Source organism: Kitasatospora sp. NPDC127035 (genome assembly GCF_042726075.1).
Classification (GTDB): domain Bacteria; phylum Actinomycetota; class Actinomycetes; order Streptomycetales; family Streptomycetaceae; genus Kitasatospora.
The window spans coordinates 1-57,671 of sequence record NZ_JBHXDN010000050.1 but is presented as its reverse complement, the minus strand read 5'-3'; the positions used below and the strand labels follow the sequence as shown (position 1 = coordinate 57,671).

The following is a 57,671-nucleotide window of genomic DNA, read 5'->3' as shown; positions in this document are numbered from 1 at the left end:
CCGTGCCGCGGCTGGGCCTCGGCCCCGACTCCTTCGTGGTCGAGGTCGCGAGCAACGACGGGTACCTGCTCCGCCACGTGGTGGACCGGGGCATCCGCTGCCTCGGCGTCGAGCCGTCGGTGAACGTCGGTGCCGCGGCGCGGGACGCGGGCGTGCCCACGCTCACGGAGTTCCTGGACCCGGCCACCGGTGCGGCCGTCCGTGCCGAGCACGGCCCGGCGGACCTGGTCGTCGCCAACAACGTGTACGCGCACATCCCCGACGTGGTCGGGTTCACCCGGGGCCTGCGCGCCCTGGTCGCCGACGACGGCTGGGTCTCCGTCGAGGTGCAGCACCTGCTGACCCTGATCGAGGAGAACCAGTACGACACGATCTACCACGAGCACTTCCAGTACTACACGGTCGCGTCCGCGGCCCGGGCGCTGGAGAGCGGCGGACTCACGCTCGTGGACGTCGAGTTGCTGCCCACGCACGGCGGCTCCATCCGGCTGTGGGCCCGGCCGGCCGAGGTGGCCGGCGAGCCGAGCCGGCGGGTGGCCGACGTGCTGAACCGGGAGAAGGCCGCGGGGCTGCGGGAGCTGTCCGGGTACACCGAGTTCTCCGCCCGGGTGGCGAAGGTGCGCAGGGACCTCCTGCGCTTCCTCGTCGAGGCGGCCGAGCGTGGCGAGACGGTCGTCGGCTACGGCGCCCCGGGCAAGGGCAACACCCTGCTGAACCACTGCGGTGTCCGGCCCGACCTGCTCCCGTACACGGTCGACCGGAACCCCTACAAGCACGGCAGGTTCACCCCGGGCACCCGCATCCCGATCCTGCCGCCCGAGCAGATCGCCACCGACCGGCCGGACTACGTCCTCGTCCTCCCGTGGAACCTGCGGGACGAGCTGGTCGAGCAGTTGTCCTTCGTGCACGCCTGGGGCGGCCGGCTGGTCTTCCCCATCCCGGAACTCAGCATTGTCGAGGTCAAGCCGTGAAGGTCGTCCTGTTCTGCGGCGGTTACGGGCTGCGCATGCGCAGCGGAGCCTCCGACGACGTGCCCAAGCCGATGGCGATGGTCGGCCCGCGGCCGCTCATCTGGCACGTGATGCGCTACTACGCGTACTTCGGGCACACCGAGTTCATCCTGTGCCTCGGGTACGGGGCCCACCACATCAAGGACTTCTTCCTCAACTACGAGGAGACGACGTCCAACGACTTCGTGCTGCGGGGCGGGCAGACCGAGCTGCTGTCCACCGACATCGCCTCCTGGACGATCACGTTCGCCCAGACGGGCATCGAGTCGCCGATCGGCGAGCGGTTGCGCCGGGTGCGGCACCACCTGGACGGCGACGAGATGTTCCTCGCCAACTACGCCGACGTGCTCACCGACGCCCCGCTGCCGGAGATGATCGACTCGTTCTCCCGGCGTGACGCCGGTGCGTCGATGATGGTGGTGCCGCCGCAATCCTCGTTCCACTGCGTGGAGCTGGGCGAGGGCGGCCTGGTGGGGGGCATCACCGCGGTGAGCGAACTGCCGCTGTGGGAGAACGGTGGCTACTTCGTGCTCCGTCAGGAGGTCTTCGACCACATCCCGGAGAACGGGGACCTGGTCGCCGACGGCTGCACCCAACTGGCCAAGCGCGGACGGCTGGTGGCCCACCAGCACCGCGGCTTCTGGAAGCCGACCGACACGGTGAAGGAGCGGGCCGCGCTGGACCTCGCCTACTCCCGGGGCGACCGCCCGTGGGCCGTGTGGGAGCGGGACGCCGCGGGGGCGGGCGGCGGCGGGACCACCGGCGCGGCGAGGACCGCGTGATCCGGCTCGGGTCCGGGCGCCCGGACCGGGTCGTCGCGGTGGGGGCGCACTGCGACGACATCGCCATCGGCGCCGGCGGCACGCTGCTGACGGTGTGCCGCGCGCGGCCGGGCCTGCGGGTCGACGCGCTGGTGCTCTCCGGCGGTGGCGGCGAGCGGGAGCAGGAGGAACGGGACGCGCTCGCCGCCTTCTGCCCGGACGCCGACCTGCGCCTGACCGTGCTCAAGCTCCCGGACGGCCGGCTGCCCGCGCACTGGGACGAGGCCAAGGCCGCGGTCGAGGAGCTGCGCGGGCGGAGCGAGCCGGACCTGGTCCTCGCACCGCGCACCGAGGACGCGCACCAGGACCACCGCGGCCTGGCGCGGCTGGTGACCACCGCGTTCCGCGACCACCTCGTGCTCGGCTACGAGATCGTCAAGTGGGACGCCGACCTCGGCCGTCCCACGGCCTACCAGCCGCTCTCCCCGGAGGTCGCCGAGGAGAAGGTGCGGCTGTTGCAGGAGCACTACCCGTCGCAACGGCACCGGCCCTGGTACGACCGGGAGGCCTTCCTCGGGCTGGCGCGGATCCGCGGCATCGAATGCCACGAGCGCTACGCCGAGGCGTTCGCCGTCACCAAGCTCACTCTCAATCTGGGGGGATGAACCATGCGCGTACTGCTGACCGGACACCAGGGCTACCTGGGCACCGTGATGGCCCCGGTCCTCGCGGCCGCCGGGCACGACGTCGTCGGGCTGGACGCGGGCCTGTTCGCGGACTCGGTCCTCGGCCCGACGCCCGCCGACCCGCCGGGTCACCGGGTGGACCTGCGTGACGTCACGGCCGACCACGTGGCCGGGGTGGATGCCGTGATCCACCTGGCCGCGCTGTCCAACGACCCGCTGGGCTCGCTGGCGCCGGACCTCACCTACGACATCAACCACCACGCCTCCGTGCGGCTGGCCCGGCTGGCCCGCGACGCCGGGGTGCGGCGCTTCCTGTACGCGTCGACCTGCTCGGTCTACGGTGCCGCCGGCGGCGACGACCTGGTCACCGAGGACGCCCCGCTGCGCCCGGTGACCCCGTACGCGGAGTCCAAGGTGCGGGTGGAGGACGACCTGCACGCGCTGGCCGACGACGACTTCAGCCCGGTGTACCTGCGCAACGCCACCGCCTTCGGCTACTCGCCCCGGCTGCGCGCCGACATCGTGCTGAACAACCTGGTGGGCCACGCGCTCCTGTCCGGCGAGGTGCTGGTGCTCTCCGACGGCACGCCCTGGCGCCCGCTGGTGCACGCCGCCGACATCGCGCGGGCCTTCGCGGCCTCGCTGGTGGCGCCGCGGGAGGCGGTGCACGACCGGGCGTTCAACATCGGCAGCGAGACCAACAACGTCACCGTCGCCGAGATCGCCGAACAGGTCGCCGAGGCGGTGTCCGGCGCGAAGGTGGTGATCACCGGGGAGAACGGTGCCGACCCGCGGTCCTACCGGGTGGACTTCTCCCGGTTCCGCGCCGCGCTGCCCGGCTTCGACTGCGAGTGGACGGTGAAGCGGGGGGCGCTCGAACTCGCCGACGCCTACCAGAAGTTCGGTCTGACCCGGGACGACTTCGAGCGACGCTTCACCCGGCTGGCCGTGCTGCGCGCGGCAGCCGACGCCGGCACCGTCGACGACACCCTGCGGTGGCGCCGGTGACCACGGCGGGCGACCGGATGCACGCGCTGGTGGAGCGGCTGTACCCGATCTGCCGGAGCATCACCGGCGACGGCGTGCGCGCCACCCTGGACATCGTCGGCGAGTACCTCCCGCTGCAGGTGCACGAGGTGCCGACCGGGACACGGGTGCTCGACTGGACGGTGCCGCAGGAGTGGAACATCCGGGACGCGTACATCGCCGACGCCACCGGCCGCCGGGTCGTCGACTTCGCCGCGTCCAACCTGCACGTGCTCGGCTACAGCGTCCCGGTGGCGGCGACCGTGCCACTGGCCGAGCTGCGCGAACACCTGCACACGCTGCCCGACCACCCGACCTGGGTGCCGTACCGCACCAGCTACTACACGCCGCAATGGGGGTTCTGCCTGGCCCAGGAGACCTTGGACGCGATGCCGGACGGCGAGTACGAGGTGCGCATCGACTCCACGCTCGCGGACGGCCACCTCACCTACGCCGAGCACGTCGTCCCCGGGCAGGTCACCGACGAGGTGATCGTCTCCTGCCACGTCTGCCACCCGTCGCTGGCGAACGACAACATGGCCGGCGTCGCGGTGGCGATCTTCCTGGCCCGGGAGCTGGCGGAGCGGACGCCGTACTACACCTACCGGTTCATCTTCGCGCCCGGCACCATCGGGGCGATCACCTGGCTGGCCCGCAACGCGGAGCGGGTGGAACGCGTCAAGCACGGGCTGGTGCTGGCCTGCGCCGGCGACCGGGGCAAGCTGACGTACAAGCAGAGCCGGCGCGGCGACGCGGAGATCGACCGGGTCCTGCGGCACGTCCTGAACGCGACCGAACGACCGCACCAGGTCAACGGGTTCACGCCGTACGGCTACGACGAGCGGCAGTACTGCTCGCCCGGGTTCGACCTCGGCGTGGGCTCGCTCAGCCGGACCCCGTACGCCGGGTACCCCGAGTACCACACCTCGGCGGACAACCCGGGCTTCGTCTCCCCGGAGGCGCTGGCGGACACCCTCGCGGTCTGCCGCGAGGCGTTCTCCGTCCTCGACCGCAACCGGCGGTACCTCAACCTCAGCCCGTACGGCGAACCGCACCTGGGCCGGCGCGGGTTGTACGACTCGCTCGGCGGCCGCAGCGACGCCAAGCAGGCCCAGCTGGCCATGCTCTGGGTGCTCAGCCTCTCCGACGGCGAGCAGAGTCTGCTGGACGTCGCCGAGCGGTCCGGGCTGCCGTTCGACACCGTCGCCGCCGCGGCCGACGCCCTGCACGGCGCCGGGCTGATCAAGGCATGACGCCGATGACCGCCGAGGGGACGGAGACGACGGCGCCGCCGGGCCCGCCGGGGCGGGCCGCCGGCCGGGGCATCGCCGGCCGGCTGTCCTGGGGGCTGGCCGACCAGGCGGTCTCCAGCATGACCAACTTCGCGGTGGGCGCCTTCGTGGCCCGCTCGCTGGGGGTGACGGCGTTCGGCGTGTTCAGCCTCGCATGGCTGACCTACGGCCTGGTGCTCAACGTCGCCCGCGGGCTGGCCACGGACCCGCTCGTGGTGCGGTTCAGCGGCGTGCCGGAGGCGGTCTGGCGTGCGGCGGCGGCCCGGTCGTCGGGGACGGCGCTCGTCATCGGCTCCTCCCTCGGCGCCGTCTGCCTGCTCACCGGGCTCGGCCTCGGCGGTCGGATCGGGCCCGCGTTCGTCTGCCTCGGCGCCGCCCTGCCGGCGCTGCTGCTCCAGGACTCCCGGCGGTTCGCGTTCTTCGCCGCCGGCGCGGGGCGGAAGGCGTTCACCAACGACCTGGTGCAGGCCGTCGCGCTCGTCCCGGCCATGGTCGTGGCGGCGCGCGTGAACACCGTGGCCGCCTTCCTGCTGGCCTGGGGCGCCGCCGCCGCGGTGGCCGCCGGGTACGGCTTCCTCCAGTCCGGCATCCGGCCCCGGGTGACCGCGGCCCGCGGGTGGCTCCGCGAGCAACGGGACCTCGGTACCCGGTACCTGGCCGAGAACGTCAGCCTCAGCGCCGCCGGCCAGCTCCGGGCGTACGGGCTGGGCGCGATCGTCGGGGTCGGTGCGGTGGGGACGGTCCGGGGCGCCGAGCTCCTGCTCGGCCCCTTCCTCGCCCTGCTGATGGGGCTGTCCCTGGTCACCGTGGCGGAGGCGGCCCGGGTACTGCGGCAGGCACCGCACCGGCTCGGCGGGTTCTGCCTCCGGCTGGGCGGCGGCCAGGCCGTCGCGGCGCTGCTGTGGGGCGCCGCCCTGCTGCTGATGCCCGACCGGATCGGCGAGCTCGTCCTCGGCGACGTCTGGCACGCGTCCTCCGAGCTCATCGTGCCGGCCACCCTCGGCGTCGCCGGCGCCGGCCTCGGCAGCGGCGCGGCGGCCGGGCTGCGCGCGCTCGCCGCGGCCCGGCGCAGCCTGCGCTGCCAGCTGTTCGCCTCCGCCTGCTACCTCGGCGGCGGGCTCGGCGGAGCCGCCCTGGCCGGCACCGCCGGCTCCGCCTGGGGCGTCGCCACCGCGACGGCCTGCGGCTCGGCCGTGTGGTGGTGGCAGCTGAGGGCCGCCCTGCACGAGCACCACCGAGCCCCCTCCCCCGAAGTAGAGGACGACACCCCCGAAGTGAGGACTCCATGACCGCCGTACCCCGATTGAGTATCGGGCTGCCCGTCTACAACGGTGAGGAGTACCTCGCCGAGTCCCTCGACGCCCTGCTCGGCCAGACCTACGAGGACTTCGAGCTGATCATCTCCGACAACGCCTCGACCGACGCGACGCAGGACATCTGCCGCCGCTACGCCGCGCGGGACTCCCGCATCCGCTACCTCCGGCTGCCCCGGAACATCGGCGCCTCGCCGAACCACAACCACGTGTTCGCCGAGTGCCGCGGCGAGCTGTTCAAGTGGGCCTCGCACGACGACCTGTACGCCCGGGACCTGCTGCTGCGCTGCGTGGAGGCGCTGGACGAGCGGCCGGACGTGATCCTCGCGCACGCCGACCAGGCGGTCATCGACGGCGACGGCCGGGTGAAGGTCCCCTACGAGTACGGGCTCGCCACCGCCTCGCCGCACGCGCCGGAGCGCTTCCGCAGCATGCTGTTCGAACCCGGCGGCGACGACTTCTACGGCGTGATCCGGGCCGACGTCCTGCGCCGGGTCAAGCCGCTCGACAGCTACCACCACGCGGACCGCACGTTCGTCGCCGAGATCGGCCTGCGCGGGCGCTTCCACCAGGTGCCGGAGCTGCTGTACTTCCGCCGCGACCACCCCACCCGCGCCGAGCGGGCGAACCCCTCCAAGCGCTCCCGGTGCGTCAACCTGGACCCGCGCCGGGCCGGACCGCTGCACCCGACGCCCCGGCTGCTCGCCGAGTACGTCTGGGGCTTCGTCGCGACGATCCGGCGGGTGCCGCTCTCCCCGGCCGACCGGCGCGCGTGCTACGGCCACCTCGCCGCCTGGGCGACCAGCCGGGCCCGGCCGGGCGCCGGCGAGCGGGTCGAGGACCGCACCCCGGTCGACCCGGACCGGCTCGCCGTCTCCGTGGACGCCGTCGTCGCCGGCCGCGAGGGGCGGCGGCCATGACGTCCGCGGCCGAAGGCCCGGTGCGGGTCGGGGTGTTCGGGCTGCTCGGCTCCGGCAACCTCGGCAACGACGGGTCGCTGGAGGCCGTGCTCGGGTACCTGCGCGCCGCGCACCCGGACGCGGTCGTGGACGCGCTGTGCGGCGGGCCCGAGGCCGTGACGGCCCGGTTCGGGATCCCCGCGACCCGGCTGCACTGGAACCGCGGCGAGTACCGGACCGCGTCGCGGGCGGGCTCGATCGCGGCGAAGGGCGCGGGCAAACTCGTCGACGCCGTCCGCACCGCCGCCTGGGTGCGCCGGCACGACGTGGTGATCGTGCCGGGCATGGGCGTCCTGGAGGCCACCCTTCCGCTGCGGCCGTGGGGCTTCCCGTACGCGCTGTTCCTGCTCTGCGCGAGCGGCCGGCTGCTGCGCACCCGGGTCGCGCTGGTCAGCGTCGGCGCGGCCGAGATCCGCAGCCGGCCGACCCGGGCCCTGGTGCGCTGGTCGGCGCGGCTGGCCGCGTACCGGTCGTACCGGGACGCCCCGTCGCGCGACGCGATGCGGGCGATGGGCGTGGACACCGGCCGGGACGAGGTCTACCCGGACCTCGCCTTCTCCCTGCCGGCGCCGTCGTCGGCCGCGCCCGACGACGGCGCACCGGGCCCGGTCTGCGTCGGCGTCATGGCCTTCCACGGCGGGAACGACGACCGCGCCCGGGCGGAGGAGATCCACCGGCGCTACCTCGACGGGACGACCCGCTTCGTCCGCGCGCTGGTCGAGGACGGCAGACGGGTCCGGCTGCTCATGGGCGACGACGTCGACAGGCCGGTGGTCGCCGCGATCCTCGACGCGGTGAACTCGCCGCTGCTCACCGCCGCCTCGCCGGCCTCACTGGCCGACCTGATGAGGGAGACGGCCGCCGCCGACACCGTGGTGGCGACCAGGTACCACAACCTGATCTGCGCGCTGAAGGCCGGCACGCCGACGCTCGCCCTGAGCTACGCGGCGAAGAGCGAGGCGCTGATGGCCCGGATGGGGCTCGACGAGTACTGCCACCCGGCCCGCGAGGTCGACGCCGACCGGCTGATCGAGCAGTTCCGGGCGCTGGAGAAGCAGTCGCCGGAGCTGCGGCGGACCCTCGCCGAGCGGAACCTGACCGCCCGCCGGGAGCTGGAACAGCAGTTCAGCGCCCTGACGGCGGCCCTCTTCCCGGCGGCCGGCCACGCCCGCTCCCGTTCCGACGCCCCTGACCCGTACCACGCCGAGAACCACGCCCACGACCAGAACCGTACCCACGCACACGACCACACCCACGACCACGCACCACGGGAGGCCCCATGAAGGCGACCGAAGTCCCGGCGATCGCCGGCGCGTACCTTTTCGAACCGACGCCGTACGCCGACGAACGCGGCTTCTTCTGCCGGACGTTCGACGCCGAGGTGGTCCGCTCGGTCGGCCTCGACCCGGCCGCCTTCGTCCAGCACAGCGTGTCCCGCTCGGTCCGCGGCGTGCTGCGCGGCCTGCACCTGCGCTCCGGCGCCGGTGAGGCCAAGCTGGTGCGCTGCTCCTACGGGAAGGTCTTCGACGTCGTCGTGGACCTGCGCCCGGATTCGCCGACCTACCGCAACCAGGCCTTCTTCGAGCTGAGCGGCGAGACGCAGGTGAGCGTGTACATCCCGGCGGGGTGCGCCCACGGGTTCCAGGCCCTGACCGACACCGCCGACGTCTCGTACCGGATCGACCGCCCGCACGATCCGGCCGAGGACGTGACGATCGCCTTCGACGACGTGGAACTCGCCGTCCCCTGGCCGCTGCCCGCCGTGTCGGTGTCCGAGCGGGACCGGAAGGCGCCGAGCCTCGCCGAGGTCCTGCGGCACGAGGGGCGGTCGGCGTGAGCACCGAGCAGAGCCAGGACGCCCGGGGTGCGCGGGGCTCCTCGGGCCCGCAGGACGCCGACGGGTTCAGCCTGCCGCGGTCGCGGACGGCGAACGAGAGGCTGCACGCCGTGGTCCCCGGGGGCGCGCACACCTACGCCAAGGGCGACGACCAGTACCCCGAGAACCTGGCCCCGGTCATCAGCCACGGCCGCGGTGCCCACGTGTGGGACGTCGACGGCAACCGCTACGTCGAGTACGGCTCCGGCCTGCGGTCGGTCAGCCTCGGCCACGCCCACCCGCGCGTGCTGGAGGCGGTGCGGCGGGAACTCGACCGCGGCAGCAACTTCGTCCGGCCGTCCGTCCTGGAGGTCGAGGCCGCGGAGCACTTCCTGGCCACGGTGCCGACCGCCGAGATGGTGAAGTTCGCGAAGAACGGCTCCGACGCCACCACCGCCGCCGTGCGACTCGCCCGCGCCGTCACCGGGCGCCCGCGGGTGGCCCTCTGCGGCGACCATCCGTTCTTCTCCGTCGACGACTGGTTCATCGGCACCACACCGATGTCCGCCGGTGTCCCGGCCGCGACCACCGAGCTCACCGTGGCGTTCCCCTACGGGGACCTGGCCGCCACGGAGGAACTGCTCACCCGGTACCCGAACGAGATCGCCTGTCTGATCCTCGAACCCGCCGGCCACACCGAACCGCCGCCCGGGTACCTCGCCGGCCTGCGCGAGCTGGCCGACCGGCACGGCTGCGTCCTGGTCTTCGACGAGATGATCACCGGCTTCCGCTGGTCCGAGGCGGGCGCCCAGGGCCTGTACGGCGTCGTCCCCGACCTCTCCACGTTCGGCAAGGCCCTGGGCAACGGGTTCGCCGTCTCCGCCCTGGCCGGGCGCCGCGACCTGATGGAGCGGGGCGGGCTGCGTCACTCCGGCGACCGGGTGTTCCTCCTGTCCACCACGCACGGCGCGGAAACGCACGCGCTGGCCGCCGCGATGGCCGTGCAGACCACCTACGTCGAGGAGGGCATCACCGCTCGGCTGCACGCGCTCGGCGAGCGGTTGGCCGCCGGTGTCCGCGAGGCCGCCGCGGGTGCGGGCGTCGGCGACCACCTCGTCCTCCGGGGCCGGGCCAGCAACCTGGTCTTCGCCACCCTCGACGAGGACCGGCAGCCGTCGCAGCAGTACCGCACCCTGTTCCTGAGCCGGCTCCTCGCGGGCGGGGTGCTGGCACCGTCGTTCGTGGTGAGCAGCGCGCTCGACGACGCCGACATCGACCGCACCGTCGACGTGGTGGCGGGGGCCTGTGCCGTGTACCGGAAGGCGCTGGACGCCGGCGACCCCGCCCCCTGGTTCGCCGGGCGGCCGGTGAAGCCCGTCTTCCGGCGCCTGGCGTGACGGGGCGTCACGTCTCGGGCAGCGACGTGACGTGGCGTCGGTTGCGCTTCCGCCGGGCGACCTCGGCCACCCGGTCGACCGCCCACGCGGTCGCCGGTACCACCGCCAGCGCGGTGCACCAGCCGCCGAGGGCGTCGGTCGGGTAGTGCGCGCCCAGCGCGACCTGTGCCCAGCCCATGGCGGCGCCGGCGACCAGCGCCGCGGCGAGCACGAGCAGGGTGCCGGCCGTGGGTCGCGAGCATCGCCACCACGAGGGCGAGCGCGGTGGCGAAGGCGGTGTGGCCGCTCGGGTAGGACAGGTACCCGCCGTGGATGGTGCGTCCCACCAGGTGCTTGAGCAGCGTCGTCGCGCCCACGGAGATGCCGACGCCGACGACGAGGAACACCGCCGCGCGAGGTCGACAAAGCAGCAGGCAGCCCGTCACGAGTGCCGCGACCAGTGTCGCGGCGCCCACCGGCTCCCCCAGGGAGTCCGTCGCCAGTGCTACGTACCGCCACGGCGGCCCCGCGCCGTCCACCGCCGTCAGGATCCACGCGTCCGCCCTGCCGGGCCCGCCCGCGTCGCCGTACCGGATCCCGAGCAGGACGACCACCAGCGCGGCGAGGGCCGCGATCGACCCGAGCCCCACGCGCAGCGCCGGGGGCAGCACCACGGGCGCCGGCCGGCCGGTCACCCCCACCGCGTCCGATCGGCCTGCGGCCTCAACGGCGGGACGTCGCCTCCGCACCTCTTCAGGCATGGGCCGAGTATGTCAGCGGCTCACCGGCGCCGGCAGCCGTTCACGAAGACCGGCCCCGCCCGGACCGGGTCGCCGGACCGTGCCGGACGTCGGCGCGTGGCGCCGGGCGTCGTGGAGGACGGCCGGCGTGGAGGACGGCCGGCGGGAGCCGCCCTGTCACCCGGCCCGGAAGGGCGCCGGCCGCGACCGTCAGTAGCCGCTGCCGCGCTTGACCTGGGCCCGCTCGACCTCGGTGGTCGCCCCCTTGCGGTCCAGGGTGGCACACGCATCGGCGATGTCCTGGGTCAGGCGGTCGATCTGACCGCGACTCAGGGTCTCCTTGACCAGGGCCCGCAGGATCTTCACCCGCTCCGCGTTGGGCGGGAGCGTGTACGCCGGCACCATCCAGCCGCGCTCGGCCGAGAGCTGCCAGGCGATGTCGGACTCGTCGTAGGAGTGCTCGCCGGCGAGGCGGAAGGCGACCAGCGGCAGCTGTTCGAGACCGCTGCCGATCACCTCGAACCGGCCGCTGTCCCGCAGGTTGTCCGCCAACGCGCGGGCGTTCGTCTGCATCGTCTCCATGACGTAGGTGTAGCCCTGACGGCCCAGCCGCACGAAGTTGTAGTACTGCGCGAGCACCATCGACGCGCCGGTCGAGAAGTTCAGCGTGAACGTCGCGTCGGTCTTGCCCAGGTAGTTCTCGTAGAACACGAGGTCCTCGGCCAGGTCCGACTCCTCGCGGAAGACCAGCCAGCCGATGCCGGGGTAGACCAGGCCGTACTTGTGTCCCGAGACGTTGATCGACCGGACCTGTTCGAGCCGGAAGTCCCACTTCGAGTCCGGGTAGAGGAAGGGCCACACGAAGCCGCCGCTGGCACCGTCGACGTGGATCGGGATGTCGAGGTCCCGCTTCCTGCGGATCCCGCGCAGGAGCTCGTCGATCCCGACGACGTCGTCCTTGTGGCCGGTGAAGGTGGTGCCGACGACGGCGACGACGCCGATGGTGTTCTCGTCGAGGTGGGGCTCGACGTCCTCCGGGCCGATCGTGTACTTGTCCTCGGCGAGCGGCACGATCCGCGGCTCGACGTCGAAGTAGCGGCAGAACTTCTCCCACACGACGTGGACGTCACCGCCGAAGACCAGGTTGGGCCGGTCGACCGACAGGTTGGCCGCCTTGCGGCGCTCCCGCCACTTCCACTTCAGCGACAGCGCGCCGAGCATGATCGCCTCGGACGAGCCCTGGGTCCGGCATCCGGTGGTCCTGCCCGGCGCGTTGAAGAGGTCGGCGAGCATCCGCACGCAGCGCTGCTCGATCTCGGCGGAGATGGGGTACTCCGCGTGATCGATGAAGTTCCGGTGCAGGTTCTCGGCGATGATCCGCTGCGCCTCCGGCTCCATCCACGTGGTGACGAACGTGGCGAGGTTGCGCTGCGGGTCGCCCTCCATGACGAGGTCCTCGTCCACCAGCCGCATGGCGTCCGTCGCGGTCATGCCCGTCTCGGGAAAGGTCTCCGAGGGGGCGGGCACGGTCAGGAAGCGGTTGCCGAACAGGGCCCCGACGTCACTCTTGCTCATGTCGGCGACTCAACCAGTTCCGGGCCGGGAGTCGCGCCCGGGACTCATGAGCCGAATCGAAAGCACCCGAACGGCCTACCGTCCCGGGCGGGCGGCGACACCCTCCGGCCGCGGCACCCGCGGTCCGCGGGGCGCACGTCCGCAGGGCCGATCAGGTGGCGGAGGCCGCGTCCGGCCCCGTCGGGCGGCTGCGGGACTCGTCGACGCGGTTGAATCCCACGGGCCCCGGAACCCATCGAGAGGACAACCGCGATGACCGGCGACACCACCGTGCTGCTGGGTCCCGCATGATGTCCTGGGCCACCCGGTTCCGGCTGCGGCAGTACGCCAAGGCGAGCCTGTGGATCGTCCCGCTGTTCGGGCTCGTCCTCGGCGTCGCGCTGGCCGAGGCGGCGGCGGCCGTGGACGGCGCGCCCTGGCTGCCGAAGAGCTGGGACTACTCCGCGACGACCGCGAGCACCGTCCTCAGCTCGGTGGTCGGCTCGATGATCGCGCTGCTGGGATTCGTCGTCACCATCGGCGTCCTCGTCATCCAGCAGGCCACCGGCACGCTCTCGCCGCGCTACATGCGGCTCTGGTACCGCGACCGGCTGCAGAAGGCCGTCCTGGCCACCTTCACCGGCACCTTCGCGTTCGCGTACACGCTGCTGCGGAGCATCGAGACCGACTCCGTGCCGAACCTCGGCGTGACCCTGGCCGGTGTCGCCGTCTCCGTGAGCCTCCTGCTCCTGCTGATCTACCTCAACCGCTTCACCCACAACCTGCGGCCGGTGGCCATCGCCGACATCGTGGGGCGCCAGGGCGAACAGGTCCTCGACCGCGCGGCGGCCCGCCTCCGGGCGTCCGCGCTACCGGGCGGGACGCCGCCGGCCGACGGCCCGGCGGTGCTCGTCCGCTCGGAACGCGGAGGGGTCATCCAGGCGTTCGACGCGCCCGGCATGGTCGAGCTCGCGGCTCGGCACGACTGCGTCCTCGTCCTGGCCGCCCCCGTCGGCGACTTCGTGCCGCCCGGCGCCACCGTCGTCCGGGTCCACGGCGGCGCGGCCGCGCCCGACCCGCGCCGGGTGACCGGCCTCCTCGCGCTCGGCGCGGAGCGGACCATCGAACAGGACCCGGCCTTCGCCCTGCGCATCCTCGTCGACATCGCCATCCGCGCCCTCTCCCCCGCCGTCAACGACCCCACCACCGCCGTCCAGGTGCTGAACCACATCGAGGCGTTCCTGCACGCCGTCGGCCGCGTCGGACTGCGCGGTCACTACGTGCTCGCGGACGACCGCGGCCGGCCGCGCCTCGTGCTGCCCGACCGGTCCTGGGAGGACTACCTCGAACTCGGCGTCACCGAGATCCGCGACTACGGCGCGAGCTCCGTCCAGGTCTGCCGGCGGCTCCGGTCCCTCCTCGAAGACCTCCTCGCGGCGCTGCCCGACACCTGCCGGCCCGCTCTCCGCACCGAACTCCGCCTCCTCGGCGACGCGGTCGAGAGGGGCTTCGACGACGCCCCCCGCCGCGCCCGCGCACGGACGGCCGACCCCCAGGGTCTCGGGGGACGGCAGACCCGGGACGCGCTCCCCGACGCGCTCCCCGACGCGCCGGCGGCCGACGGGCCCGGCCCCTAGGCCGCCGCCGAGGCCGGGGCCCGCCCGATCAGTCGGGCGGTCCCCCGGCCTCGAACTCCGCGACACCCGTCCGGGCCAGGAGCACGATCGCCTCGGGGCCGAGGGCGGCGTCGACGGTCAGCCCGGGCTCGTCCTCCCGCAGCGGCTCCAGCGCGTCGTACTGGGAGCCGAGGAGGGCGGGCGGCATGAAGTGCCCGGTCCGCCGGGCGATCCGGGTCCGTGCGACCGCCGGGTCCAGAGCCAGGTGGAGGAACCACACGCCGGGCCCGGCCGCCCGCAGGAGCCGCCGGTACTCGTACCGGAGGGCGGAGCACGCGATCACGGCCCCTTCCCCGCGCTCCGTCGCCGCGCGGACCCGGGCCGCGAGGGCCTGGAGCCAGGGCCGGCGGTCCTCGTCGTCGAGCGCCTCGCCGGCCGACATCCGCGCGATGTTCCCGGCCGGCTGGAGGTCGTCGCCCTCCACGAACGGGACTCCCCGGCGTCGCGCGAGCAGGCGGCCCACGGTGCTCTTCCCCGAGGCGGCGACACCCATCACCACCACGACCGCCGGGGCCGGCGCCGGTGTCCCCATCCTGCTCCTCGTGGTCCTCACCCCGGGGGCATCTCCCCCCGCAGCACCCTCCCGCACCGCGGGCGGATCCGGTCCGTCCGCCGCCGCACGGGTCGACCGGTGCACCCGGACGGCCCAGCGACCGGACCGGTCAGGGGCCCTTCGGTGTCTGACCGGTCGGGCGCCGACGGGGAAGGACGGGCGGGCGGTACGCCCCGGGAGGGACGCCGCTGGGCCGGACGGCCCAGCGACCGGCGGGCCGAACCCCGACCCGCGGGCGGCGGCGGCACCGTGGCGCCGTACCGAACGGGAGCCCACGAACGGGAGACGACCATGGCCTCACCTGCGGACGAGCCGCGCTCGGAGCTGCCGCCCATCCTCCGGGGCCAGAAGGCCCTGGTCACCGGCGCGAACTCGGGGATCGGCAGGGCGACGGCGCTCGGGCTGGGCCGTGCGGGCGCCGACGTGGTCGTGAACTACGTCGCCGGCCGCGACGCCGCGGAGGAGGTGGCCGAGGAGATCAGGTCGTACGGCGTGCGGGCGTACGCACACGAGGCGGACGTCTCCGACGAGGGCCAGGTCGTCGCCATGGTCGGCCGGATGGTCGAGGAGTTCGGCACCGTCGACGTCCTGGTGGCCAACGCCGGGTTGCAGCGTGACGCCGCCAGCACCGAGATGACGCTCGACCAGTGGAACAAGGTCCTGGAGGTCAACCTCACCGGCCAGTTCCTGTGCGCGCGCGAGGCCGCGAAGGAGTTCGTGCGCCGGGGCGTCGTCCCGGAGGTGTCCCGCTCGGCCGGCAAGATCGTGTGCATGAGTTCGGTCCACCAGATCATCCCCTGGGCGGGCCACGTCAACTACGCGGCCTCCAAGGGCGGCGTCCTGATGATGATGCAGACCCTGGCGCAGGAGCTGGCCCCGCAGGGGATCCGGGTGAACGCCGTCGCGCCCGGCGCCATCCGCACCCCGATCAACCGCGACGCCTGGGACACCCCGGAGTCGGAGGCCGACCTGCTCAAGCTGATCCCGTACCGCCGGGTCGGCGACCCGGAGGACATCGCCCGTACGGTGGCCGTACTGGCCTCCGACCTGATGGACTACGTGGTCGGTGCCACGATCTACGTCGACGGCGGCATGACGCTCTTCCCCGGCTTCGCCACCGGAGGCTGACCCGCAGGTGGACACCGCGACCCAGCTCCTCGCCGGCACCCCGGCGCAGCTCCTCCCCGCCCGCGAGCTGATGGCGTTCACCCTCGCCTCGCACATCCTGCTGGTGCCGTTCGGCGTGGCGCTGCCGTTCATCACCCTGGTGATGCACCACCGCGGCCTGCGCCGGGGCGACGCGACGGCGCTGCTGCTGGCGCGGCGGTGGTCGGCCGTGATGGCCGTGCAGTTCGCCGTCGGCGTCGTCACCGGCACGATCCTGTCCTTCGAGTTCGGCCTGCTGTGGCCCGGCATGATGGGCCGCTGGGGAGACGTCTTCGGCCTCGGATTCGGCGTCGAGGCCTGGGCGTTCTTCCTGGAGGCGATCCTCATCGCGATCTACCTCTACGGCTGGCGCCGGCTGAAGCCGTGGACGCACTTCTGGCTCGGCGTGCCGCTGCCGCTCACCGCCCTCCTCGGCGCGTTCGGCATCATCGCCGCCAACTCGTGGATGAACACCCCGCAGGGCTTCACCCTCGACGCGGACGGCGATCCCGTGAACGTCGACGTCCGGCAGGCGATCTTCACCCCGATCTTCGGGCCGGAGTACTGGCACTTCACCGTCGCGATGTTCCTCACCGCCGGGTACGTCGTCGCCGGGGTCTACGCGGTCGGCTGGCTGCGCGGCCGCCGCGGCCGCTACCACCGTCTCGGCTTCACCGTGCCGTTCACCGTCGCCGCGGTCCTCACCCCCCTGCAGTTCTTCCTCGGCGACAACATCGCACGGCAGGTCTTCCAGAAGCAGCCGGTCAAGTTCGCGGCCACCGAGCTGGTCTGGGACACCGACACCCATGTGCCGGAGTACCTCTTCGGCCGCCTCCAGGAGGACGGCACCGTCAAGGGCGGCCTCAGGATCCCCCAACTCGACTCCGTGCTGGCCGGATTCAGGCCGGACACGCAGGTCACCGGCCTCGCCTCGGTACCCGCCGCCGACCGCCCCACCGCCACCCAGGCCACCATCGTGCACTGGGCGTTCGACATCATGGCGACCATCGGCAGCCTCCTGATCGTGCTGGCCCTCTGGTACGCCTGGTGCTGGTGGCGCCGCCGCGACCTGCCGCGGTCCCGCTGGTTCTTCCGCTGCGCCGCCCTCGCCGGCGCCGCCAGCATGCTCTGCGTGGAGTGCGGCTGGATCACCACCGAGGTCGGGCGCCAACCGTGGATCGTCTACCAGAACATGCGCGTCTCGGAGGCGGTCACGCCGACCCGCGCGGCCTCCCTGTGGACGATGTTCGGCGTCGTCGTGGTGGTCTACGTCCTCGTCTTCGGGGCGTTCCTCACCGTGCTGCTCAAGATGCGCACCCGCTGGCGCCTGGCCGACGGCGGTGAGGCCGCGGCCGAGAACCCGGAAACGGACACCCCCTACGGCCCGCGCCACGAACCGGCCGGCGCCGGGGCGCAGCCGCCCCCTGCGGAAGCCGGTCCCGGGCACACCCCCGGAGGTGCCGGGTGACCGCCGACATCCTCTCCTGGGTGCTCCTGCTGGCCATCGCCGCCTACGCCTGCGGCGGCGGTGTCGACTACGGCGCCGGGTTCTGGGACCTGCTGGCCGGGGGCGCCGAGCGGGGTAGGCGCCCCCGGTGGCTGATCGACCACGCCATGGCACCGGTCTGGGAGGTCAACAACGTCTGGCTGGTCTTCGTCCTGGTGCTGACGTGGACGGGCTTCCCCGAGTTCTTCCAGACCGTCTTCACCGCCCTGTGGCTGCCCCTGGCGCTCGCCGCCGTCGGCATGGTCCTGCGCGGCGCCGGGTTCGCCCTGCGCAAACCCGCCCGCCTTCTCGCCGCCCGCCGGGTCTACGGCGCCACCTTCGCCGTCGCCTCCCTGCTCGCCCCGTTCTTCCTCGGCACCGTCGTCGGCAGCGTCGCCTCCGGCCGGGTCTCCCCCGGCACCACCGCCTCCGCCGACGCCTGGGCCAACGCCACGTCGGTGACCGCCGGGCTGCTCGCCGTCTGCGCGACCGCCGTGCTCGGCGCGGTCTTCCTCACCGCGGACGCCCGCCGCTTCGGCGCCCACGACCTCGTCGGCCACTTCCGGGTGCGCGCCCGGATCGCCGTCGGGGCCCTGCTGGTCGTCGGCGCGGTGGGCCTCGTCGTGACCGCCGACGACGCCTCGTACGTGCACCACGGGCTCACCCACGGCTGGGGGCTGCTGCTCGTCCTGCTGTCGGCGGCGGCCGGAGCGGTCACCGTCGTCCTGGTCGGCGGGCCCGCCCCGGGCCGGGCCCGGTACAGCGCGGTGGCAGCCGTCGCCCTGGCGGTCGCCGCCTGGGGCGTCGCCCAGCGGCCCTACCTGGTGCCCACGTCACTGACCGTCCGTCAGGCCGTCGGGGCGAGTGCCACCCTGCAGTGGATGCTCGTCGTGTCGCTGGTCGCGCTGCTCCTGATCGGCCCGGCCGTGACCGTGCTCTACCGGCTCGACACGCGGGGCGTCCTGGAGCCGCTGACCGACGAGGACGTCGCGGGCTGACGGCGCTGCCGGGCGGTCAGCCCGCGGCGCCCGGGCCGAGACGGGCGAGGGTGTCCAGCAGCCGGTTCCGGTCGGCGAGCACCTCGGGCGGCAGCGAGACGTACAGCTGGATGGTGGTGACGCCTGGGCGGTGGTAGCGCAGGATCCGGCGGCGGCACTCCTCCGGCGAGCCGCTGACGAACAGCCCGTCGACCACCTCGTCCGGGAGCGCCCGCCGCGCGCCCTCGACGTCGCCCGCCTCCCAGCGCCGGTGGGTCTCGGCGAGGAGCTCGCCGTTCCCGAGCCACTCGTGGAACTTCCGGTACGGCTCCCGGTTGAGGATCCAGGCGAGGAACGGGCGGGTCGCGCGGCGCGCGTGCTCGGTGTCCTCGGTCGGGCAGACGAAGACCTTGACCACCAGCTCCTTTCCCGGCGGCTGCGGGCCGACGGCGTCCAGCACCTTCGGCACGTCCTCGGGGAACAGCAGGTTGGTGATCGCGCCGTCCCCCTCGGTGAAGCCGAGCCGCAGCATGCCGGGGCGCAGCGCGCCGAGGATCACCTTGACCGGTTCGGCCGGCGGCTCCGGCAGCCGGTAGCCGGCGATCGAGAAGGTGTCGAAGTCGCCGGAGACGTGCTCGCCGCGCAGGGCCCGGGTGACGAACCGCAGGACGTCCCGGGTGCGTTTGAACGGCTCGTCGAACGGGATGCCGTTGATGTCGGTGACATGGGCGGGCACCGAGGCCCCGATGCCCAGCAGTACGCGTCCGGGGGCGAGTTGGGCGAGCGTCGCGGCGGTCTGGGCGAGCACGGCGGGGCCGCGGGTGTGCACCGGCACGATGCCGGTGCCGACCCGCAGGCCCGGGGACCACGCGGCGGCGGCCGCCAGCGGGGTGAAGGCGTCGGAGCCGCCGCCCTCACCGGTCCAGACGTCGGTGTAGCCGAGGTCGGGGAGGCGTTCGACGAGGAAGCGGTGCCGGTCGAGGGACAGTCCCGGCAGCGGGAGGGTGATGCCCCAGCGGGGCGGGTCGTGCGGACGGGGCGGCGAGGTCATCGGGGCGGTCATCGGGGCGGTGGCCTTCCTGGGGCGGCCCGGTGCGGGCCGCCCCGGTGCGGTGCGGGGAGGGGAGGGGCGGGCTGCGCGGGGAGGGGCGGGGTTCAGCGGCGGACCCAGACCGTGGTCAGGTCGAGGAACCAGGACTGCGGCTGGACCAGGCCCTGGACCTTCGGCGCGAGCGCCCGCGGGTTGCGGTCGTTGACGACGAAGAGCCAGGGCGCGTCCTGGGTGACCAGCGAGAGCGCCGTGCGGTAGTCGGTGGTCCGCTTCGCCCGGTCGGGCGAGGCGGCGGCGGACGCCAGCAGGGCGTCGACCTTCGGGTTGCTGTAACCGCCCGTCCAGAAGGGGCTCTTGGAGCCGACGAACAGCGGCAGCAGCGCCTCGGACTGGAACAGGGTGGTGGACTGCGCGACGGCGTCCGAGCCGAGCGCGACCTGGCCCTTGGCCTCGGCCCCGATCAGCGTGCCCCAGTCGGTGGTGCGCAGTTCGACCTTGATGCCGACGGCGGCGAGGTCCCGCTGGAGGGCCTCCGCGATGGGGACGGGCAGCAGGTTTCCGGAGCCCGCGGTGGGGACGGTGACCGAGGTGGAGAAGCCGTTCGGGACGCCGGCCTCGGCGAGCAGCAGCCTGGCCCTGGCCGGGTCGTAGGAGTAGAGGTCACCGGCCGGGTCGTACGCGCCGGTGGCCCGGGGCGCGGCCTGGTAGGCGGGGTCGGCGGTGCCCTGGAGCAGCTTCTCGACGATCGCCTTGCGGTCGATGGCGTAGTTGGCGGCCTGCCGGACCCTCGGGTCCTGCCACGGGCCCTTGGCGGTGTCCAGGATCCAGTACCAGAGGTGGTCGTAGCTGTTGGCGGCGATGGTGGCCCCGTCGGACTTCAGGGTCCGGATGTCGTCCGGGTTGGGGTACTCGATCCAGTTGGCTCCGCCGGAGCGCAGGGCCGCGGTCCGGGCGGCGGCGTCCGGGAGGGACTTGACGATCAGCCGGTCGAGCTTGGGGGCGCCGCGCCAGTAGGCCGGGTTGGCGGCGAGCTCGATCTGCTGTCCCTCGGTCTGCGAGACGAAGGAGAACGGGCCGGTGCCGACCGGGTGCTCGGCGAAGTTCGCGGAGCCGGTCTTCCGGACGGCGGTGGGGCTGGCGATGAGGACGTGTGCGAGGTCCTCGGGGAAGTGGCCGTTGGGGTCCTTGGTGACGAGCTCGACGTGGTCGGCGTCGGTCTTGCGGTAGGAGACGATCCCGCCCGCGTACTCCTTGGCGGCGGCGCCGAGCGCGTCGGTGTACTCGGGGCTGTTCCGGTCGAGGTAGCGGTCCAGGTTGAAGACCACCGCGTCGGCGTCGAACGGCGTGCCGTCCTGGAAGGTCACGCCCTTGCGGAGCCGGAAGGTCCAGGTCCTCGCGTCCGCGGCGACCTCCCAGGACTCGGCGAGGGCACCGGTGACGACCGGCGGCCGGTCGGTGTCCTTGAGCAGCTCGTAGCGGGTCAGGCCCTCGTAGATCTGGAAGCCGACCAGGCGCTTGCCCTCGAAGCCGGCGCCGCCGATGACGGTGTCGGGGTTGGGGAGCTTGCCGGTGGCCCCGATGACCAGGGTGCCGCCGCGCTCCGCACCGCCGCCCGTGTCGGCGGACCCGCCGGACCCCGGGCCGGACACGCAGCCGGTGGCGGCGAGCAGCAGGGCGGCGGCGGCCGGGAGGGCGGCGGCTCTGGAACGGACGGTGCGGTGGCGACGGTGCGTCATGGTGCTTCCTCGTTCGGTCTGCAGGTGTGCGGGTGCGGGGTGCGCGGGGCTGCGGGGCTGCGGGGCTGCGGGGTGCGGTGGGGGCGGGGTGCGGTGGGGGCGTGCGGGTCAGTCGGCGGGGTCCGGACGGGGGGCGTGTCCGGTGGCGGCTTCGAGCAGCGCGCGGGTGTAGGGGTGTGCGGGCGACTCCCAGAGGTCGGCGACCGGGCCCTCTTCCAGCACCCGCCCGGACCGCAGCACGAGCACCCGGTCGGCCAGGTGCCGGACGACCGCGAGATCGTGGGAGATGAAGAGGTAGCCGAGCCCGGTCCGTTCGCCGAGGCCGGTCAGCAGGTCCAGCAGCCGCAGCTGGGAGCCGAGGTCGAGCGCGGAGGTCGGCTCGTCGCAGACCAGCAGGTCGGGCCCGGGCGCCAGGGCCCGGGCGACGGCGACCCGCTGGAGCTGCCCGCCGGACAGCTCGCGCGGGTACCGGCGGGCCAGCGCGGGATCCAGCCCGACCTGCCGGAACAGCCCGGCGACGGCCTCCGCCAGTTCGGCCCGGGGCGTGCCGTGCAGCCGCAGCGCGAAGGCCACCGCCTCACCGGCCCGCAGCGCGGGGTTGAGCGAGCCGCGCGGATCCTGCGGGACGAACTGGAGCCGGGCCCGGACGGAGCGGTCCCGGGCGCCGCGCAGCCGGTACGGGTCGTGGCCGGCGAACCGGACGGTGCCCGCGTCGGGCGCGAGCAGGCCCAGGGCGAGCCGGGCCAGCGTGGACTTCCCCGAACCGGACTCGCCGACCAGGCCCACGGCCTCGCCGGGAGCGACGCTCAGGCTGACCCCGTCGAGGGCGGGCCGGCCGGCGAAGTGCCTGACGACCGAGCGGACCTCCAGCAGGGCGGGTGCGGGCTCGGTCATCGGCGGGCTCCGGGGTCGGCGGCGAGCAGGGCCGCGGTGAAGGGGTGCCCGGGCGCGGACAGCACCCGCGCGGCGGGCCCGGCCTCGACGACGCGTCCCCCGCGCATCACCGCGACGTCGCCGCCCACCCGGCGGGCCACCGCCAGGTCGTGGGTGACGAGCAGCAGCGCGATGCCGCAGTCGGCGCGCAGGGTGGCGAACAGGTCGAGGATCCGGCCGCGCACCAGCGCGTCCAGGGCGGTGGTCGGTTCGTCCGCGATCACCAGGTCGGGGCCGCAGGCGATCGCGACGGCGATCGCGGCGCGCTGCCGCAGCCCGCCGGAGAGCTCGTGGGGGTAGGCGCGGGCCACCCGTTCGGGGTCGGGGATCCCGGCCGTGGCGAGCAGCCGGACCACCGCGTCGCCGGTGGCCCGGCGGTCCCGGGTGATCCGGTGCCGGCGCAGCACCTCGGCGAGCTGGGGACCGATGCGGCGCAGCGGGTCCAGCGAGCCGCCCGGGTCCTGCGGGACGTAGCCGATCCGCCGCCCGCGCACCCGGGAGAGCGCGCGTTCGTCCAGGGCCGACAGCTCGGTACCGGCGAGGCTGATCCGCCCGGTGACGCGGGCGGACCGGCCGGGCAGGCCGATCAGGGTGCGGGCCAGGGTGGTCTTGCCGCTGCCGGACTCACCGAGCAGGACGAGCGCCGCGCCGGGTGCGAGCGCCAGCGACACCCCGTCCACGGCCCGGACCGGACCCGGGTGGACGACGGAGAGGTCGGTGACCTCCAGGAGGTCGGTCGGGCTCATCGGACGGTCTCCGGCAGCGCGCTCCACCCGGTGTCGCCGACCCTCCGGCGCAGGGTGTCGCCGAGGGTGTTGAAGACCACCGACACCAGCAGCACGGTGAGCGCCGGCAGCACCGCCACCCACGGGTGGGTGAGCAGGCTCGGCCTCAACTCGTCGATCATGGCGCCCCATTCGGCGGTGGGAGGTGCGACGCCGAGCCCGAGGAAGGAGAGTCCGGCGGCGTACACGACGGCGAGGCCGACGAGCGAGGAGCAGTACACGAGGACGACCGGGGCCACCACGGGCAGCACCTGCCGCAGGACGAGGGTCGGCAGGCCGGCTCCGCTCACCCGGGCGGCCTCCAGGTACTCGGCGGTCCGGATCCGCCGCACCTCGGTGAAGGCGACCCGGGCGACGGCCGGGGTGAGGACCACGGAGAGGGCGAGCACGGTGGCGCCGAGTCCCGGCCGGAGCAGGGTGGCCACGGCGATGGCCAGCAGGACCCCGGGGAAGGCGTACAGCACGTCCAGTGTCCGCAGCAGGGCCTGTTCGAGCACCCGGCCGCCGAGGCCGGCCGCGATGCCCAGCAGGGTGCCCGCCGTGCCGGCGACGGCGACCGGGAGGAGCCCGGCGGTCAGCGACGTCCGGGTGCCCCAGACCAGCCGGCTCAGCATGTCCCGGCCCTGGCCGTCGGTCCCCAGCGGGTGGCCGGGGGCGCCGGGGTCCAGCAGGCGGTCCTGGAGGTGTCCGGCGGCGGGGTCGTACGGCGCGACCAGCGGGGCGGCCGCGGCGAGCAGCAGGAGCAGCACGACGGCGGTGACGGGCAGGGCGAGGGCCGTGCGGCGCAGCAGGGCCCGGGCCGGCCGGGCCGGCGGGAGCGGGGACTTCGTCGGCGGGTCCTCCACCGGCGGGGGCGTCGGGTCCTCCACCGGCGGGGGCGTCGGGGTCGTCCCGGGCATCGTCAGCTCCTCACCCTGGGGTCGATCAGTGCGTGCGCCGCGTCCACCAGCAGGTTGACGCCGACGAAGGCGACGGCCACCACCAGCACCCCGCCCTGGACGAGCGGCAGGTCGCGGGCGGACAGCGCGTCGTACAGCAGCCGGCCGAGGCCGGGCCAGGCGAAGAGCGTCTCCACGAAGACCACGCCCTCCAGCAGGTAGGCGAGTTGGAGCCCGCCGATGGTCAGCAGGGCGGGTGAGGCGTTGTGGACGCAGTGCCGCAGGACGGCCGCCCGGCTCAGCCCCCGGGCACGCAGCCCGTCGGCGAGCTCCCCGGCGAGCACCGTGCCGAGGGCGGTCCTGAACACGCGGGCGGTCAGGCCGAGCGGTACGAGCGCGGACGCCACGGCCGGCAGGACCAGGTGACGCAACAGGTCGGCCGGGCCGCCGGCGCCGAACACGTCGTGCGTACCGCCGGCCGGCAGCCAGCGCAGCTGCACCGAGAGCACCGCGATCAGCACCAGGGCCACCGAGTACTGCGGGGCCGAGACGGCCAGGGTGGACAGCGCCCCGGAGAGCCGGCCGCCGGCCCCCCGCGGGTCGAGCGCGCCGATCGCGCCGAGCAGGACCCCGCCCACCAGCACCAGGACGAAGGCCGCCGCCGTGAGGGTCAGGGTCTGCCCCAGCGCGGGCAGCAGCAGGTCGGTGACGGGCCGTTGGGCGGAGACGGACGTCCCGAGGTCGCCGGTCGCCGCGTGGCCCAACCAGGAGAGGTAGCGGACGGGAAGGGGCTCCTCCAGACCGAGGCGCCGGGCCAGTTCGGCGCGGGCCTCGGGCGGGGCCCCGGGGCCGAGGAAGGCGGTGACCGGGTCTCCGGGGACGAGGGCCACGGTGGCGAAGACGACGACGGTGACGCCGAGCACGGTGGGGACGGCGAGCAGCAGCCGGCGCAGCAGGAACCGGGTCATCCGCGGGCTCCCTGGCGCGGGGCACCGGGCGGTCCGGCGACCGGCGGGTGGGCGGGGGCGGGCATCTGCGGGGGTTCCTTCCGGCTCCGGGCACTGGGTCCGGCCGGGGGCCGCCCCGGGTCGGCGCGGACCGGGCGGGGCGGGCCGTACGGGGTGGCGGTGGCGGCCCGGCGGCGGTGCGGGCGAACGGCCGGCGCCGCCGCCGGGGGCTCCGGCGGATGTCAGGAAGCCTGCGCGCCGCCGGGCCGGACAGCCAGTCAGGCGCTTGTGCTGTTACCGCTGGTCATAGGCTGCGGGCGCGGCCCGGGGGCGGGGGCGGCGCCGCCCCCGGCGGGCCGTCCGGCGCCCGTCGGAGCCTCGTCCGGGGCCCGTCCCGTACTCGTCCGGTGCCCGTCCGTGACCGTCGCGGCCGGGCCCGCCGGGTGCCCGGTCCTGCCCTTGACCAGCGGCGATCCCCGGTCCTAGGGTGGCGCCATGGCGTATCGGCGGACCGGCTTCACCCTGGCCGGCATCGACGGCTCGTGGCACCGCAGGTGCTTCGACGAGCTCTGTCGTCCGCGCGCCGCGCGCTGACCCCCGGGCCTCCGCCCGCTCCCCCGCGCCGGCGCCCCTCCTCACGACCCATTCCCGGCGGCCGCCCGCGGTACGCCCCTCCGAGGAGCAGAACCCGTGTCAACCCCCGTCGCCGGCGCGGAACTCGGCGCCTTCCTGCGCGCCCACCGCGACCTCCTCAAGCCCGCCGACGTGGGGCTGACCCCGACCACGCGCCGCCGCACCCCGGGGCTGCGCCGCGAGGAGGTCGCCTCGATGGCCGGCGTCGGACTCGCCTGGTACACCTGGCTGGAGCAGGGCCGGGTGCCCGCCTCGCGGCAGGTGCTGGAGGCCGTCGCCCGGGCGCTGCGGCTCGACCCGGCCGGGCTCCGCTACGCGATGCGGCTGGCGGGCCACCACGACGCCGCCGCCCACGACGGCCCCGGGACGGACCGGCTCGCCGCCGCCGTCCAGCCCGTGCTCGACTCCTGGCCGGCCAGCCCGGCCGTGCTCGTCGACCGCCACTTCGACCTGCTCGGCTGGAACACCGCGTGGGCCGTGCTGTGGGGCCCGCCCGAGGCCGTGCCCGCGGACCGGCGCAACCTGATGTGGCTGATGGCCGTGGACCGCAGGCTGCGCGAGGTCCTGCACGACTGGGAGCCGCTGGCCATGAACGTCTTCCAGCACTTCCGCGCACAGGCCGGGCCGGCCCTCGCGGACTCCCGGACGGAGGAGGTCTACCGGCACCTGGACGCGGACGCGCCGGAACTGCGGCACTGGTGGGGATGCCACTCGGTGGCGGACCTGACCGCCCGCACCATCACCGTGGAGCCGACCGGCACCGGACCCGTCCGGCTGGCCCTCTCCTCGTTCCACCCGGTGGACGACCCGTCGGCCCTGGTGCTGCTGCTCACCCCGGCCGACGCCGTCGGGCACCTGCGGATGGCGGCGCTGACCACCCGGGCCGGCGCCCCCGCCGCCGCCCCGGCAGCGGGCTGAGGACCCGGTCGCCGGGGCTCCCGGTTCGCGGCGCGCCGGCCGCAACGGGCGCGTCCGCCGGTCCTGGCCGATAGTGAGACCAAGGGATCGCCCAGACCTTGGACCGCACATGGACCGCTACCCTCCCATCGCCGAGCACGGCCTGATCGGCGACCTCCAGTGTGCCGCGCTGGTGACCTCGCGGGGCGTCGTCGACTGGTTCGCCGCTCCCCGGTTCGACTCCCCGAGCATCTTCGCAGCGCTGCTGGACCACGACCGCGGCGGCTACTTCAGGCTCGCGGACGTCAATCCGGACGCCACCTGCAAGCAGCTGTACTACCCGGACACCGCCGTCCTGGTGACCCGGTTCATGTCGCCCGACGGGGTGGGCGAGGTCATCGACTGGATGCCGCCGGACGCCGGACGGATCCCGAGCGGGCGGCACGCCCTGGTCCGCACCGTGCGCAGCGTGCGCGGCACCGTGCGCTTCGCCATGGAGTGCCGTCCCCGGTTCGACTACGGCCGGGCCACCCACTCCCTCGACCTCCGCCCCGAGATCGCCGCCTTCCGCGCACCGGGCGTCTGCGCGTACCTCCAGAGCACCTTCCCGGTCGAGCGGGACGGCGACGACCTGCGGGGCGCCGTCACGCTGAGCGTCGGCGAGTCGGCCGCGGTCATCCTGACCGTCTGCGACGCCGACGGCCAGAACCCGCCGCCGCCCCCGCCGCCCACCGTCGACGGGATCACGAAGCAGCTCTGGGAGGTCGCCGACTTCTGGCAGCGCTGGGTGCACGGCTCCAACTACCGGGGGCGCTGGCCCGGAATGGTCAACCGCTCCGCCATCACCCTCAAGCTGCTCACCTACGCCCCCACCGGCGCGCCGGTCGCGGCCGCGACCATGGGCCTGCCGGAGCAGGTCGGGGGCGAGCGCAACTGGGACTACCGCTACACCTGGGTGCGGGACGGCTCGCTCTCCGTCCGGGCCCTGCTCGACCTCGGTTTCGTCGAGGAGGCCACCGCCTTCACGCACTGGCTCGGTGACCGGCTGCACGAGGCGACGGGGCAGGGCAGCGAGCCGCTCCGGATCATGTACCGGGTCGACGGCGAACCGCTGCTGACCGAGGAGATCCTCGGCCACCTGGAGGGTTACCTCGGCTCCGCGCCCGTACGGCTCGGCAACGCGGCCTCCGACCAGTTGCAGCTCGACATCTACGGCGAGGCCATGTACGCCCTGTCGGAGGGCCGCGAGATCGCCACCCAGGCCGGCTACCGGGGCTGGAAGGTGCTCACCCGGACCCTGGACTGGCTGGCCGACTCCTGGGACCGCCCCGACGAGGGCATCTGGGAGACCCGCGGCGGCCGGCAGGACTTCACCTACAGCCGGGTGATGTGCTGGGCCGCCTTCGACCGCGGCCTGCGCCTGGCGGACGCCTTCCGCCGGCCCGCCGACACCGACCGCTGGACGAAGGCCCGCGACGCCGTCCTGCTCCAGGTCATGGAGCGCGGCTGGAGCGAGGAGGACCGGGCCTACGTGCAGCACTACGGCGGCGACGCGGTGCTCGACGCCTCGCTGCTCCTGATGCCCCGGGTCGGCTTCGTCTCGCCCCGGGACCCGTCCTGGCTGTCCACACTCGACGCCATGGACCGCACCCTGGTCTCCGACAGCCTCGTCTACCGCTACGACCCGGCGGCCTCCCCGGACGGGCTGCGCGGCTCCGAGGGCACCTTCAGCCTCTGCACCTTCCTCTACGTGGACGCGCTGGCCCGGGCCGGACGCCTGCGACCGGCCCGGTACACCTTCGAGAAGATGCACACCTACGCCAACCACGTCGGCCTGTTCGCCGAGGAGATCGGGCCCAGCGGCGAGCAGCTCGGCAACTTCCCGCAGGCGTTCACCCACCTGTCGCTCATCATGGCGGCCTGCACCCTCGACGAGGCCCTGGACCGCCGGTCCGGCTGACCACATCTTCGGAGACGGCCGGTACGGTGCGCCCGTCGACCGCACGGTGAACGCGGCCGGGGGGAAACTCGCGACCCAGTCGTCCACCTACGAGGGGTCCTCCGAGCGGGCGGCGGGGCGGGCGGTCGACGGCGCGACCGGTGGGCCCATCACCCACGCCGACCTCGACGCGAACGCGTGGTGGCAGGTCGACCTCGGTTCGGTGCGCCCGGTCAGGGGCGTCCGGATCCTGCCGCCCGTGCCCCGGCCCGGGGAGCCCCGTCCCTTTCCGGGCCGGCCCGGGTACCGCCGCGCAGCCGGCCGACTTGTCCAGCCAACCCGTGTCGATGTTCTCCCCCTGTTCACGTCCGGACCGCCCGTCGAGGGCCGACAGGACACCGGTCGGGCCGAATCTGGGCTGGCCGCCGCCCCCCTCACCACCGTGACTCCGGCCACCACCCCCGGAGACGCGCAGGCCACCACCACCGTGCCGACCGGCTCGGCGGACCGCTCTTCCGAGGAGGTGCCGGCGGACACCCCCATCGATAGGAGTAGGTCCGTGGAGCGACGTATCGGACGTCGGAAGTTCCTGGTCGGCGCGACGGCGGCGGCGGCCGCCACCGGTGCGGGCTGGCCGGTGCTCGGGAGGGCCGGTGCGGCCCAGGCGGTGCCTGCGGCGGCGGTGCAGGGGGCCGTGGATCCGCGTCTGGCCCCGGTGAAGCACGTGGTGATCCTGATGCAGGAGAACCGCAGCTTCGACCACTACTTCGGCCTGCTCAAGGGCGTGCGCGGCTTCGGTGACCACAGCGTCGTCGACCTGCCCGGCTCCACCTCCGCACCCTCCGGCCGGACGGTCTTCCAGCAGCCGAAGGGCAGCGGATCGATCCTCCCCTGGCCGCTGAGCGGCGGCTCGAACACCTGGGAGCGCTCCGAGTGCAAGGTCGACGGCGGCGGGCACGCCTGGAGCGACCAGCACAACGCGTGGAACGGCGGCCGGATGAACAACTGGTACGCCGCCAAGAGCAGCACCGGCATGACCATGGGCTACCACTCCCGCGCGGACATCCCGTTCAACTACGCGCTCGCCGACGCCTACACGATCTGCGACGCCTACCACTGCTCGTCGATGACCGGGACCGGTCCGAACCGCAACTACCTGTGGTCGGGGTCCATCGGCGCCGGTCTGCCGGGCGCGAACCGGGTCAGCCACAACGGCGGCGACTTCCGCCGCAGCGGGCAGAACTGGCAGACCTACGCGCAGGCCCTGCAGCTGGCGGGCATCGACTGGAAGGTGTACCAGGTCTACGACAAGGCCGGTGACCGCAACTACGGTGACAACGCCCTGGAGTACTTCGCCCCCTTCATGACCTCCGACCCCGCCAAGGACGGCACGGGGGACAAGGTCCTGTGGCAGCGCGGCGTGGCCGGGGTCCCCTACAGCGGCGGCGACGTGGCCGACGCCCTGGTCGCCGCGCTCCGCGCCGACGTGGCCGCCGGGACGCTGCCGAAGGTCTCGTGGATCGTCACGGACTACGCCAACTCCGAGCACCCCAGCGCCAGCCCCAGCGTGGGCGCGACCATGACCAAGCGGGTGCTGGAGGCCCTCGACACGAACCAGGACATCTTCAACTCCACCGTCTTCCTGCTCACCTACGACGAGAACGACGGCTTCTTCGACCACGTCCCGCCCGCCGTCCCCGCCAACACCGGGGACACCACCGAGCACGTCAACGGCCTGCCGATCGGGCTCGGCTTCCGGGTGCCGATGACCATCGTGTCGCCCTGGACCCGCGGGGGCCGCGTCAACTCGCAGGTCTTCGACCACACCTCCGTCCTGCGGTTCCTGGAGGCCTGGACCGGCGTGCAGTGCCCCAACATCAGTGCCTGGCGCCGCGCGGTCTGCGGTGACCTCACCTCGGCCTTCGACTTCGACAACCCGGTCTTCGGCCCGCTCCCCGCCCTGCCCGCCGTGGTCCCCGCCGGCCACTCCCTGATGACCGGCACGGCGTGCAGCACCACCAGCGCCCCCACGCCCCCCGCGAGCGGCACGCTGCCCGCCCAGGAGCCGGGCAACAAGGCCGCCTGCGCGCTGCCCTACCAGACCAACGCCTACCTGGACCGCTACGAGGGCACCGACGCGGGCGGCACCCAGAAGATCTGGGTCGCCATCGAGAACCTCGGTGCCCAGGCCACCGGCGCCGCCCACTTCGCCGCCTACGCCAACGCCTACCGCGGCGGCGGCCCCTGGCAGTACACCGTGGGGCCGAACGCCGCCACCGCCGACTTCTTCAACATCGGGGGCGGCTACGGCAGCGGCAAGTACGACCTGACCGTCGTCGGCCCCAACCGGTTCCTGCGCCGCTTCAAGGGCAACACCGGGGCGGGCAGGGGCCGGTACGCCAGGGTGAAGAGCTGGTTCGCCCCCCACAACGACCCCGTCGCCCTGTGGTTCCAGCTCCGCAACGACAGCCCGGCCGACACCGCCGTCTTCACCATCACCTCGAACCACTACCGCACCGGCACCTGGACCTACACCGTCGGCCCCGGCCAGGCCGTGGACGACTACTTCAACCAGGTCAGCAACGCGCAGGGCTGGTACGACTTCACCGTCACCGTCAACAACGACCCCGCCTGGTCCCAGCGCTTCGTCGGCCACATCGAGACCGGCCGGCCGAGTACGACCGGCTCCGTCGCCTGACACCCGCGCACCGCGGACGACGACTCCGGGCCGGCGGGTGGGGTGACGACTCCACCCGCCGGCCCGGGCCGTCCGTCCCCCTGCTACGGCCGGGCCCGGCGGCCCGCCGACGGCGCGCTCACCGGGCCCGCTCGACCCTCCGCTCGTCCCACACCGGCTCGGGCGTCTCCCGCACCACGCCGTCCGAACCGAACACCAGGAACCGGTCGAAGGACCGGGCGAACCACCGGTCGTGCGTGACCGCCAGGACGGTGCCCTCGTAGGACTCCAACCCCTCCTGGAGGGCCTCCGCCGACTCCAGGTCCAGGTTGTCGGTCGGCTCGTCGAGGAGGAGGGCCGTGGTGCCCGCGAGTTCCAGCAACAGGATCTGGAACCGGGCCTGCTGACCGCCCGACAGCTTCTCGAAACGCTGCTCCGCCTGCCGTTCCAGCTCGTACCGCCGGAGCACCGACATCGCGCCGCCGCGGTCCTTCGCGTGCTCGGCCCACAGGATGTCGAGCAGGCTGCGCCCCAGCAGCTCGGGGTGGGCGTGGGTCTGGGCGAAGTGGCCGGGCAGCACCCGGGCGCCCAGCTTCCAGTCACCGGTGTGGGCCACGTCCTCGCCGGCCAGCAGCCGGAGGAAGTGGGACTTGCCGGAGCCGTTCGAACCGAGCACCGCGACGCGCTCGCCGTAGAAGACCTCCAGCGAGAACGGCCGCATCAGGCCGGTCAGTTCGACGTGCCGGCAGGTCACCGCCCGTACACCGGTACGCCCGCCCTGCAGGCGCATCCGGATGTCCTGCCGGCGGGGCGGCTCCGGCGGCGGGCCGATCTCCTCGAACTTCCGCAGCCTGGTCCTGGCCGCCTGGTAGCGGGAGGCCATGTCGTCACTGCGCGCGGCGTACTGCTGCATGTCGTGCACGAGCTTCTTCAGCTGGGCGTGCTTGTCGTCCCAGCGCCGGCGCAGCTCCTCGAACCGCTCGAACCGGGCCTGCCGGGCCTCGTGGAACGTCCCGAAGCCGCCTCCGTGGATCCACACCGTGGATCCGGCCGGACTCGGGTCCACCGCGACGATCTTCTCCGCGGCGCGGGCCAGCAGCTCGCGGTCGTGGGAGATGAAGAGGACCGTCTTCGAGGTCTCCTTCAGCTGCTTCTCCAGCCAGCGCTTGCCGGGGACGTCCAGGTAGTTGTCCGGCTCGTCCAGCAGCAGGACCTGGTCCGGACCGCGGAGCAGCGCCTCCAGCACCAGCCGCTTCTGCTCCCCGCCCGAGAGCGTCCGCACGTCCCGGAACTGGGCCCGGTCGTAGGGCATGCCGAGGGCCGCGGTCGTGCACATGTCCCAGAGGGTCTCGGCCTCGTAGCCCCGGGCCTCCGCCCAGTCGCTGAGCGCCTGCGCGTACTTCATCTGCGCGGCCTCGTCGTCCACCGTCATGATCAGGTGCTCGGCCTCGTCGACCGCCGCCGCCGTCTTCCTGATCCGCGGCGGCGCCACCGACACCAGGAGGTCGCGGACGGTGCGTTCGTCCCGCACCGAGCCGACGAACTGCGACATGACACCGACGCCGCCGCTGGAGGTGACCGTCCCGCTGTGCGGCTGCAGTTCCCCCGAGAGCAGTCTGAGCAACGTCGTCTTGCCGGCCCCGTTGGCGCCGACCAGGGCCACCACGGCCCCGTCGCCCACGTGGAACGACACGTCACCGAGCAGGATCCGCCCGTCTGGCAGGTAGTACTCCAGATGCGAGGCTTCCAGGTGTCCCATGGTCCACGATCCTTCCTAACCGCGCGGGGGCGGCGCAAGTCGATTGCGGGGCCCCCGACCGCCCCGGAGGTGCGGATTCGAACAGCCCGCGCACGTCGGACGTGACCGAACGTAGGGGGATCTGAGGGGTTAGAAGCGGACTACCGGACTGCTAACTTCCTGTAAGAAGCCTGCACCCGTCGCCCCCTTCACCGGCAGCAACACCCGGCAACTGCACCGGCCCGTCCCCCGCCGACCGGCCCCGCCCACGGGTGTGCGGCGGCCCACCGGTTCCCCGCCCTGCGCCGGCCCCGCCGTCCCGGCCCTGCAGAGCCACCGAGACCTTCAGAACAGGAGTACGCCGTGGCGCTCGACACCGCACCGAACGCGATTCTGGAAGGCGGCCCCGCGGAGGCCTTCCCGGAGCACGAACGGCTCCGCTTCCTCGACGCGGAGCAGCACGTCCTCAAACTGCCGCGCGGGAACCGCTACGAGCACTTCCGCCGCTCGCACCGGACGGTCCGTCACCGGACGTCCGAGCTGCGGGTGTTCGAATGGACGGGTTCCACCTTCGTGGCGGAGTAGCCCGCGGCGCGAGGCCGCCTCGGTCCCGGTGGGGACGGGGGCGGCCTCGTGCTGCGCCCGGGCGCTGCGGCGGGCGCGGCGGGGCGGGGCGCCTGCTCAGAGGTCGACGGGGGCGCCCGCCGCGTCCTGCTCGCGGTCGTACGCCGCGCGGGACGAGGCGATGGCGTCACGGTGGCGCTCGGCCCAGGCGGTGAGACCCGTCAGCGAGGTGTAGAGCTCGTCGGCCATCGCGGTGGCCCGGTACTCCACCTTGGGCGGCACGGTCGCGTAGACGGTCCGCACCAGCAGGCCGTCCCGTTCGAGGTTACGGAGCGTCAGGGTGAGCATGCGGCGGCTGATGCCGGGGACGGCCCGTTCGAGCTCGGTGAAGCGGACCGGGCCGTGGCTGAGGTTGAGCAGGATCCCGATCGCCCACTTGCCGCTGATCCGGTTCAGCGCCTCCAGGACGGTGCACACCTCACGCTCGGCGCCCGGGGCTCCGACCGCCTCGATCACATCGGTGTTCCCTTGGAACATGAAAGTGCCTCCTTACGAGTGGACTTGATGGTCACACATGATGGGCGCTGTAACAAGAAGTGCCCTCAGGGAGCGCGGGCGCCACCGGGCGCCCCTCCCTGCCATTCCCCCGAAGGAATCCGATGACCACGCATGCCCCGCCGTCCCTCCAGCCATCCAGGTCACGCTGGTTGGCGCTGGGGGTCCTCTGCACCGGCAACCTGATGATCATCCTCGACGGCTCCATCGTGACCGTCGCCCTGCCGACCATCCAGAACGACCTGGGATTCACCCAGTCGGGCCTGGCCTGGGTCGTGAACGCGTACCTCATCGCCTTCGCCGGGCTGCTGCTGCTCTCCGGCCGGCTGGGCGACCTGCTGGGCGGCAAGCGCGTCTTCGCCTGGGGCCTGGGCCTGTTCACGGCCGCCTCGCTGGCCTGCGGCCTGGCCTCCACCTCGACGGCGCTGGTGGTGTTCCGGTTCGTCCAGGGCGTCGGCGGCGCGCTCGCCTCGGCGGTCGTCCTCGGCATGATCATCACCCTGTTCCCCGACGCCGGTGAGCGCGGCAAGGCACTGGCGGCCTACGCGTTCGTCTCGGCCGCGGGCGCCTCCCTGGGCCTGATCCTCGGCGGCGTGCTGACCCAGAGCTTCAGCTGGCCGTGGGTGTTCTACGTCAACGTGCCGATCGGCCTGGCGGCGCTCGTCCTGACCCAGCGGGTGGTCCCCGGGGCGAAGGGGCTCGGACTGCGCGAGGGCGCCGACCTGATCGGCTCCGTGCTCGCCACCGGCGGCCTGATGCTGCTGGTCTACACGATCATCAAGGCCGAGGAGTACACCTGGGGCGACATCCGCACCCTCGGTCTGCTGGCCGGCTCGCTGGCGCTGCTCGCCGGGTTCGTCGTCCGCCAGGCCTACGCGGACAAGCCGCTGCTGCCGCTGCACATCTTCCGCTCGCGGTCGGTCTCCGGCGCCAACACCATCATGGTGCTGATGGTCGCCGGTCTGTTCGGCTACCAGTTCTGCACCGCGCTCTACTTCCAGAACGTGCTGGGCTACGACGCGCTCAAGACCGGCCTCGCCTTCCTCCCCGCCCCGGTCACCATCGCCGTCGTCTCACTCGGCTTCGCGGTGAAGCTGAACCAGCGGTTCGGCCCGCGCCAGGTGCTGGTCGGCGGCCTCCTGCTGGTGGCGGCGGCGCTCGCGCTGCTGGCCCGGGTGCCGAGCGACGGCACCTTCCTCATCGACATCGTCCCGCCGTTCGTCCTGCTCGGCCTCGGCTTCGGTGCGGCCATGCCCGCGCTGATCGGCCAGGCCATGTCGGTCAACTCGCCGAACGACGCCGGTATCGCCTCCGGTCTGGTGAACACCACCCAGCAGGTCGGCGCCTCGATCGGCACCGCCGTGCTCGCCACGGTGGCCGCCTCCCGGACGGCGACGCTCCTCGGGGAGCAGCGCAGCCCGGCCGAGGCGCTCACCGGCGGGTTCCACCTCTCCTACGGTCTCAGCGCCGTGTTCGTGGGCATCGCCGTCCTGGTGGCCGCCTTCGTCCTGCGCAGCCCCGCGTCCGAGCCCGCCCCCGCCGCGGCGGAGGGTGCCGAGGACGCTCCCGGACCGGACCTCAAGTCTGCGGATTCCCCCGTGCCGCAGATCTGACGGTCCCGGTGCGGCCGTTCCGGCCCCCGGAACGGCCGCACCGCCCCCGGCGGGTGGGACGCCGGGGGCACCACACCCGAACCACCCGCACCACCCGCACCACGAGCTCCCACGCACCGCCACGCACACCCGCGCACCTCCGAACACACCGAGCGCGTCCCCCGGAACGGAACGGCCCCCTCCCCGGAGTCAGGGCCCTCATAGGGGGACGGCCAGGGGGATCGGACCCGGACGGAGCCACCAGACTCGTCGCATCGTCCGCGGCCGGGGCCATCGCCTCCTCCCGCGGAGCGGGCAGGCCTGACGCCGCCCACCGTTCCCCCCGCCTCGCGCAGGATCGAGAAAGAACCCATGTACAGCAGACGTCGATTCCTCCGTCTCCCCGTTGCCGCCACCGTCGCCGGCCTCATCGGCCCGGCCGTCCTCGTGGGCTGCTCCGACTCCTCCGCCCCGCCCTCCGCGAAGAGCGGCGGCGGCACCCTGCGCTACGGCGCCGCGGTCGAGCCCGACAGCTGGGACCCGCACGCCGCGTCCACCGCCGTCACCGGGCGGCTGCTGCGGCCGGTGCTGGAGTCGCTGGTCTCGCTGGCGCCGGACGGGACGGTCAAGCCGTGGCTGGCCGAGTCGTGGACGGTGTCGCCCGACGGACTGACCTACACCTTCACGCTGCGCACCGGCGTGACGTTCAGCGACGGCACGCCGTTCGACGCGGCGGCGGTGAAGGCGAACTTCGACCACATCACGGCGCCCAAGACGGCCTCCAAGCGGGCGGCGGGCCTGCTCGGCCCCTACAAGGACACCGAGGTGATCGACCCGCGCACCGTGGCCGTCCACCTGACGGCCCCGCACGCCTCCCTCCTCAACGCGGTGGGGAGCACCTTCCTCGGCTTCCACTCCCCCGTCGCGCTGCGCGACCACGTGGGCGACCTCTCCTCCGGCGGCCCGTTCGTCGTCGGCACCGGTCCGTTCACCTTCGAGTCGGTGACGCCCGGCCAGCAGGCCGTCTTCAAGCGCCGGCCCGACTACGCGTGGGCCCCGCCCACCGCCGCCCACCAGGGGCAGGCGAAGCTGGAGAGCATCGTCGTCCTGCTGCTGAAGGAGGACGCCTCGCGGGTCGGCGCGCTGACCTCCGGCCAGGTCGACGCCGCCGAACTGATACCGGCGAACCGGCTCGCGGGCCTGCGCGGCCAGAACGGCGTCCAGGTGGTCCGCAAGGCGGTGCCCGGCGTGCCCTACACGTACTACCTCAACACCGCCCGCGCACCCTTCGACGACCTCCGCGCCCGTCAGGCCGCCCGGCACGCCATCGACTTCGCCGGCATCGTCAAGGGCATCTTCCAGAGCGAGTACGAGCAGGCCTGGGGGCCGCTGGCGCCCTCGACCCCCGGCGCCGACGCCTCGCTCGCCAAGGCCTGGGAGTTCAGCAAGGAGAAGGCCGAGCGGCTGCTCGACGAGATCGGCTACACCGGGCGGGACTCGGACGGCTACCGCACCAAGGACGGCAAGCGGTTCACCGTCGAGCAGCCGTACGTGCAGACCTTCGTGTCCGCCCAGAACCACACCTTCGACGTGGGCATCCAGGACGCGCTGAAGCAGGTCGGCATCGAGCTGAAGCTGGTGCCGCTCGACTCCGCCGGCTCCATCGGGCGCACCGGCAAGGGCGACTACGACGTCTTCGCCTTCGCCTGGCAGGGCTCCGACCCGAGCCTGCTGCAGAGCCTGTACCACTCCAAGTCCCAGTTCGGCGGCGGCGGGGCCAACGGCGCCCGGGTGCGCGACAGCCAGATCGACGGCTGGCTGGACCAGGCCCAGGCGACCGTCGACGCGGGGCAGCGGCTGGAGCTGTACCGCAAGGTGCAGCGGCGGATCGTCGAGCAGGCGTACTCGTTCCCGGCGTACATCGCCACCATGGACGTCGCCCAGCACGGCAAGGTGAGCGGTCTGGTCCTGGACGTCGACGCCAACACGGACTTCTACGGCATCGGGGTGGCCTGAGGTGTCCGACCGTGCCCGGTCCGTGCCGCCCTGGGCGAGGTTCGTCGCCCGGCGGCTGGCCGCGGGCGTCGTGGTGGTGTGGGGGACGCTCACGGTGACGTTCTTCGCCATCCACCTCGCCCCCGGCGACATCGTGGACGGACTGATCGGGCCGGGCGCGGCGGCCACGCCGGGCCTGCGCGACCAGATCATCGCCGAGAACGGACTGAACGACCCGCTGCTCGTCCAGTACGGCCGCCAGCTCGCCCAGTTGGCGAGCGGCGGCCTCGGCTGGTCGTACCAGCTCAACGAGCCGATCGAGCGGATGCTGGGCAGCCAGGTCGGGCCGACCGTCGAGCTGGCCCTGTCCGCCCTCGTCACCGCGCTGGTGCTGGCGGTGCTCGCGGCCACCCTGACGGCCGGCCGGGGCCGGGCGGTGCGCGGCGCGGCCGGCGTGGCCGAGCTGCTGACGGTCTCGATGCCGTCGTTCTGGCTCGGCATCATCCTGCTGACGGTGCTGTCGTACCGGTTCCAGGCGCTGCCCTCGATCGGGGCGGACGGGCCGGCCGCGCTGGTGCTGCCGACGCTGGCGCTGGCGCTGCCGCTGGCCGGGGTGCTGTCCCAGGTCATCCGGCAGGAGCTGGAGACCGCAGACGGCCGCCCGTTCGTCCTCACCGCGCGCTCGCGGGGCCTCGGTGCCACGGCGGTGCTGCTGCGGCACACCCTGCGGCACGCGCTGCTGCCGCTGACCACACTCGCCGGCTTCGTGCTGGGCAGCCTGTTCGGGGGCGCGGTCCTGGTGGAGAACATCTTCACCAGGCCGGGCCTCGGCCGGGTGCTGGCCAACGCGGTCGGCACGCGCGACCTGCCGGTGGTGACGGCGCTGGTGGTCATCTCCAGCGCGGCGTTCGTCGTCATCAACACCGTGGTGGACCTCCTCCACCCGTTGATCGACCCCCGCCTGCGCGAGGGAGGTCCCGCGTGAGCACCGCCACCGCACTGCTCGACCCCCCGGCCGCGGCGGCCGCCCGCCGGGGCGGGCTGCTGCGGTCGCCGGTGGGGGTGGCCCTGCCGCTCCTGCTGGTCGTGGTGGCGGTCGTGCTGGCCTTCCCCGGCCTGTTCGCCACCCACGCCCCCGAGGCGACGGACGTCGCGGCGGCCCTGCAACCGCCCGGCTCCGCGCACTGGTTCGGCACCGACCAGCTCGGCCGGGACGTCTGGTCCCGGCTGGTCCACGGCACCCGGCTGTCGGTGCTGATCGCCGTCGGCGCGACGGTGATCGGGGTGGGCGGCGGCGCGCTGCTCGGCCTGGTCGCCGGGTGCGGCGGGCGGCGCGTCGACTTCGTCCTGATGCGGGTCGTGGACGTGCTGCTGGGCTTCCCGGAGCTGCTGCTCGCTCTGCTCGTGGTGGCGCTGCTGGGCGGCGGAACCGTCAACGTGGCCATCGCGATCGGCATCGCCGGGGTGCCCAACTACGCCCGGCTGGTCCGCGGCCAGGCGCGGCTGGTGCTGCGCTCGGAGTTCGTGGAGGCGGCGCGGGTGCTCGGGGTGCCGGCCTGGCGGTCGGTGCTGCGGCACGTGCTGCCGAACGTCGGCGGACCGCTGGTCGTCCTGGCCTCCATCGGTCTGGGGTCGGCCATCATCTCGGGTTCCGGGCTGAGCGTGCTCGGTCTCGGCCCCGTCCCGCCGGAGGCCGACTGGGGATCGATGGTCGCCGACGGCAAGGACTTCCTTCAGACCGCCTGGTGGATCTCGATCGCGCCGGGCCTGGCCATCTCGGTCGTGGTGGTCTGCACCACGCTGATCGGCCGCGGTCTCCAGCTCAGGGCGGTGCGATGAGTACGGCGAGGACGACAGGTCCCACGGGGACGACGGATCCGACGGACAAGGCGGGGAGGACGGACCGGGCGGGGACGACGGGCGGGTTCGCCACCGTGGCCTCCCCGGCCGGGGAGGCCACGGCCGCCGGGCGGACGCCGCGCGACCTCGTCCGGGTGGAGGGCCTGCGGGTCTCCTTCCCCGGCGCGCCGCGGCCCGCCGTGGACGGGGTGTCGCTGGCGATCGGCCCCGGGGAGTGCGTGGCGCTGGTCGGCGAGTCCGGCTCGGGCAAGTCCGTCACCTCGCGCTCCCTGATCGGGCTGGCGGGCACCCGGGCGCGGGTCGGCGCCCGGACGCTGGAGGTCGGCGGGGCCGACACCACCGGCTTCGGCGAGCGGCAGTGGCGCGCGGTGCGCGGCCGGCAGGTCGCCATGGTCTTCCAGGACGCGCTCACCGCGCTGGACCCGCTGCGCACGGTCGGCGCCGAGATCGCCGAGGCGGCCCGGCTGCACGGCGGCGCCGGTGCGGACGGCGGCACGGCCCGGGTGGTGGAGCTGCTGACCGCGGTGGGCGTGCCGGAGCCTGAGGCCCGGCGCACCCAGTACCCGCACCAGCTCTCCGGCGGGCTGCGGCAGCGCGCGCTGATCGCCTCCGCCCTGGCCGCCGACGCCCCGCTGCTGATCGCCGACGAGCCGACCACGGCGCTGGACGCGATCGTCCAGGCCCAGGTGCTGCGGCTGCTCGGCCGGCTCAAGGACGAGGGCCGGGGCCTGCTCCTGGTCAGCCACGACCTCGCGGTGGTGGCGCAGTTGGCGGACCGCATCCTGGTGCTGCGGCACGGTGAGGTGGTGGAGAGCGGGGAGGCCCGGCAGGTGCTGTCCGCCCCGGAGCACCCGTACACGCGGATGCTGCTGGACGCGGTGCCCTCGGGCCGCCCGGCGACGCGTCCGCCCCGGCCGGCGGCGGGCGCCGGCGGGGACGAACCGGTGCTGTCCGGGCGGGGCCTGGTGAAGTCCTTCGGCCTCGGCGGCCCGAAGGCGCTGGACGAGGTCTCGTTCACCCTTCGGGCGGGCGAGGCGCTGGGCGTCGTCGGCGAGTCCGGCTCGGGCAAGACCACGCTGGCGCGGGTCGCGATGGGCCTCTCCCGACCGGACGCCGGGGAGGTCCTGCTGCACGGACGGCCCTGGTCGGCGCTGTCGGAGCGGCAGCGGCGGCCCGGCCGCTCGGCGCTCCAGTTCGTCCAGCAGGACCCGTACGCCTCCGCGGACCCCCGGTTCACCGTGGCGCGGATCATCGGCGAGGCGCTGCCGGGGCTGCGGCGCGCCGAGCGGACCCGGCGGTGCGAGGAGTTGCTCGCCCAGGTCAGACTCCCGGCGGAACTCCTCCCCCGGCGGCCGCACCAGCTGTCCGGCGGCCAGCGCCAGCGGGTGGCCATCGCCCGGGCCCTGGCGAGCCGCCCGGAGGTGCTGGTCTGCGACGAGCCGGTGTCCGCCCTGGACGTCTCGGTGCAGGCGGAGGTGCTGGAGCTGCTGGACCGGCTGCGGCGCGAGACCGGCATCGCGCTGCTGTTCATCACCCACGACCTGGCCGTGGTGCGGCAGGTCGCCGAACGGGTGATGATCATGCGCGGCGGGTCGGTCGTCGAGGAGGGCGAGACCGAGCGGATCTTCGAGGCCCCCGCCCATCCCTACACCCGGGCCCTGCTGGACGCCGTCCTGCGGCTGCCCCCGTCCACCGCGCCGGACGCGACGGACGGGACGGACGCGGCGGGCTCCGCGCCCGGCTCCGGACACGCGGGCACCCCGGACGACCAGGGCACCGGCCACCCCCCGGTGCTCCGCACCAGGCACGACACGAAGCTCGACACCGAGCCCGTCACGAAGTGGGAAAAATGACTGACACGACGACAGCAGGCGTCCTCGACGACGCCGCCGTCCACGCCGGCCCGGCGGTGGACGGGGCCGAGGTGTGGCTGCGGCGGGCCGAGGCGGTCGCCGTCCAGCTGGCGGCCGGCGCCGCCCGGCGCGACCGCGAGGGCACCGCCCCGCTGCGGGAGGTCCGGCTGCTGAAGGAGTCCGGGCTGGTGACCCTGCTCGGCCCGGTCGAGTACGGCGGCGGCGGCCAGGACTGGTCCACCGCGCACCGGGTGGCGCGGACCGTCGCGGCGGCCGACGCCTCCGTCGGCGAGCTGCTCGCGCACCACTACGTGTGGGTGTCGATCGCCGAGTTCATCGGCACCGACGAGAAGATCCAGCACATCGGCGAGGTGGCGGCCCGCGCCCGGTGGTTCTTCAGCGGCTCCGCGAAGCCCCGGTCGGCGCCCCTGGTGATCCAGGACGCCGGCGGCGACATGCTCTTCCACGGGCGGCTGGACCGCGCCCTGGGCCACCCGGTGTCGGACATCACCATCCTGGAGGGCTTCCTGGAGGACGGCGACACCCCGATCAGCGCGCTCGCGATGAGCGACCACCCGGGCCTGACCTTCGAGCCCGGGGCCGAGGAGTTCGGGCTGCGCGCGCTGGCGGCCGGCACCGTCGTCGCCGACCACGCCGACATCCCGTGGACCGGGGCGCTCGGCCACGTGGACAAGACCTTCGTGCCCCGCGTGTACAACACGTTCCTCACCCCCGCCTTCCAGCTCGCGCAGGCCAACGTGCTGATCGGCGCGACCCGGGGCGCGCTGGAGGCCGCCGCGGGGCACACCCGCGACCGGTGGTCGCGGGCGCCGCTGACCGAGACCGCCGCGGCGGACGCGGCGCAGCACTACGGCGCACTCGCCTCCCTGCTCTGGGCGGTGGAGGCGTTCGCCGACGCCGTCGGCGCCGAGGCGGACGCCCTGCACGCCCGCCGCCGCACGGTGACCGAGGAGGAGCGCGGGTACCACGCCGTCCGGGTCGCCGCGCTGGCCGCGCAGGCCGGTGCCGCCGCCGACGCCGTCACCGCGGGCGTCTTCGGGGCGGCCGGCGCCGGGGGCGCCGAGGCGGAGGCCGGGCTGGACCGCTTCTGGCGGGACACCCGGGCCCGGCGGGTGCACGACGACGACCCGGGGCGCGGCCGGGTGGTGGGCCGCCACCTCCTGCACGGCGAAGTCCCCCGGCCCACCTGGTATGCGTAAGACCGCGAGAAGGAGCACCCCGGAATGACCAGCAGTTCCCGGACCCAGCTGTCCGTCCTCGACATCTCGTCCATCGACTCCGCCGGGCGCCCGGCCGACACCCTGGTCGACACCCGCCGACTGGTGGCGGCGGCCGACGAGCTGGGCTACGCCCGGTTCTGGGTGGCCGAGCACCACAACTCGCGCGGGATCGCCGGTTCCGTCCCGGCCGTCCTGCTGGCCGCCCTCGGGGAGCGGACCACCCGGATCCGGATCGGCGCGGGCGGGGTGATCCTGCCCAACCACGCGCCGTACGCCGTCGCCGAGTCCTTCCGGACGCTGGCCGCGCTCTTCCCCGGCCGGGTCGACCTGGGCATCGGCCGGTCGGGGGCGGATCCGGTGCTCGCCCACGCCCTGCGCCGGGCACCCGACGAGGACTTCCCGGCGGCGCTGGAGGAGTTGCTCGGCTTCGTCGGGGGCGGCTTCCCCGACGGGCACGTCTACCAGCGGCTGGAGGCCCTGCCGGAGCCGCCGCAGCCGCCCCGCGTCTGGCTGCTGGGCGCCAGTGTGCGCAGCGCGGTGGACGCGGGCCGGCGCGGGCTGCCGTACGCGTTCGCGCACCACTTCTTCAACTCGCGCGGCACCGAGGAGGCCCTGCGGGCGTACCGGGAGAGCTTCCGCCCGTCGTCCCGGGCGGAGCGCCCGCACGCCATCGTCACCGCCTACACCGTGTGCGGCGAGACTGCGGAGCAGGCCCGCCGGCTGACGTACCCGGCGCTCTTCCCGGTGCTGCGGCTGAACGGCGCCTCGCCGACCGCGCCGCTGCCCACCGTGGAGGAGGCGGCGGCCTACCCGTGGACGGACGCCGAGCGCGCCGCCGCCGACGCGCTGCTCAGCACGCAGGCGGTCGGCGACGCGGACGAGGTCCGCCGCGCCCTGGCGGCCCTCCTGGAGCGCACCGGCGCGGACGAGCTGATGGTGACCAACAACGTCACCGACGTGGACGAGAAGATCCGCTCGCTGGAGCGGGTGCGGGAGCTCGCCGAGTCGCTGCCGGTCCCCGCCGGGGTCACCTCCTAGCGGCGGGCAGGGCGCGGTGCGCACGGGCCGGGCGGGCGGGGGACGCCGGCTCGCCGAGGCTGTCCAGGATGCGCCGGTGGTGGGTGGCGAGCCAGACCCGCTCGGGCTCTCCGGGCGGGCAGCGGTCGAGGGCGAGGCCGAGGCAGCTGACCGCGAGCGCGTCGTCGCCCGCGGCGGCGGCGCGCGCGGACGCCCCCACCAGCGCCTCCCAGGCCCGGCGCTCCATCGCCTCCACCGGGGCGCCGTCGGCCTCGGTGAGGGCGACGGCCCGGTCGTAGTGGAAGGCCAGCAGGGCGGGCCGGGGCACGTCCAGGAGGGCCGCCCAGGAGGCCGCCCGCAGGTGACGCTCGACCAGGACGCGGCCCGGCAGCTGGGCCAGCGCGACGTCGCGGCTGACGGCGTACCGGAAGACGTACTCGACGTCGCCCGGCACGCTGCTGCGGCGCACCCGGCGCAGCAGTTCCCGCGACTCCAGGCTGTCCAGGCCGCGGCCCACCTCCTCGGTGTCCCGCAGGCTGACGGCGGCGACCGCGCCGCGCCACAGCGTCCCGCCGACGACGGCCGCGTCGCGCAGCACCGACCGGGCAGTCCGGTCGAGGTCGTCGAGCTGGGCGGCGGCGATGGCGAGGACGGCCGGGGGGTGGGCCACGGCCGGGTCGCCGCCGACGGCCTCGGCCCGGGCGTAGGCCTGCGCGAACAGCGGGTTGCCGTCGGCGAGCGCCGCGCGGCGGTCGTCGGCGGGCGAGGGACGGCGCCGTCCGGAGGCCGCGCCGATGATGGTGCCGGTGGCCGTGGTGGACAGCGGCGCCACGTGCATGAGGGCCGAACGGCGCTTGGCGCACCCCCAGGAGGGGGTGGTGTGGAGCAGCTCGGAGCGGGCGCCGGCGACCAGCAGCAGGGCCACCGGGCCGAGCCGGACGGTCAGGTCCTCGACGAAGGACCGGACGAATCCGGCGGCGCGGTGCAGGTCGTCCAGCACCACCACCAGCGGGCGTTCGGCGGCCGCCTCCTCGATCAGCTGGCGCAGCGCGCCGAGGACCTCCTCCCGGGGGACGGTCCCGCCGCCGGGCCCCTCGGGGGAGGAGGCCGGGGCGGGCAGGCCGAGGCACGCGGCGAGAGCGGTGACGATCCGCCCGGCGACGGCGTGCGGGAAGAGGCCGCGCACGACGGCGGTCAGCGCGGGGACGACGACGGCCGCCGGGGCGCCCGGGCGGATGCCCGCGTAGGCGCGGACCACCCCGGCGAGCGGCTCGTACGAGGTGTGGGCGTCGAAGGCGGGCGTGCCGGCGTAGAGCACCCGGGGTGCGTCCTCCCCCGCCTCGGCGCGCAGCCCGGCGGCGAACTCCCCGATCAGCCGGGTCTTGCCGATGCCCGGCTCGCCGAGCACCGTGATCAGGTGGGGCAGTTGGCGGCGGACGGTGTCCTGGTAGGCGCCGCGCAGCAGGTTCAGCTCGTGGGTGCGTTCCAGGAAGGGCGGTTCGGCGGGGTGCCCGGGCGCCCCGGGGGCGGGGGGACTCTCGGTCGCCAGGCGGTGGACGCCGGGGGTTCCGTCCACCGGGGTGAAGCCGAGGAGCGCGCCGCCGGCCTCGACGGTGGCGGCGCACGCCCACAGCTCCCCCCGGGGGACCTGGAGCAGCAGGTGGTGGCAGGCGTCCAGGACCTCGCCGGTCACCTCCACCGGCTCCGTCGCGCTGTCGTCGTAGGTGACCACCACCTCGCCGCTGCCGACCACGAGGTGGGTGACGAGCCGGGCACCGCCGGGGGCGGGACCGGACGCGGACCCGGAGGCGGGGCGGGGCCCGGATCCGGCCGGGGCGGATCCGGGAGCGGGCTCGGGGGACGCGAAGTGCCGCCGCAGGGCGAGGGCGGCGCGCAGGGCCCGCTCGGCGTCGTCCTCGTGGGCCCGGGGCACGCCGAACACGACCAGCCACACCGACCCGAAGGCGCGGCGCACGAGGCCGCCGAACGGCGCGGTCTCCCGCCGGATGACGGCGGTCAGTTCCTTGGTGGCGTGGTCGATCCGCTCGGGGGCGACGGCGCCGCCGTCGGCCGTCCACCGGGCGCGGACCATGACCACACTGGCCCGGCGCCGCTCGACCCGCTCCCAGGAGGGGCGGTAGGCGTGCTCGGCGACGGGGGCGGCCTCCCCGTCGGCCGGTTCGGGCGTCGCGTGCGCCCCGGGGGTCTCCGGGGCGGCGGGCGGCGACGGTGCGGACGCCGCAGGCCGGGGACGGCGCTGCACCGGGGCCGCGGCCGGGGTCCGGTGCCCGTCCGGGTCCGGGGCCGGGTGCGGGACGGCCGCCAGGGCCCCGCCGGGGGACGGGGCCGCGCCGGCGGGGCCGCCGGTGAGCCGCAGGGCCAGTGCCGGGTCGTGGCTGAGGATCGCGCGCTGGAGCCGCCGCAGGTCGCGGCCCGGCTCCAGGCCGAAGCGGTCGGCGAGGAGGTCCCGGGTGCGCCGGTAGCGGTCCAGCGCCTCGGGCTGCCGCCCGCAGTTGTAGAGGACGACCATGAGCTGGGCGACCAGCCGCTCCCTCGTCGGTTCGGCCTCCAGCAGCGTCTCCAGCTCGCCGATCAGCTCGCGGTCCCGCCCCATCGCCAACTCCGCCTGGATGCAGTCCTCGTGTACGGCGAGCCGGGTGCCCTGGAGGGCGGCCAGCTCGGGCCAGGTCAGCCCGGCGTCGGTCACGTCCGCGAGCACCGGTCCGCGCCACAGGCCCAGGGCCCGGCGCAGCAGTCCCGAGGCCTCCGCCCACTCGCCGGCCGCCAGCCGGGCCCGTCCCAATGTGACAAGCTCGTGAAATTCGGTGAGATCGAGCTGTTCCGGCTCGATTCTGAGGGTGTATCCGGGCACTATGGTATTCAGTGCCACATTCCCGCCCGCCGGATCCCCCACCGCCTGGAATGTACGGCGAAGACCGGCCACCGAGTTCTGCACCATTTTCCGGGCCGTGGACGGACGCTCGTCCCCCCAGAGCGCGGCGATTATCTCGTTGATTCCCACCACGCTATTCGCGCGGAGAAGGAGAACACCGAGCAGTGCCCGCTGCTGCAGGCCGCGAACAGGCACCTCGACACCGTCGGAGAGCACTTCCAGCGGCCCCAGAACGTTGAATCGCACCCTGCCCCCTCGACTCGCGGTAAATCCGGAAAGCACCATTCCACAAATATGTTCCCGATGGTACATCAGGGCGCCCGGAGTTCTCCATTGACAGCACGTCAACTCCAATCCGGCATACCGGTCGACAACCCGCGTCGGTGACCAGCCCGGGCATTTCGCCGCCCCGCGCCGCAGAACGGCGGCAGTGCCCCGCTCATGGGCGGTCAGTTCCCCGCCGATGGGCGGGAAGTCCCCATGATGGGTCCGACCGGGAGGGGCGACCGCCGCCACCTCCCCGGGGAGCCGTCGGCGACCGACGGCCGAACGCCTACAAGAGATGAGGTCGGGGGTACCCGGTGCCTTCCCTGCTGGAACGTGACGCGCACATCGACCGACTCGACCACCTGCTCACCGAGTGTCTCGGCCGGGCGGGCCGGGCGGCCCTCGTCGACGGCCCCCTCGGCAGCGGCAAGACCGAGCTGCTGCGGGTGTTCGCCGCCCGGGCCGCCGACCGCGGGGTCCTCGTCGTCAGCGCCGACTGTTCCGCCCAGGAACGGGACCTGCCCTTCGGCGTCGCCGACCGGATCGCCCGCTCCGCCGCCTGGCCGGCCGGGCACGCCGAACGGCTGGCGGCCCTCGCCGACCCGGCCGTCCTCGCCGACCCGAGCGACACCGCACACGGCCCCGACCCGGCCGGCCCGCCCCCGCCGAAGCTGCTGCGCGCCTGCCGCGACCTCACCGCCGCGCTGCTCGCAGCCGCCGCGGACAACCCGGTGCTGATCTGCGTCGAGGACATCGGCCACGCCGACGAGGCGTCACTGCACTTCCTGCGCCACCTCGTCCGGCACCTGCCGCAGAGCCGCGTCCTGCTGGTGCTCACCGACGGCAGCACGCCGTGGCCCGCGCGCCGCCGGCTGCACGCCGAGCTCTTCCGCCACCCGCACGTCCACCGCCTCGCACTGGCCCCGCTCTCCCGGGCCGGCGCGCTGCGCCTGGTCACCGAAGGGCTCGGCGAGGAGTCCGCCCGGCACAGCGGCCCCGAACTGGTCGACGTCGCCGGCGGCAACCCGCTGCTGCTGCACGCCCTCGTGGAGGAGCACCTCGACCGGGCCGACCCCGAACCGCGCTACGGCCCCGCCCTGCTGAGCTGCCTGCACCGCACCGAGCCCGGTGTGCTGCGGGTCGTCCAGGCCCAGGCCGTCCTGGGCGACGACGCCCCGGACGAGGACGTGGCGCGCCTCCTGGGCGAGCGGGAGAGCCCCGACGCCGTGGCGCGGATCCGCTCCGCGCTCGCCACCGCCGGGCTGCTCGACGGCGACGGGCGGCTGCGCACCGCGGCGGCGCGCACCACCGTCCTGGAGGACCTCGCCCCGCACGAGCGGACCGACCTCCGGCTGCGGGCCGCACAGCTGTGCTACGAGTCGGGCAGCCCCGCCGCCGAGGTGGCCCGGCACCTGGTCGAGGCCGGACGCGCCCCGATGCCGTGGGCGGTGGCCGCACTGACCGAGGCCGCCGAGCACGCCCTGCTGGACAACCGCTACCGCACGGCGGTGGCCTGCCTGCGCCTGGCCCACAAGGAGGCGGTCGAGGAACCCGACCGGGCCGTCCTGCGGCACCGCCTGGTGCAGGCCGAGTGGCAGCTCAACCCGTCCACGGCGGCCCGGCACCTGGCGCCGCTCACCGCGGCCGTCCGGGCCGGCCACCTCGGGCTCGCCGAGGCGCTCGTCCTCGTCCGGCACCTGCTCTGGCACGGGCGCGGCGAGGAGGCCGTGGCCGTCCTGGACCTGCTGCGGTCCCGGACCGGCCCGGCGCAGCGGGCCACCCCGGCCGAGACGGGGGCGCTGCGCGACGTCGAGACCTGGCTCGCCTACACCCACCCGGGCCTCGCCCGGGGCCGCCGCGTCCCGGCCCTGCCCGCCGACCTCCGGCACACGGTGGCCCCGGACATCGACCCGCAGCTCCAGGCCGCCGCCGCGCTCGCCGGCGCACTGACCCGCGGCCGGGCGGCCGAGGCCGTCGGCCACGCCCAGCAGGTGCTGCGCGACGCCCACCTGCACGGCCGGACGGCGTGGGCCGAGGAGGCCGCGCTGCTCGCCCTGCGGGTGCTGCTCCAGGCCGGGCGCGCCGACACCGCGGCGGTCTGGAGCCAGCGGCTGCTGACCGCCGCCGCGCGGCGCGAGGCGCCCACCGCGACGGCCCTGTACGCCGCCGCGCACGGCGAGTCGGCGCTCCGGCTCGGCGAGCTGGTGACGGCGGCCGAGAGCAGCCGGGCGGCGCTGACCCACCTCAGCCCGACCGCCTGGGGCATCGCGGTGGGCCTGCCGCTGGGCACGCTGGTGATGGCGGAGAGCCGGATGGGCGAGCACCGGTCGGCGGCCAAGCACCTGACCCACGCCGTCGGCGAGGCGATGTTCCAGACCCTGTACGGGCTGCACTACCTGTTCGCCCGCGGCGACCACTACCTGGCGACCCGGCACGGCCACGCCGCGCTCGCCGACTTCCTGTCCTGCGGCGAGCTCCTGCGCACCTGGGGCCTGGACGGCGCGGGGGTGGTGCCCTGGCGCACCCACGCGGCCGACGCGTGGCTGCGGCTGGACAACCGGGACCGCGCCTGGCGGCTCGTCCACGAGCAGCTCAGCCGGTCCGACGCCGACCTCCCGCACACCCGCGGTCCGGCGCTGCGGCTGCTCGCCGCGGCCGGGCCGCCCGGGCGGCGCGGTCCCCTGCTCACCGAGGCAGTCGACCTCACCGAGACCTCCGGCGACCGGTACGAGCAGGTCCGGGTGCTCACCGACCTCAGCCGCGTCCACCAGGCGACCAACAACAAGCGGCGGGCCCGGCTGCTGCTGCGCCAGGCCCTGCACGTGGCGAACATGTGCGCCATGAAGCCGCTCGCCCAGGAGCTGCTCTCGGTCTCGGCGGACCTCGGCGAGAGCGGCCCGGCCGCCGACGGCGCCGAGGACCCGGGCGGGGTCGGGGCGCTGACCGAGTCCGAGCGGCGCGTCGCCTCACTGGCCGTGCTCGGCTACACCAACCGCGAGATCGCCGGCCGCCTCTACATCACGGCCAGCACCGTGGAACAGCACCTCACCCGGGTCTACCGCAAGCTCGGGGTCCGCCGACGCAAGGATCTGCCCGCCGATCTGTGGGCCAACCTGAGGAAGACGGGATGACACCGATGACCACGACACCGACGGCGCACGAAGACGCCGCGCTCGCCCTGGCGCTGGCCGGTCGGGCCGCCGGCCAGCAGCCGCAGTGGCCGGACCCGGACCGGGTGCGGGAGGTGCGCACCGAGCTCGGCGCGCTCCCGCCCCTGGTGCAGCGCGCCGCCGTGGACCGGCTGCGGGAGCGGCTGGCCGAGGTCGCGCTCGGCCGGGCCCTGGTGATCCAGGGCGGGGACTGCGCCGAGACCTTCGCCGGGAACACCCCCGAGCACGTACGGTCCAACCTGCACGTCCTGCTGCACTGCGCGACGCTGTTCGAGGTCGCGTCGGGGCTGCCCGTGGTGCCGCTCGGCCGCGTCGCCGGGCAGTACGCCAAGCCGCGTTCCAGCCCGGTGGGGCCGGACGGCCTGCCCGCCTACCGGGGCGACATCGTCAACGGCGAGGCGGCGACCGCCGGGGCCCGCACGCCGGACCCGCAGCGGATGCTCACCGCGTACGCCGGGGCCGGGGCCGCACTCGACGTGCTGGAGGCGGTGTCCGCCGCGACCCGCACCGAGCTGTTCACCAGTCACGAGGCACTGCTGCTCGACTACGAGGTGCCGCTGGTGCGCGACGGGTACGGCCTCTCCGGCCACTTCCTGTGGATCGGCGAGCGGACCCGCGACCTGGACGGCGCGCACGTCGCCCTGGCCCGGCGGATCGCCAACCCGCTGGGGCTCAAGCTGGGCCCGACCACGACGCCGGAGCAGGCCGTCGCCTACGCCGAGGCGCTGGACCCGGACCGCACTCCCGGCCGGCTGACGCTGATCAGCCGCATGGGCGCGGACCGGGTGACCGACGTCCTGCCGCCGCTGGTGGAGGCGGTGGAGGCCGCCGGGCACCCGGTGGTCTGGCTCTGCGACCCGATGCACGGCAACACCGAGGTGTCGGCGTCCGGGCTGAAGACCCGCCGCTTCGAGCGGATCGCCGCCGAGGTGACCGGCTACTTCGCGGTGCACCGGGCGTTGGGCAGCCACCCGGGCGGTCTGCACCTGGAGCTGACCGGGGACGACGTGACCGAGTGCCTCGGCGGTCGCGAGGACCTGCGCGAGGAGCAGCTCCCGGAGCGCTACCTGACCGGCTGCGACCCCCGTCTGAACGGCCGCCAGAGCATCGACCTGGCGCGGATCGTGGCGGAGATCCTGGTGGAGCGCCCCGCCCGGCGGACCCCCGTGGCGGTCTGACCGCGCACCGCCCGCCGGGTGGGCCGGGCCCCGCCCGCCCCACCCGGCACCCCGAGGCCGACGGCCCGTTCCTCGACGCGGACGAGGAACGGGCCGTCCGTGTGTCCGCGTGTCCGCCCCGGCCCCGGCACGCCCGGACCCGTGACTGTGCGGGGACCGGTGGCTGTGCGGGGACCGGTGGCTGTGCGGGGGCGGTGACTGTGACGGGCGGCGGCGGCGGGAACGGCGGCGCCCGCCGGGCCGCCCGGGTGGGCGGGCTCGGCGGGCGGTCCCCGGCGGGCTCAGGAGTGGCGGGGCGGCGGGTCAGACGCCCAGGTCGGTGCGGAGCGCGGCGAACAACCCGGCCAGTGCCGTCCGGTCGGCCGCCGCGCCGTAGACGTAGAAGTCGGGCCGCACCAGCACCGCGACCGCACCTGCCCCCGACCCCGCTCCCGCCAGGTACGGCAGGTAGACCCCGTCGACGTCGCCCACCGCACCCGGCGGCGGCTCCTGCCCGCCGTCCTCGACGACCTGCACGGCGTGACCGCCGAGCTCCGCCAGCCAGGCGCCGTCCTCGGCGGAGAGGAGCGTCTCCGGCGGTTCGGTGGTGAGCAGCACGAAGCCGCGCCCCACCACGTCGTCGAAGCGGCCGGCCGGCCGCCCCGCCGCCGTGACGCGCCCCTGGACGACGAGGTCGCCGGCCGGGAAGCCGCCGTGCCGCAGGCCGGCGGTGAGCGGCTGGACCGGGGTGCGCGGGCGCGCGGCGCCGACCGCCGCGCCCTGCCGGGCGCGCTCCTGCGCGGCCAGCATCACGGTGTCGCGGTCGCGCGCCGCCGCCGGGTCGCTCTGGCAGATGACCCGCCCGAGGTCCATCGACATGGTGAGCGCGTGCCGCACGTGCTCGCGCCGCTCGGCGGCGTAGGTGTCGAGCAGCCCCTCGCCCGCCCGGCCGGTGAGCACCAGGTCGAGCTTCCAGGCCAGGTTGGCGGCGTCCCGGAAGCCCGAGCACATGCCCTGCCCGGCGAACGGCGGCATGAGGTGGGCGGCGTCCCCGGCGATCAGCACCCGGCCGCGCCGCCACTGGTCGGCGTACCGCGCCTGGAAGGTGTAGACGGCGTGCCGCAGCAGCGTGGAGTTGCCGGGGCCGATGTCGAACAGCGAGAGCAGCTTCCAGACGTTGGCCTCGCTGCCGAACTCCTCGGGCGACTCGTGGTCGAGCCGCATGAACTCCCAGCGCCGGTGGCCCGGACCGGCGGAGACGGCGGTGCGCGGCCGGGCCGGGTCGCAGACCTGGAGGTTGTTGGGGACGAACTCCCGGCCGTCGTGCGGGACGACGTCGCAGGTGAGCCAGTCGTTGAAGAACGCGAAGTCGGTGGCGGTGAGCCCGGCCTCCTCGCGCACCACGCTGTTCGCCCCGTCGCAGCCGATCACCCACCGGGCGGTGAGCGTGCCGCCCTCGGGGCCGTCGACGGTGAGGGCGACCGCCTCGCCGCGGTCGGCGAGGGCCGTCACCCGGTGGCCGCGCAGCACGCGCAGCCCCGGTTGGCGCTCGCCGTGGGCGGCCAGCACGGCCTCCAGGCCCGGCTGGTAGACGGCGCTGGAGTCGGGCCAGCCGGAACGGCCGGCGTCCTCCACGTCCACCCGGAAGAGCGTGCGGCCGTCGGCGTTGTGCCACACGTAGTCCCGGGAGGACTCGACGTACTCGGCGAGCGCCTCCTCGACACCCGTGGCGGCGAGGATGCGGGCGGACTCGCCGTCGAAGGAGACCGCGCGCGGCATCGGGTAGGGCCGGGGGAACCGCTCCAGGACGGTGACCCGGTGGCCGCGGGCGGCCAGCAGCAGCGCGGCGGTCTGACCGACCGGCCCGTAGCCGACGATCGCGACGTCGGTGTCGGTCCCGGTGTCCCCGGTGCCGGCGTCGGGGCCCGGTGCGGTGTCCGGTACGGCGGAGGCGGCGGGTGCGGTCGTCATGCGGCGGCCGTGCCCTTCCGCAGGATGTCCGCGAGCACCCGGGCGTGCTCCTCGGGGTCGGCGAGGCCGCGCACCCGCTCGGTGCCGTCCTCGACGACCACCAGCCGGGTGCCGATCAGGATCCGCTGGCCACCCTCGAAGGCCCGGCCGCGGACCACGATCCCGGAGCCGGCCAGGGCCCGGGCGAAGCGGTCCAGCTCCGGCGAGGGGACGAGCCACTCCGCGAACGCGCGCGGCTCCGGGTGGAAGCGGTAGACGGCGCGCCAGTCACCGGTCCGGCCGCGGCGCTGGACGACGTGGTGGCCGGTGTCCGCGCGCACGATGCGGAAGTCGGTGCCGCCCTGCGACTGCACCTCGTCGAGCACCACCCGCAGCGGTTCCAGGTAGGACGGCCCGACGAAGCCGACGTCGACCAGCCAGAACTCGCCGTCCAGCCGCACGAAGCCGAGGACGTGCTCCAGATCCGGCCCGAAGGTGTCGTCGACCTGGCGGATCCCGGCCGAGAAGAGCCCGGTCTCGTAGCCCAGTTCGCGGAGCAGGGCGAGGAACAGTCCGTTGAGCTCGTAGCAGACGCCGCCCCGGCCGCCGAGGACGAGGGCGTCGAACACGGCGTCGACGTCGATGTCCACGCCCGCCCAGAGGGCCTCGCCGCGCGCGGTGTTGAGCGAGGAGTCGTAGGGGATGGCGATCAGGTGGCGCCGGTGCAGCTCACGCAGGGTGGCGGCGTCGGGTACGAGCGGCCCGTCGTAGTCGAGGGCCTTGAGGTAGGCGGCGACGTCGATCACGGCGGTCACTTCCCTTCGGTGTGCTGCTCGTCGAGCAGGACACGGAGGTGGCTGGCGAGCCTGCCCGGGGTGGGCTGGTCGAAGACGAGCAGGGCCGGCAGTTCGAGCCCGGTGACGTTCTGGAGGCGGTTGCGGAGTTCGACGGCGGTCAGCGAGACGAAGCCGATGTCGAAGAAGACGTCGTCGGTGCCGACGGAGTCGGCGCCCTCGTGCCCGAGGACGGCCGCGACCTCCGTGCGGACCACGTCGAGCAGGACGGCTTCCTGCTCCTCCGGGCCGCCGTCCGCCAGGCGGCGGGCCAGGGCGGCGCCTGGAGCCTCCTCGGCCTCGGCGGCGGTGCCGGTCTCGGCGGTGTCGATGTCCATCGGGGATTCTCCTGCGTGGGTCGTCACGGGCACCGACTCCAGCCAGTAGTGCCGGTGCTGGAAGGCGTAGGTCGGGAGTTCGGAGGGAGCGAGGGGTCCGGCCCCGGCGTAGGAGGCCGACCAGTCGACCTCCACCCCCCGGACGTGGAGTTCGGCGGCGGAGAGCAGGACGCGGTCCCACCCGCCCTCGTCGCGCCGCAGCGTGCCGGTGACGGCCGCCTCGCGCACGGAGGCCGCCTCCAGCGCCTCGACGATGCTGTGGGCGAGCACCGGGTGGGCGCTGACCTCGACGAACGCGCGGTACTCCGCGGCGGCGAGGGTCTCGACGGCCTCGGCGAAGCGGACGGTCTGCCGCAGGTTGCGGTACCAGTACCCGCCGTCCAGCTCAGGACCCTCCAGCCACCGGCCCTCCACCGTCGACAGGAACGGGACCGCGGCGGGCCGGGGCCTCACCGCGGCCAGGAGCTCGGCGAGTTCCTCCTCGATCGACTCGACGTGGGACGTGTGGGAGGCGTAGTCCACCGGGACGCGCCGCACCCGCACACCCTGCTCCTCGAAGCCGGCCACCAGCGTGTCCAGCGCGTCCGGGTCACCGGCCACCACCACGGACGACGGCCCGTTCACGGCCGCCACCTCCACACCGGCCGGCAGACCGTCGGCCACCCGCCCGTAGGGCAGGCCCACGGACACCATGCCGCCACGACCCGCCAGACCCCGCGCGATCGCCTGCGAACGCAGCGCCACCACGGCGGCGGCGTCCTCCAGCGACAGGATCCCCGCGACATGCGCCGCCGCGATCTCACCCTGCGAATGCCCCACCACCGCGTCCGGCACCACACCCAACGAACCCCACACCCGCGCCAGACCCACCATCACGGCGAACGACACCGGCTGCACCACATCCACCCGCTCCAACGAGGCGGCACCCGGCACCTGATTCACCACATCCATCAACGACCAGTCCACATAAGGCTTCAGCGCACCCTCCACCTCCGCCAGGGCCTGGGCGAACACCGGGGACTCGGCCGACAGACGCCGGCCCATCCCCACCCACTGCGAACCCTGACCCGGGAACACGAAGACGGTCTCGCCGGCGACGTCCGCCGTGCCGGTGACCAGGCCGGGTGCGGCGGCGTCGCCCGCGAGCGCGGCCAGTCCGCCGCGGTGGCCGTCCAGCGTGTCGGCCACCACGACGGCGCGGTGCGACAGGAGCGCCCGGGCCTCGGCGAGCGCGCGGGCGGCAGCCGTCTGGTCCGGGCCCTGCGCGTCGGCGTAGTCGAGCAGCCGCTCGGCCTGGGCACGCAGGGCGACGGCCGAGGCGGCGGACACCAGCCAGGGGACGGCCGGGACGGCGCGCGCCGGGGCGTCCGGGGCCGCGGAGACCTCCGGTGCCTCCGGGGCGTGCGGCGCCTCGGGCGTCTCCGGCGCGGGCGCCTCCTCCAGGATCACGTGGGCGTTGGTGCCGCTCACGCCGAAGGCCGAGACGGCGGCCCGGCGCGGGCGGTCCAGCTCGGGCCACGGCCGGGCCTCGGTCAGCAGCCTGACCTCACCGGCCGACCAGTCGACCTGCCGGGTCGGCTCGTCCACGTGAAGGGTCTTCGGCAGCACACCGTGCCGCAGCGCCTCCACCATCTTGATCACGCCCGCGACCCCGGCAGCCGCCTGGGTGTGCCCGAGGTTCGACTTCAACGAGCCCAGCCAGAGCGGCTGTTCGGCCGGGCGGCCCCGGCCGTAGGTGGCGAGCACCGCCTGTGCCTCGATCGGGTCGCCGAGCGGCGTGCCGGTGCCGTGGCCCTCGACCGCGTCGACGTCCGCCGCGGTCAGCCGGGCGTTGGCGAGCGCGGCCCGGATCACCCGCTGCTGGGCGGGGCCGTTGGGCGCGGTCAGACCGTTCGACGCACCGTCCTGGTTGACGGCCGAGCCCCGGACCACGGCCAGCACCTCGTGACCCAGCCGCCGCGCGTCCGACAGCCGCTCCAGCACCAGGACGGCCACACCCTCCGCCCAGCCGGTTCCGTCGGCCGCGTCGGCGAACGCCTTGCACCGGCCGTCGACCGCGAGGCCGCGCTGCCGGGAGAACTCCACGAACGGCGACGGCTGGGACATCACCGCGACGCCCCCGGCCAGGGCCTGCACGCACTCGCCGTTGCGCAGGGCCTGGGCAGCCAGGTGGACAGCGACCAGGGAGGAGGAGCAGGCGGTGTCGACGGTGATCGCGGGCCCCTCCAGGCCGAGGGTGTACGCGACCCGGCCCGAGGCCACCGAACCCGAGGTCCCGGTGGCGAGGAAACCCTCCAGCCCCTCGGGCACGCTCCGCAGCCCGGTGGCGTAGTCGTGGTACATCACGCCGGAGAAGACGCCGACCGGCGTGCCGCGCAGGTCCGCCGGGTCGAAGCCGGCCCGCTCCAGGGCCTCCCAGGACGTCTCCAGCAGCAGCCGCTGCTGCGGGTCCATGGCGAGCGCCTCGCGCGGCGAGATCCCGAAGAAGGCGGCGTCGAAGTCCGCGGCGCCGCGCAGGAACCCGCCCTCGCGGACGTAGGAGCGGCCCGCCCGGTCCGGGTCGGGGTCGAACAGCCCGTCGAGGTCCCAGCCGCGGTCCTCGGGGAACTCGGCCACGCCGTCACGGCCGTCGGCGACCAGCTGCCACAGCTCGGCCGGGGAGGAGACGTCGCCGGGGAGCCGGCAGGCCATCCCGACGATGGCGATCGGCTCGGTGGCCGCCGCCTCCAACTTTGCCTTCTCGGAGGCGAGTTGCTCGTTGTCCTGGAGTGCGGCCCGCAGCGCCGCGACCAGCCTCGCCGTCTGGTCGGAGGCGGCCGCGCCGTCGATGGTGGTAGTCATGTCAGCCTTTCGGGAAGGAGCGGTGAGCGCGGGATCGGGGGACGGTCAGCCACGGCCGCGCAGCGCGCGGGCGACGAGACCGTCGATGTCCAGGTCGGCGATGGCGGGCCCGTCCGCGGGCGGGAGCTCCGGAGCCGGGCCGGCCGGCGGCACGGTGCCCCCGGCGGCGGCTCCGGCCTCCGGCTCCGGCAGGAGCTCGGACCGCAGGTGACGGGCGAGTTCGAGCGGGGTCGGGTGGTCGAAGACCAGCGTCGCCGGGAGCCGGACGCCGGTCGCCCGGGCCAGCCGGTTGCGCAGCTGCACCGCGCCGAGCGAGTCGAACCCGGTCTCCTTGAACGCCTGGGCGGCGGCGACGGCGTTCTTGGACGGGTGCCCGAGGACGGCCGCGGCGGCCGAACGCACCAGGTCGAGGAGTTCGCGGTGCTGCTCGCGTTCCGGCAGCGCGGCCAGCCTGACGGCGAAGCCGGCCGCGTCGTCGGCCGTGGTGGTGGTGGTGGCGGTGCGGCGGGGAGTGCGGACCAGCCCGCGCAGCAACGGGTTCAACTCACCACTCGCCGCCTGCGACCGCAACACCCCCCAGTCCAACCGCGTCGGCACCAACACCGCCTCCGACGAACCCAACGCCGCGTCGAACAACGCCAACGCCTCACCCGACGCCATCGCCGACAGACCACCACGCTTCAACCGCGCCCGGCCCTCCTCCCCCAGATGACCCGTCAGACCACTCGCCTCGGCCCACAACCCCCACGCCAACGAAATCCCCGGCAAACCCTCCGCCCGCCGCGAACGCGCCAACCCGTCCAGGAACGCGTTCGCCGACCCGTACACACTCTGACCCGCACTCCCGAACACCCCCGCACCCGAGGAGAACAACACGAACGCCGCCAGACCCAACCCCCGCGTCGCCTCGTGCAGATACCACGCCGCATCCGCCTTCGGACCGAACACCTCCCCCACCCG

The 57,671-nt window shown here is 74.6% G+C and carries 41 protein-coding genes and 2 pseudogenes (1 of these 43 running past the window's edge); 27 read left to right on the top strand and 16 right to left on the bottom strand.

What is annotated here, in order from left to right; genetic code table 11:
- The 10 genes in view from ACFWIC_RS28730 to ACFWIC_RS28685 are tightly spaced (at most 5 nt apart) and all read left to right on the top strand, a layout consistent with a single transcriptional unit that may run on beyond the window.
- On the top strand, positions 1-971 hold the 3' portion of the coding sequence (locus ACFWIC_RS28730) for a class I SAM-dependent methyltransferase (RefSeq protein ID WP_380520349.1). Its footprint begins 265 nt before the window's first position; 971 of the gene's 1,236 nt are visible here — the last part of the coding sequence; its start codon lies off the left edge, out of view; the stop codon is at positions 969-971.
- Positions 968-1,792, top strand: a complete 825-nt coding sequence (locus ACFWIC_RS28725; RefSeq protein ID WP_380520348.1) for a glucose-1-phosphate cytidylyltransferase — start codon at positions 968-970, stop codon at positions 1,790-1,792. The genes ACFWIC_RS28730 and ACFWIC_RS28725 overlap by 4 nt, the downstream gene beginning before the upstream one ends.
- On the top strand, positions 1,789-2,436 hold the full coding sequence (locus tag ACFWIC_RS28720) for a PIG-L family deacetylase (RefSeq protein WP_329881634.1): 648 nt from the start codon (positions 1,789-1,791) through the stop codon (positions 2,434-2,436). Before ACFWIC_RS28725 ends, ACFWIC_RS28720 begins: the two co-directional genes overlap by 4 nt.
- A gap of 3 nt (positions 2,437-2,439) precedes the next feature.
- The gene (locus ACFWIC_RS28715; RefSeq protein ID WP_329952860.1) at positions 2,440-3,465 is read left to right on the top strand and encodes an SDR family oxidoreductase; all 1,026 of its coding nucleotides are present in this window, start codon (positions 2,440-2,442) and stop codon (positions 3,463-3,465) included.
- A complete protein-coding gene (locus ACFWIC_RS28710) occupies positions 3,453-4,736 on the top strand; it encodes a DUF4910 domain-containing protein (protein ID WP_380520347.1) in 1,284 nt (427 codons plus the stop codon). Before ACFWIC_RS28715 ends, ACFWIC_RS28710 begins: the two co-directional genes overlap by 13 nt.
- A gap of 5 nt (positions 4,737-4,741) precedes the next feature.
- Positions 4,742-6,064: a hypothetical protein gene (locus ACFWIC_RS28705; RefSeq protein ID WP_380520358.1), complete on the top strand. Its 1,323-nt coding sequence runs from the start codon at positions 4,742-4,744 to the stop codon at positions 6,062-6,064.
- A complete protein-coding gene (locus tag ACFWIC_RS28700) occupies positions 6,061-7,008 on the top strand; it encodes a glycosyltransferase family 2 protein (protein ID WP_329881631.1) in 948 nt (315 codons plus the stop codon). The genes ACFWIC_RS28705 and ACFWIC_RS28700 overlap by 4 nt, the downstream gene beginning before the upstream one ends.
- Positions 7,005-8,330, top strand: coding sequence for a polysaccharide pyruvyl transferase family protein (locus ACFWIC_RS28695; RefSeq protein WP_380520346.1), 1,326 nt, complete (start codon positions 7,005-7,007; stop codon positions 8,328-8,330). Before ACFWIC_RS28700 ends, ACFWIC_RS28695 begins: the two co-directional genes overlap by 4 nt.
- The gene (gene rfbC, locus ACFWIC_RS28690) at positions 8,327-8,884 is read left to right on the top strand and encodes a dTDP-4-dehydrorhamnose 3,5-epimerase (RefSeq protein WP_329881629.1); all 558 of its coding nucleotides are present in this window, start codon (positions 8,327-8,329) and stop codon (positions 8,882-8,884) included. Before ACFWIC_RS28695 ends, rfbC begins: the two co-directional genes overlap by 4 nt.
- Positions 8,881-10,260, top strand: coding sequence for a glutamate-1-semialdehyde 2,1-aminomutase (locus tag ACFWIC_RS28685; protein WP_380520345.1), 1,380 nt, complete (start codon positions 8,881-8,883; stop codon positions 10,258-10,260). Before rfbC ends, ACFWIC_RS28685 begins: the two co-directional genes overlap by 4 nt.
- A gap of 7 nt (positions 10,261-10,267) precedes the next feature.
- Here ACFWIC_RS28685 and ACFWIC_RS28680 read toward each other — a convergent pair.
- Together ACFWIC_RS28680 and ACFWIC_RS28675 are read right to left on the bottom strand one after the other, a co-directional pair.
- Positions 10,268-10,934 (bottom strand): annotated as a pseudogene (locus ACFWIC_RS28680) (phosphatase PAP2 family protein).
- 255 nt (positions 10,935-11,189) lie between these two features.
- Positions 11,190-12,554: a glutamate decarboxylase gene (locus ACFWIC_RS28675; protein ID WP_329881628.1), complete on the bottom strand. Its 1,365-nt coding sequence runs from the start codon at positions 12,552-12,554 to the stop codon at positions 11,190-11,192.
- Between the two features lie 287 nt (positions 12,555-12,841).
- On the opposite strand from ACFWIC_RS28675, the gene ACFWIC_RS28670 reads away from it, so the two are divergent.
- On the top strand, positions 12,842-14,170 hold the full coding sequence (locus tag ACFWIC_RS28670; RefSeq protein WP_380520344.1) for a DUF2254 domain-containing protein: 1,329 nt from the start codon (positions 12,842-12,844) through the stop codon (positions 14,168-14,170).
- Positions 14,171-14,198: 28 nt separating this feature from the next.
- Here the strand turns inward: ACFWIC_RS28670 and ACFWIC_RS28665 are convergent, their stop codons facing one another.
- The gene (locus tag ACFWIC_RS28665) at positions 14,199-14,741 is read right to left on the bottom strand and encodes a gluconokinase (RefSeq protein ID WP_329952856.1); all 543 of its coding nucleotides are present in this window, start codon (positions 14,739-14,741) and stop codon (positions 14,199-14,201) included.
- A 312-nt stretch (positions 14,742-15,053) separates the two neighbouring features.
- Here ACFWIC_RS28665 and ACFWIC_RS28660 point away from each other — a divergent pair, with 312 nt between their 5' ends.
- The 3 genes from ACFWIC_RS28660 (at position 15,054) to ACFWIC_RS28650 (ending at position 18,392) form a co-directional block, all read left to right on the top strand.
- Positions 15,054-15,890 carry an SDR family oxidoreductase gene (locus ACFWIC_RS28660; protein WP_329881625.1) on the top strand — a complete coding sequence of 279 codons (837 nt, stop codon included), beginning with the start codon at positions 15,054-15,056 and terminating at the stop codon, positions 15,888-15,890.
- Positions 15,891-15,960: 70 nt separating this feature from the next.
- Positions 15,961-17,376, top strand: a complete 1,416-nt coding sequence (locus ACFWIC_RS28655; protein WP_380356325.1) for a cytochrome ubiquinol oxidase subunit I — start codon at positions 15,961-15,963, stop codon at positions 17,374-17,376.
- A complete protein-coding gene (locus ACFWIC_RS28650) occupies positions 17,373-18,392 on the top strand; it encodes a cytochrome d ubiquinol oxidase subunit II (protein ID WP_380520343.1) in 1,020 nt (339 codons plus the stop codon). Before ACFWIC_RS28655 ends, ACFWIC_RS28650 begins: the two co-directional genes overlap by 4 nt.
- A gap of 16 nt (positions 18,393-18,408) precedes the next feature.
- Here ACFWIC_RS28650 and ACFWIC_RS28645 read toward each other — a convergent pair whose 3' ends face one another.
- From ACFWIC_RS28645 to ACFWIC_RS28620, 6 genes are all read right to left on the bottom strand, one after another.
- Positions 18,409-19,434 carry an LLM class F420-dependent oxidoreductase gene (locus tag ACFWIC_RS28645; protein WP_380520342.1) on the bottom strand — a complete coding sequence of 342 codons (1,026 nt, stop codon included), beginning with the start codon at positions 19,432-19,434 and terminating at the stop codon, positions 18,409-18,411.
- A gap of 92 nt (positions 19,435-19,526) precedes the next feature.
- Positions 19,527-21,158: an ABC transporter substrate-binding protein gene (locus tag ACFWIC_RS28640; RefSeq protein ID WP_380520341.1), complete on the bottom strand. Its 1,632-nt coding sequence runs from the start codon at positions 21,156-21,158 to the stop codon at positions 19,527-19,529.
- A 108-nt stretch (positions 21,159-21,266) separates the two neighbouring features.
- On the bottom strand, positions 21,267-22,052 hold the full coding sequence (locus ACFWIC_RS28635) for an ABC transporter ATP-binding protein (RefSeq protein WP_380356271.1): 786 nt from the start codon (positions 22,050-22,052) through the stop codon (positions 21,267-21,269).
- On the bottom strand, positions 22,049-22,837 hold the full coding sequence (locus tag ACFWIC_RS28630; RefSeq protein WP_380520340.1) for an ABC transporter ATP-binding protein: 789 nt from the start codon (positions 22,835-22,837) through the stop codon (positions 22,049-22,051). The genes ACFWIC_RS28635 and ACFWIC_RS28630 overlap by 4 nt, the downstream gene beginning before the upstream one ends.
- Positions 22,834-23,775: an ABC transporter permease gene (locus ACFWIC_RS28625; protein WP_380520339.1), complete on the bottom strand. Its 942-nt coding sequence runs from the start codon at positions 23,773-23,775 to the stop codon at positions 22,834-22,836. Before ACFWIC_RS28625 ends, ACFWIC_RS28630 begins: the two co-directional genes overlap by 4 nt.
- A gap of 2 nt (positions 23,776-23,777) precedes the next feature.
- Positions 23,778-24,722 (bottom strand): ABC transporter permease, encoded by a 945-nt coding sequence (locus ACFWIC_RS28620; RefSeq protein WP_380520338.1) that lies wholly within the window; start codon positions 24,720-24,722, stop codon positions 23,778-23,780.
- Between the two features lie 669 nt (positions 24,723-25,391).
- Here ACFWIC_RS28620 and ACFWIC_RS28615 point away from each other — a divergent pair.
- The 3 genes from ACFWIC_RS28615 (at position 25,392) to ACFWIC_RS28605 (ending at position 30,868) form a co-directional block, all read left to right on the top strand.
- On the top strand, positions 25,392-26,252 hold the full coding sequence (locus ACFWIC_RS28615; RefSeq protein WP_380520337.1) for a helix-turn-helix domain-containing protein: 861 nt from the start codon (positions 25,392-25,394) through the stop codon (positions 26,250-26,252).
- Between the two features lie 109 nt (positions 26,253-26,361).
- The gene (locus tag ACFWIC_RS28610) at positions 26,362-28,191 is read left to right on the top strand and encodes a glycoside hydrolase family 15 protein (protein WP_355406539.1); all 1,830 of its coding nucleotides are present in this window, start codon (positions 26,362-26,364) and stop codon (positions 28,189-28,191) included.
- Between the two features lie 538 nt (positions 28,192-28,729).
- Positions 28,730-30,868 carry a phosphocholine-specific phospholipase C gene (locus ACFWIC_RS28605; protein ID WP_380520336.1) on the top strand — a complete coding sequence of 713 codons (2,139 nt, stop codon included), beginning with the start codon at positions 28,730-28,732 and terminating at the stop codon, positions 30,866-30,868.
- A gap of 118 nt (positions 30,869-30,986) precedes the next feature.
- Here the strand turns inward: ACFWIC_RS28605 and ACFWIC_RS28600 are convergent, their stop codons facing one another.
- Positions 30,987-32,606: an ATP-binding cassette domain-containing protein gene (locus ACFWIC_RS28600; protein WP_329881614.1), complete on the bottom strand. Its 1,620-nt coding sequence runs from the start codon at positions 32,604-32,606 to the stop codon at positions 30,987-30,989.
- 342 nt (positions 32,607-32,948) lie between these two features.
- On the opposite strand from ACFWIC_RS28600, the gene ACFWIC_RS28595 reads away from it, so the two are divergent.
- Complete coding sequence (locus tag ACFWIC_RS28595) at positions 32,949-33,170, top strand: DUF5988 family protein (RefSeq protein WP_329952845.1); 222 nt, start codon at positions 32,949-32,951, stop codon at positions 33,168-33,170.
- Positions 33,171-33,266: 96 nt separating this feature from the next.
- Here the strand turns inward: ACFWIC_RS28595 and ACFWIC_RS28590 are convergent, their stop codons facing one another.
- Complete coding sequence (locus ACFWIC_RS28590) at positions 33,267-33,686, bottom strand: helix-turn-helix domain-containing protein (protein ID WP_329881612.1); 420 nt, start codon at positions 33,684-33,686, stop codon at positions 33,267-33,269.
- Between the two features lie 122 nt (positions 33,687-33,808).
- Between ACFWIC_RS28590 and ACFWIC_RS28585 the strand changes: the two genes are divergently transcribed.
- From ACFWIC_RS28585 to ACFWIC_RS28555, 7 genes are all read left to right on the top strand, one after another.
- Positions 33,809-35,317 carry an MFS transporter gene (locus ACFWIC_RS28585; protein ID WP_329952844.1) on the top strand — a complete coding sequence of 503 codons (1,509 nt, stop codon included), beginning with the start codon at positions 33,809-33,811 and terminating at the stop codon, positions 35,315-35,317.
- A 351-nt stretch (positions 35,318-35,668) separates the two neighbouring features.
- Entirely contained in the window at positions 35,669-37,312 is a 1,644-nt protein-coding gene (locus ACFWIC_RS28580) for an ABC transporter substrate-binding protein (RefSeq protein ID WP_380361260.1), read from the top strand.
- 1 nt (position 37,313) lies between these two features.
- The gene (locus ACFWIC_RS28575; protein ID WP_329952842.1) at positions 37,314-38,276 is read left to right on the top strand and encodes an ABC transporter permease; all 963 of its coding nucleotides are present in this window, start codon (positions 37,314-37,316) and stop codon (positions 38,274-38,276) included.
- Entirely contained in the window at positions 38,273-39,130 is an 858-nt protein-coding gene (locus ACFWIC_RS28570; RefSeq protein WP_329952841.1) for an ABC transporter permease, read from the top strand. The genes ACFWIC_RS28575 and ACFWIC_RS28570 overlap by 4 nt, the downstream gene beginning before the upstream one ends.
- A complete protein-coding gene (locus tag ACFWIC_RS28565) occupies positions 39,127-41,004 on the top strand; it encodes an ABC transporter ATP-binding protein (protein WP_329952840.1) in 1,878 nt (625 codons plus the stop codon). Before ACFWIC_RS28570 ends, ACFWIC_RS28565 begins: the two co-directional genes overlap by 4 nt.
- Complete coding sequence (locus ACFWIC_RS28560) at positions 41,001-42,224, top strand: acyl-CoA dehydrogenase family protein (protein WP_329952839.1); 1,224 nt, start codon at positions 41,001-41,003, stop codon at positions 42,222-42,224. The genes ACFWIC_RS28565 and ACFWIC_RS28560 overlap by 4 nt, the downstream gene beginning before the upstream one ends.
- 24 nt (positions 42,225-42,248) lie before the next feature.
- Positions 42,249-43,283 carry an LLM class flavin-dependent oxidoreductase gene (locus ACFWIC_RS28555; RefSeq protein ID WP_380520335.1) on the top strand — a complete coding sequence of 345 codons (1,035 nt, stop codon included), beginning with the start codon at positions 42,249-42,251 and terminating at the stop codon, positions 43,281-43,283.
- Here the strand turns inward: ACFWIC_RS28555 and ACFWIC_RS28550 are convergent.
- Positions 43,273-46,221, bottom strand: a complete 2,949-nt coding sequence (locus ACFWIC_RS28550) for a BTAD domain-containing putative transcriptional regulator (protein WP_380520357.1) — start codon at positions 46,219-46,221, stop codon at positions 43,273-43,275. The two genes, ACFWIC_RS28555 and ACFWIC_RS28550, sit on opposite strands and share 11 nt — an antisense overlap.
- Before the next feature lie 515 nt (positions 46,222-46,736).
- Here ACFWIC_RS28550 and ACFWIC_RS28545 point away from each other — a divergent pair.
- Both ACFWIC_RS28545 and ACFWIC_RS28540 read left to right on the top strand, forming a co-directional pair.
- A complete protein-coding gene (locus ACFWIC_RS28545) occupies positions 46,737-49,553 on the top strand; it encodes an AAA family ATPase (RefSeq protein ID WP_380520334.1) in 2,817 nt (938 codons plus the stop codon).
- On the top strand, positions 49,550-50,770 hold the full coding sequence (locus ACFWIC_RS28540) for a 3-deoxy-7-phosphoheptulonate synthase (RefSeq protein ID WP_329952837.1): 1,221 nt from the start codon (positions 49,550-49,552) through the stop codon (positions 50,768-50,770). Before ACFWIC_RS28545 ends, ACFWIC_RS28540 begins: the two co-directional genes overlap by 4 nt.
- Positions 50,771-51,073: 303 nt before the next feature.
- Here ACFWIC_RS28540 and ACFWIC_RS28535 read toward each other — a convergent pair whose 3' ends face one another.
- From ACFWIC_RS28535 to ACFWIC_RS28520, 4 genes and pseudogenes are all read right to left on the bottom strand, one after another.
- Positions 51,074-52,720 carry a bifunctional 3-(3-hydroxy-phenyl)propionate/3-hydroxycinnamic acid hydroxylase gene (locus tag ACFWIC_RS28535; protein ID WP_380520333.1) on the bottom strand — a complete coding sequence of 549 codons (1,647 nt, stop codon included), beginning with the start codon at positions 52,718-52,720 and terminating at the stop codon, positions 51,074-51,076.
- Positions 52,717-53,514, bottom strand: a complete 798-nt coding sequence (locus tag ACFWIC_RS28530) for an arylamine N-acetyltransferase (protein WP_329881600.1) — start codon at positions 53,512-53,514, stop codon at positions 52,717-52,719. The genes ACFWIC_RS28535 and ACFWIC_RS28530 overlap by 4 nt, the downstream gene beginning before the upstream one ends.
- Positions 53,511-56,594, bottom strand: a pseudogene (locus ACFWIC_RS28525) (type I polyketide synthase); the annotation flags it as partial. The pseudogene ACFWIC_RS28525 and the gene ACFWIC_RS28530, both read right to left, overlap by 4 nt.
- A gap of 162 nt (positions 56,595-56,756) precedes the next feature.
- Positions 56,757-57,671 (bottom strand): beta-ketoacyl reductase (locus tag ACFWIC_RS28520; RefSeq protein ID WP_380520332.1); only part of this gene is annotated, 915 nt, incomplete at its 5' end.

Excerpts from the sequence above, each read along its gene's own strand:
- ACFWIC_RS28585 (WP_329952844.1), top strand. The coding sequence starts at position 33,809 with ATGACCACGCATGCCCCGCCGTCCCTCCAGCCATCCAGGTCACGCTGG.
- ACFWIC_RS28645 (WP_380520342.1), bottom strand. The coding sequence starts at position 19,434 with ATGACCGCCCCGATGACCTCGCCGCCCCGTCCGCACGACCCGCCCCGC.
- ACFWIC_RS28560 (WP_329952839.1), top strand. The coding sequence starts at position 41,001 with ATGACTGACACGACGACAGCAGGCGTCCTCGACGACGCCGCCGTCCAC.
- ACFWIC_RS28630 (WP_380520340.1), bottom strand. The coding sequence starts at position 22,837 with ATGAGCCCGACCGACCTCCTGGAGGTCACCGACCTCTCCGTCGTCCAC.
- ACFWIC_RS28540 (WP_329952837.1), top strand. The coding sequence starts at position 49,550 with ATGACACCGATGACCACGACACCGACGGCGCACGAAGACGCCGCGCTC.
- ACFWIC_RS28715 (WP_329952860.1), top strand. The coding sequence starts at position 2,440 with ATGCGCGTACTGCTGACCGGACACCAGGGCTACCTGGGCACCGTGATG.
- ACFWIC_RS28695 (WP_380520346.1), top strand. The coding sequence starts at position 7,005 with ATGACGTCCGCGGCCGAAGGCCCGGTGCGGGTCGGGGTGTTCGGGCTG.
- ACFWIC_RS28535 (WP_380520333.1), bottom strand. The coding sequence starts at position 52,720 with ATGACGACCGCACCCGCCGCCTCCGCCGTACCGGACACCGCACCGGGC.
- ACFWIC_RS28600 (WP_329881614.1), bottom strand. The coding sequence starts at position 32,606 with ATGGGACACCTGGAAGCCTCGCATCTGGAGTACTACCTGCCAGACGGG.
- ACFWIC_RS28580 (WP_380361260.1), top strand. The coding sequence starts at position 35,669 with ATGTACAGCAGACGTCGATTCCTCCGTCTCCCCGTTGCCGCCACCGTC.
- ACFWIC_RS28565 (WP_329952840.1), top strand. The coding sequence starts at position 39,127 with ATGAGTACGGCGAGGACGACAGGTCCCACGGGGACGACGGATCCGACG.
- ACFWIC_RS28705 (WP_380520358.1), top strand. The coding sequence starts at position 4,742 with ATGACCGCCGAGGGGACGGAGACGACGGCGCCGCCGGGCCCGCCGGGG.
- ACFWIC_RS28700 (WP_329881631.1), top strand. The coding sequence starts at position 6,061 with ATGACCGCCGTACCCCGATTGAGTATCGGGCTGCCCGTCTACAACGGT.
- ACFWIC_RS28550 (WP_380520357.1), bottom strand. The coding sequence starts at position 46,221 with ATGGTGCAGAACTCGGTGGCCGGTCTTCGCCGTACATTCCAGGCGGTG.
- ACFWIC_RS28590 (WP_329881612.1), bottom strand. The coding sequence starts at position 33,686 with ATGTTCCAAGGGAACACCGATGTGATCGAGGCGGTCGGAGCCCCGGGC.
- ACFWIC_RS28670 (WP_380520344.1), top strand. The coding sequence starts at position 12,842 with ATGATGTCCTGGGCCACCCGGTTCCGGCTGCGGCAGTACGCCAAGGCG.
- ACFWIC_RS28640 (WP_380520341.1), bottom strand. The coding sequence starts at position 21,158 with ATGACGCACCGTCGCCACCGCACCGTCCGTTCCAGAGCCGCCGCCCTC.
- ACFWIC_RS28660 (WP_329881625.1), top strand. The coding sequence starts at position 15,054 with ATGGCCTCACCTGCGGACGAGCCGCGCTCGGAGCTGCCGCCCATCCTC.
- rfbC (WP_329881629.1), top strand. The coding sequence starts at position 8,327 with ATGAAGGCGACCGAAGTCCCGGCGATCGCCGGCGCGTACCTTTTCGAA.
- ACFWIC_RS28625 (WP_380520339.1), bottom strand. The coding sequence starts at position 23,775 with ATGCCCGGGACGACCCCGACGCCCCCGCCGGTGGAGGACCCGACGCCC.
- ACFWIC_RS28620 (WP_380520338.1), bottom strand. The coding sequence starts at position 24,722 with ATGACCCGGTTCCTGCTGCGCCGGCTGCTGCTCGCCGTCCCCACCGTG.
- ACFWIC_RS28610 (WP_355406539.1), top strand. The coding sequence starts at position 26,362 with ATGGACCGCTACCCTCCCATCGCCGAGCACGGCCTGATCGGCGACCTC.
- ACFWIC_RS28635 (WP_380356271.1), bottom strand. The coding sequence starts at position 22,052 with ATGACCGAGCCCGCACCCGCCCTGCTGGAGGTCCGCTCGGTCGTCAGG.
- ACFWIC_RS28665 (WP_329952856.1), bottom strand. The coding sequence starts at position 14,741 with ATGGGGACACCGGCGCCGGCCCCGGCGGTCGTGGTGGTGATGGGTGTC.
- ACFWIC_RS28555 (WP_380520335.1), top strand. The coding sequence starts at position 42,249 with ATGACCAGCAGTTCCCGGACCCAGCTGTCCGTCCTCGACATCTCGTCC.
- ACFWIC_RS28675 (WP_329881628.1), bottom strand. The coding sequence starts at position 12,554 with ATGAGCAAGAGTGACGTCGGGGCCCTGTTCGGCAACCGCTTCCTGACC.
- ACFWIC_RS28655 (WP_380356325.1), top strand. The coding sequence starts at position 15,961 with ATGGCGTTCACCCTCGCCTCGCACATCCTGCTGGTGCCGTTCGGCGTG.